The organism is Actinomadura sp. NPDC048955, assembly GCF_040649435.1.
GTDB lineage: Bacteria > Actinomycetota > Actinomycetes > Streptosporangiales > Streptosporangiaceae > Spirillospora > Spirillospora luteofluorescens.
Genome location: NZ_JBEZJI010000031.1, coordinates 56,894 through 100,078, shown reverse-complemented (window position 1 = coordinate 100,078; position 43,185 = coordinate 56,894). Strand labels below are relative to the sequence as shown.

General features: G+C 70.2%; 48 protein-coding genes (1 of these 48 running past the window's edge). 18 read left to right on the top strand and 30 right to left on the bottom strand.

What is annotated here, in order from left to right; all coding sequences use genetic code 11:
- Positions 1-296 precede the first annotated feature (296 nt).
- The 3 genes from AB0C84_RS27030 to AB0C84_RS27020 all read right to left on the bottom strand — a co-directional run bounded on the left by AB0C84_RS27030 (position 297) and on the right by AB0C84_RS27020 (position 2,210).
- Positions 297-680 (bottom strand): hypothetical protein, encoded by a 384-nt coding sequence (locus AB0C84_RS27030; RefSeq protein WP_361071687.1) that lies wholly within the window; start codon positions 678-680, stop codon positions 297-299.
- Between the two features lie 218 nt (positions 681-898).
- Positions 899-1,321, bottom strand: a complete 423-nt coding sequence (locus tag AB0C84_RS27025; RefSeq protein ID WP_361071684.1) for a MarR family transcriptional regulator — start codon at positions 1,319-1,321, stop codon at positions 899-901.
- Positions 1,322-1,331: 10 nt separating this feature from the next.
- On the bottom strand, positions 1,332-2,210 hold the full coding sequence (locus AB0C84_RS27020) for an NmrA/HSCARG family protein (RefSeq protein WP_361071681.1): 879 nt from the start codon (positions 2,208-2,210) through the stop codon (positions 1,332-1,334).
- Positions 2,211-2,306: 96 nt separating this feature from the next.
- On the opposite strand from AB0C84_RS27020, the gene AB0C84_RS27015 reads away from it, so the two are divergent.
- Entirely contained in the window at positions 2,307-2,798 is a 492-nt protein-coding gene (locus AB0C84_RS27015; protein WP_361071678.1) for a MarR family transcriptional regulator, read from the top strand.
- 436 nt (positions 2,799-3,234) lie between these two features.
- Here the strand turns inward: AB0C84_RS27015 and AB0C84_RS27010 are convergent, their stop codons facing one another.
- From AB0C84_RS27010 to AB0C84_RS26970, 9 genes are read right to left on the bottom strand one after another with little or no spacing between them, the layout of a single operon-like run.
- Entirely contained in the window at positions 3,235-4,422 is a 1,188-nt protein-coding gene (locus AB0C84_RS27010) for an FAD-dependent oxidoreductase (protein ID WP_361071675.1), read from the bottom strand.
- Complete coding sequence (locus AB0C84_RS27005; protein ID WP_361071672.1) at positions 4,419-5,390, bottom strand: LLM class F420-dependent oxidoreductase; 972 nt, start codon at positions 5,388-5,390, stop codon at positions 4,419-4,421. The genes AB0C84_RS27010 and AB0C84_RS27005 overlap by 4 nt, the downstream gene beginning before the upstream one ends.
- Positions 5,387-6,205 (bottom strand): 3-(cis-5,6-dihydroxycyclohexa-1,3-dien-1-yl)propanoate dehydrogenase, encoded by an 819-nt coding sequence (gene hcaB, locus AB0C84_RS27000; RefSeq protein WP_361071669.1) that lies wholly within the window; start codon positions 6,203-6,205, stop codon positions 5,387-5,389. The genes AB0C84_RS27005 and hcaB overlap by 4 nt, the downstream gene beginning before the upstream one ends.
- A gap of 13 nt (positions 6,206-6,218) precedes the next feature.
- Positions 6,219-6,725 carry a 3-phenylpropionate/cinnamic acid dioxygenase subunit beta gene (locus AB0C84_RS26995; protein ID WP_361071666.1) on the bottom strand — a complete coding sequence of 169 codons (507 nt, stop codon included), beginning with the start codon at positions 6,723-6,725 and terminating at the stop codon, positions 6,219-6,221.
- Positions 6,722-8,020 (bottom strand): SRPBCC family protein, encoded by a 1,299-nt coding sequence (locus AB0C84_RS26990; protein WP_361071663.1) that lies wholly within the window; start codon positions 8,018-8,020, stop codon positions 6,722-6,724. The genes AB0C84_RS26995 and AB0C84_RS26990 overlap by 4 nt, the downstream gene beginning before the upstream one ends.
- Complete coding sequence (locus AB0C84_RS26985; protein WP_361071660.1) at positions 8,017-8,364, bottom strand: non-heme iron oxygenase ferredoxin subunit; 348 nt, start codon at positions 8,362-8,364, stop codon at positions 8,017-8,019. Before AB0C84_RS26985 ends, AB0C84_RS26990 begins: the two co-directional genes overlap by 4 nt.
- Entirely contained in the window at positions 8,354-9,196 is an 843-nt protein-coding gene (locus AB0C84_RS26980; protein ID WP_361071656.1) for a hypothetical protein, read from the bottom strand. Before AB0C84_RS26980 ends, AB0C84_RS26985 begins: the two co-directional genes overlap by 11 nt.
- Before the next feature lie 2 nt (positions 9,197-9,198).
- On the bottom strand, positions 9,199-9,510 hold the full coding sequence (locus AB0C84_RS26975) for a hypothetical protein (RefSeq protein WP_361071652.1): 312 nt from the start codon (positions 9,508-9,510) through the stop codon (positions 9,199-9,201).
- On the bottom strand, positions 9,507-10,346 hold the full coding sequence (locus tag AB0C84_RS26970; RefSeq protein WP_361071648.1) for an alpha/beta hydrolase: 840 nt from the start codon (positions 10,344-10,346) through the stop codon (positions 9,507-9,509). The genes AB0C84_RS26975 and AB0C84_RS26970 overlap by 4 nt, the downstream gene beginning before the upstream one ends.
- Positions 10,347-10,463: 117 nt before the next feature.
- On the opposite strand from AB0C84_RS26970, the gene AB0C84_RS26965 reads away from it, so the two are divergent.
- Together AB0C84_RS26965 and AB0C84_RS26960 are read left to right on the top strand one after the other, a co-directional pair.
- Entirely contained in the window at positions 10,464-11,114 is a 651-nt protein-coding gene (locus AB0C84_RS26965) for a TetR/AcrR family transcriptional regulator (protein WP_258943620.1), read from the top strand.
- A gap of 106 nt (positions 11,115-11,220) precedes the next feature.
- A complete protein-coding gene (locus AB0C84_RS26960; protein WP_361071644.1) occupies positions 11,221-12,822 on the top strand; it encodes an AMP-binding protein in 1,602 nt (533 codons plus the stop codon).
- Between the two features lie 172 nt (positions 12,823-12,994).
- Here AB0C84_RS26960 and AB0C84_RS26955 read toward each other — a convergent pair whose 3' ends face one another.
- The 4 genes from AB0C84_RS26955 to AB0C84_RS26940 are packed head-to-tail and all read right to left on the bottom strand — an operon-like array spanning position 12,995 to position 17,753.
- Complete coding sequence (locus tag AB0C84_RS26955) at positions 12,995-13,876, bottom strand: carbohydrate ABC transporter permease (RefSeq protein ID WP_361071642.1); 882 nt, start codon at positions 13,874-13,876, stop codon at positions 12,995-12,997.
- 2 nt (positions 13,877-13,878) lie between these two features.
- Positions 13,879-14,832 (bottom strand): sugar ABC transporter permease, encoded by a 954-nt coding sequence (locus tag AB0C84_RS26950; protein ID WP_361071639.1) that lies wholly within the window; start codon positions 14,830-14,832, stop codon positions 13,879-13,881.
- Positions 14,833-14,854: 22 nt separating this feature from the next.
- The gene (locus AB0C84_RS26945) at positions 14,855-16,135 is read right to left on the bottom strand and encodes an ABC transporter substrate-binding protein (protein WP_361071636.1); all 1,281 of its coding nucleotides are present in this window, start codon (positions 16,133-16,135) and stop codon (positions 14,855-14,857) included.
- Between the two features lie 31 nt (positions 16,136-16,166).
- The gene (locus tag AB0C84_RS26940) at positions 16,167-17,753 is read right to left on the bottom strand and encodes an alpha-amylase family glycosyl hydrolase (RefSeq protein WP_361071633.1); all 1,587 of its coding nucleotides are present in this window, start codon (positions 17,751-17,753) and stop codon (positions 16,167-16,169) included.
- 188 nt (positions 17,754-17,941) lie between these two features.
- Here AB0C84_RS26940 and AB0C84_RS26935 point away from each other — a divergent pair, with 188 nt between their 5' ends.
- The 3 genes from AB0C84_RS26935 to AB0C84_RS26925 all read left to right on the top strand — a co-directional run bounded on the left by AB0C84_RS26935 (position 17,942) and on the right by AB0C84_RS26925 (position 19,684).
- Positions 17,942-18,589 carry a TetR/AcrR family transcriptional regulator C-terminal domain-containing protein gene (locus tag AB0C84_RS26935; RefSeq protein WP_361071630.1) on the top strand — a complete coding sequence of 216 codons (648 nt, stop codon included), beginning with the start codon at positions 17,942-17,944 and terminating at the stop codon, positions 18,587-18,589.
- A gap of 117 nt (positions 18,590-18,706) precedes the next feature.
- The gene (locus tag AB0C84_RS26930; RefSeq protein ID WP_361071627.1) at positions 18,707-19,435 is read left to right on the top strand and encodes a serine hydrolase; all 729 of its coding nucleotides are present in this window, start codon (positions 18,707-18,709) and stop codon (positions 19,433-19,435) included.
- Between the two features lie 123 nt (positions 19,436-19,558).
- A complete protein-coding gene (locus AB0C84_RS26925; RefSeq protein ID WP_361071625.1) occupies positions 19,559-19,684 on the top strand; it encodes a zinc-ribbon domain-containing protein in 126 nt (41 codons plus the stop codon).
- Positions 19,685-20,424: 740 nt separating this feature from the next.
- Here the strand turns inward: AB0C84_RS26925 and AB0C84_RS26920 are convergent.
- Positions 20,425-20,910, bottom strand: coding sequence for a MarR family winged helix-turn-helix transcriptional regulator (locus tag AB0C84_RS26920; RefSeq protein ID WP_361071622.1), 486 nt, complete (start codon positions 20,908-20,910; stop codon positions 20,425-20,427).
- A 118-nt stretch (positions 20,911-21,028) separates the two neighbouring features.
- Between AB0C84_RS26920 and AB0C84_RS26915 the strand changes: the two genes are divergently transcribed.
- Positions 21,029-21,478 (top strand): DUF6069 family protein, encoded by a 450-nt coding sequence (locus AB0C84_RS26915; protein ID WP_361071619.1) that lies wholly within the window; start codon positions 21,029-21,031, stop codon positions 21,476-21,478.
- Complete coding sequence (locus AB0C84_RS26910) at positions 21,475-21,924, top strand: nitroreductase family deazaflavin-dependent oxidoreductase (RefSeq protein WP_361071616.1); 450 nt, start codon at positions 21,475-21,477, stop codon at positions 21,922-21,924. Before AB0C84_RS26915 ends, AB0C84_RS26910 begins: the two co-directional genes overlap by 4 nt.
- Positions 21,925-22,162: 238 nt before the next feature.
- On the opposite strand, the gene AB0C84_RS26905 is transcribed toward AB0C84_RS26910, so the two are convergent.
- Positions 22,163-23,092, bottom strand: a complete 930-nt coding sequence (locus AB0C84_RS26905; RefSeq protein WP_361071613.1) for an NAD(P)-binding domain-containing protein — start codon at positions 23,090-23,092, stop codon at positions 22,163-22,165.
- 70 nt (positions 23,093-23,162) lie between these two features.
- Here AB0C84_RS26905 and AB0C84_RS26900 point away from each other — a divergent pair, with 70 nt between their 5' ends.
- Positions 23,163-23,558 carry a MerR family transcriptional regulator gene (locus AB0C84_RS26900; RefSeq protein WP_361071610.1) on the top strand — a complete coding sequence of 132 codons (396 nt, stop codon included), beginning with the start codon at positions 23,163-23,165 and terminating at the stop codon, positions 23,556-23,558.
- Positions 23,559-23,724: 166 nt separating this feature from the next.
- Here AB0C84_RS26900 and AB0C84_RS26895 read toward each other — a convergent pair whose 3' ends face one another.
- Positions 23,725-23,913 (bottom strand): hypothetical protein, encoded by a 189-nt coding sequence (locus tag AB0C84_RS26895; RefSeq protein WP_361071607.1) that lies wholly within the window; start codon positions 23,911-23,913, stop codon positions 23,725-23,727.
- 181 nt (positions 23,914-24,094) lie between these two features.
- Here AB0C84_RS26895 and AB0C84_RS26890 point away from each other — a divergent pair, with 181 nt between their 5' ends.
- Positions 24,095-24,673, top strand: coding sequence for a hypothetical protein (locus AB0C84_RS26890; protein ID WP_361071605.1), 579 nt, complete (start codon positions 24,095-24,097; stop codon positions 24,671-24,673).
- Between the two features lie 88 nt (positions 24,674-24,761).
- Here the strand turns inward: AB0C84_RS26890 and AB0C84_RS26885 are convergent, their stop codons facing one another.
- Both AB0C84_RS26885 and AB0C84_RS26880 read right to left on the bottom strand, forming a co-directional pair.
- Complete coding sequence (locus AB0C84_RS26885) at positions 24,762-25,301, bottom strand: hypothetical protein (RefSeq protein ID WP_361071602.1); 540 nt, start codon at positions 25,299-25,301, stop codon at positions 24,762-24,764.
- A gap of 394 nt (positions 25,302-25,695) precedes the next feature.
- Entirely contained in the window at positions 25,696-26,943 is a 1,248-nt protein-coding gene (locus tag AB0C84_RS26880; RefSeq protein ID WP_361071599.1) for an MFS transporter, read from the bottom strand.
- Between the two features lie 22 nt (positions 26,944-26,965).
- On the opposite strand from AB0C84_RS26880, the gene AB0C84_RS26875 reads away from it, so the two are divergent.
- The gene (locus AB0C84_RS26875; protein WP_361071596.1) at positions 26,966-27,661 is read left to right on the top strand and encodes a FadR/GntR family transcriptional regulator; all 696 of its coding nucleotides are present in this window, start codon (positions 26,966-26,968) and stop codon (positions 27,659-27,661) included.
- Positions 27,662-27,739: 78 nt separating this feature from the next.
- Here AB0C84_RS26875 and AB0C84_RS26870 read toward each other — a convergent pair whose 3' ends face one another.
- Both AB0C84_RS26870 and AB0C84_RS26865 read right to left on the bottom strand, forming a co-directional pair.
- Positions 27,740-28,582: a VOC family protein gene (locus AB0C84_RS26870; protein ID WP_361071593.1), complete on the bottom strand. Its 843-nt coding sequence runs from the start codon at positions 28,580-28,582 to the stop codon at positions 27,740-27,742.
- Positions 28,583-29,005: 423 nt separating this feature from the next.
- Positions 29,006-29,464 (bottom strand): Lrp/AsnC family transcriptional regulator, encoded by a 459-nt coding sequence (locus AB0C84_RS26865; RefSeq protein WP_361071589.1) that lies wholly within the window; start codon positions 29,462-29,464, stop codon positions 29,006-29,008.
- A gap of 93 nt (positions 29,465-29,557) precedes the next feature.
- Here AB0C84_RS26865 and AB0C84_RS26860 point away from each other — a divergent pair, with 93 nt between their 5' ends.
- Both AB0C84_RS26860 and AB0C84_RS26855 read left to right on the top strand, forming a co-directional pair.
- Complete coding sequence (locus AB0C84_RS26860; RefSeq protein ID WP_361071586.1) at positions 29,558-30,427, top strand: LLM class flavin-dependent oxidoreductase; 870 nt, start codon at positions 29,558-29,560, stop codon at positions 30,425-30,427.
- Positions 30,424-30,849: a nucleoside deaminase gene (locus AB0C84_RS26855; protein WP_361071583.1), complete on the top strand. Its 426-nt coding sequence runs from the start codon at positions 30,424-30,426 to the stop codon at positions 30,847-30,849. The genes AB0C84_RS26860 and AB0C84_RS26855 overlap by 4 nt, the downstream gene beginning before the upstream one ends.
- Before the next feature lie 55 nt (positions 30,850-30,904).
- Here AB0C84_RS26855 and AB0C84_RS26850 read toward each other — a convergent pair whose 3' ends face one another.
- Genes AB0C84_RS26850 through AB0C84_RS26835 form a run of 4 tightly spaced genes read right to left on the bottom strand, consistent with a single transcriptional unit; the run spans position 30,905 to position 34,810 of the window.
- Positions 30,905-32,176: an FAD-dependent monooxygenase gene (locus AB0C84_RS26850; protein ID WP_361071580.1), complete on the bottom strand. Its 1,272-nt coding sequence runs from the start codon at positions 32,174-32,176 to the stop codon at positions 30,905-30,907.
- Positions 32,177-32,196: 20 nt separating this feature from the next.
- Positions 32,197-32,826: a maleylpyruvate isomerase family mycothiol-dependent enzyme gene (locus tag AB0C84_RS26845; RefSeq protein ID WP_361071577.1), complete on the bottom strand. Its 630-nt coding sequence runs from the start codon at positions 32,824-32,826 to the stop codon at positions 32,197-32,199.
- Positions 32,826-33,656 carry a fumarylacetoacetate hydrolase family protein gene (locus tag AB0C84_RS26840; RefSeq protein WP_361071574.1) on the bottom strand — a complete coding sequence of 277 codons (831 nt, stop codon included), beginning with the start codon at positions 33,654-33,656 and terminating at the stop codon, positions 32,826-32,828. Before AB0C84_RS26840 ends, AB0C84_RS26845 begins: the two co-directional genes overlap by 1 nt.
- Positions 33,656-34,810 carry a cupin domain-containing protein gene (locus AB0C84_RS26835; RefSeq protein ID WP_361071571.1) on the bottom strand — a complete coding sequence of 385 codons (1,155 nt, stop codon included), beginning with the start codon at positions 34,808-34,810 and terminating at the stop codon, positions 33,656-33,658. Before AB0C84_RS26835 ends, AB0C84_RS26840 begins: the two co-directional genes overlap by 1 nt.
- Positions 34,811-34,877: 67 nt before the next feature.
- On the opposite strand from AB0C84_RS26835, the gene AB0C84_RS26830 reads away from it, so the two are divergent.
- Complete coding sequence (locus AB0C84_RS26830; RefSeq protein WP_361071568.1) at positions 34,878-35,648, top strand: IclR family transcriptional regulator; 771 nt, start codon at positions 34,878-34,880, stop codon at positions 35,646-35,648.
- 57 nt (positions 35,649-35,705) lie between these two features.
- Here the strand turns inward: AB0C84_RS26830 and AB0C84_RS26825 are convergent, their stop codons facing one another.
- From AB0C84_RS26825 to AB0C84_RS26815, 3 genes are all read right to left on the bottom strand, one after another.
- Entirely contained in the window at positions 35,706-36,821 is a 1,116-nt protein-coding gene (locus AB0C84_RS26825; protein ID WP_361071565.1) for an FAD-dependent oxidoreductase, read from the bottom strand.
- An 84-nt stretch (positions 36,822-36,905) separates the two neighbouring features.
- Positions 36,906-38,390 (bottom strand): long-chain fatty acid--CoA ligase, encoded by a 1,485-nt coding sequence (locus tag AB0C84_RS26820; RefSeq protein WP_361071562.1) that lies wholly within the window; start codon positions 38,388-38,390, stop codon positions 36,906-36,908.
- On the bottom strand, positions 38,390-38,860 hold the full coding sequence (locus tag AB0C84_RS26815) for a MarR family transcriptional regulator (protein WP_361071559.1): 471 nt from the start codon (positions 38,858-38,860) through the stop codon (positions 38,390-38,392). The genes AB0C84_RS26820 and AB0C84_RS26815 overlap by 1 nt, the downstream gene beginning before the upstream one ends.
- A 117-nt stretch (positions 38,861-38,977) precedes the next feature.
- On the opposite strand from AB0C84_RS26815, the gene AB0C84_RS26810 reads away from it, so the two are divergent.
- The 4 genes from AB0C84_RS26810 to AB0C84_RS26795 all read left to right on the top strand — a co-directional run.
- Entirely contained in the window at positions 38,978-39,883 is a 906-nt protein-coding gene (locus AB0C84_RS26810) for an SDR family NAD(P)-dependent oxidoreductase (RefSeq protein ID WP_361071556.1), read from the top strand.
- A 5-nt stretch (positions 39,884-39,888) separates the two neighbouring features.
- On the top strand, positions 39,889-40,767 hold the full coding sequence (locus AB0C84_RS26805) for an amidohydrolase family protein (protein ID WP_179842399.1): 879 nt from the start codon (positions 39,889-39,891) through the stop codon (positions 40,765-40,767).
- Between the two features lie 14 nt (positions 40,768-40,781).
- Positions 40,782-41,234, top strand: a complete 453-nt coding sequence (locus AB0C84_RS26800; protein ID WP_361071553.1) for a MaoC family dehydratase — start codon at positions 40,782-40,784, stop codon at positions 41,232-41,234.
- A 123-nt stretch (positions 41,235-41,357) separates the two neighbouring features.
- Positions 41,358-43,185: the 5' portion of an acyl-CoA dehydrogenase gene (locus AB0C84_RS26795; RefSeq protein ID WP_361071550.1), read on the top strand. It continues 8 nt past the right edge of the window; the window shows 1,828 of its 1,836 coding nt (coding positions 1-1,828); it begins with the start codon at positions 41,358-41,360; its stop codon lies off the right edge, out of view.

The following is a 43,185-nucleotide window of genomic DNA, read 5'->3' as shown; positions in this document are numbered from 1 at the left end:
GGTCGGCGTCGGTCTCGCGCTGTTCGGCGTGCTGATGGTCACGGCCGTGGTGCCCAACGCGCGGGTATCGGACGAGCGGTGGCGATAGCCCCACTGGCAGCACCGCCGCGAAGGCGGTTCCCAGACTCGCGCCGACGAGCGTGCCGACACCCGATGCTCTCTATACATCTCGATGACCCTGCCGAGCTCGGGGCCGCCGAACATACGTCGCATGCAGGCCGGCGACCCACGAAGCTAGCCCGAACGATCGACTCTGATCGACTGATCTTCTGCATCCGGGGTCAGGGGTCTTGGGTTCAAATACCGCCGGCCCGACCGAGTTTATGCAGTTCAGCGGGCCGACCGGGTCGCCTTGCGGCTCTCCCGGCTTCCAGCCGACGAAAGGGACGACTCGGCGAAAACGTTCGCGACGTCGTCGTGGGAAGTGGTCGGTCTTCCAGCGCGGCCCCTCCAGTCCGAGCCCGTGGAGAACCCCGGCGCCTCTCGGCATGGGGCAGGGCGATCTGCGACTTGTCGCCGCAGTGCGGCACATCGAAGCGGATATAGGAGACGGGGTTGGACTGGGCCAAGGCCTGGATGCGGTGTGGTCGACGAAGGTGCATGCGTGGGCCGAGCGCCTTGAACGACCTCCTGCCGTCCGGTCCGAACGCCACGATCTCCCCGTCCAGCACCACCGGCACCTCGACCGCGGCGGCGAACGGGGCGAGCCCGCGCCAGGCGACGGTGATGTCCTTGTCGTGCCGTAGAGCTTCTGCCGTTCGGGGCTGCCAGAGCTCAGCGCCGTGTTCGGGAGCCACAGTGACGCTGGTCCGGACGTTGTGGGTGACCCGAAGGAGCCGCGGCCGAGCCGATCAGCGGGATGCTTTATGTGCCGAATCGGTCGCCCGGCTCGCGCTTGTTAGGCGGGCCGGGGCGCCGTGGTGGTTTCGAGGTTGCGGGTCATGCGTTCGAGAACGCTGACGGCCGTGCGGTACTCGTCGAGAGAGATGCCGGTCATGGAGAGTGCGCGGAACACCTCGACGCGCTCGGCGACCCTGGCCAGGCGGCGAGTTCCCTGAGGGGTGAGGGCGAGCCGGCCCGGCGCGGGCCGGGATGCCCAGCCGCCGGTGAGCGTGGTGTCGATCGCGGCGGTCAGCATGGGAACCTCGGCATTGGCGGCCAGGATCTGCAGGACTTCGTCGTCGGTGGTCTCCGTGGCGTCCTGGACGGCGTTGAGGACCTGCCAGGCGAGCCGGGTGAGACCGAACTCTGCGAGCATGCGGTCCATGTGGTCGGTGAGGGCCTGGTCGGTGCGGTTGAGCCAGTAGCCGATCGGCTTCATGGCCGTCCTTTCAGTGGTGCGCGGGGGGGGACAGCAGTGCGGGCCAGTCCTGGGCGGCGGACCAGTCGGCGAAGGTGTGCCAGCCGACCTCGGGGTGGTCGCGGCGCAGCGCGGTGAGGTCGACGTCGAGGCCCACGGTGGTGAAGTAGTCGAACATGGCCGCCAGGTCCTTGGATCGGGTCCGGACGTACTCCAGGGGCATCTGCTGGTGGGTGATCGGGCGGCCGGTGGCGGTGGTGAGGATCTGGGCCATCTGGTCGGGGGTGCGTTCGTCGGAGGCGATGTCGATGCGCTGGCCGGTGAACTCGTCGCGGCGCTGCAGGACCAGCGCGGCGAACGCGCCGATGTCGGCGGCGGGGATGAGGGTGAGCGGCCGGTCTGCGGGCATGGGCCAGGCGAACACGCCGTCCCGCAGGCCGTCGAGTGTCCAGCCGCTGGCGTAGTTCTCCATGAACGCCGCCGGCGCGATGACCGTCCACGGCACGCCGGAGCCGCGCAGGCGCCGTTCGATCAGGCGCTTGCTCTCGTAGTGGGGGACGCCGGTGTCGCGGTCGGCGTGGGCGGCGGAGGTGAACACCACGTGCCCGAGGCGGGCGGCCGCCGCGGCGTCGACGAGGGCCGCGCCCTGGCGGGTCTCGGTGGCGGTGTTGGTGCCGAAGGGTGTGGTGACGGCGAACAGGCAGTCGGCTCCGATGAGCGCGGCGTCCAGGGAGGCGCGGTCGTCGAAGTGGGCATGGCGCACCTCGGCGCCGAGGGCGCGCAGGGCTGCGGCTGCGGGCGAGTCGGAGCGGCGAGTGAGCGCGCGCACCCGGTGGCCGGCCTTCAGCAGGGCGCGTGCGGTGGCGCCGCCCTGGGCTCCGGTGGCTCCGGTGACAGCGACGGTGAGCATGGTCGTACTCCAGACGGGTAAGGTTGCTGCATGGCGCATTAAGTGCGTCACGCAGCAGAGTAGCAGGAGATCGCTGCGTCGCGCAGCAATCGAAGGGTGGGCAAGGTGACGGATACATCCCGCGAGCAGCTGTACGAGGACCTGTCGATGGCCTCCCGCCGCTACCTGGCGGCGTATGTGCTGTTCAACCAGGCCCTGGCCGATCACCTCGACCTGCACCCGACCGACGTGCAGGCATTGAGTCTGCTGACGGCCGCCCCCCGGCCTGTGACGGTCAAGCAGATCGCCGATATGACGGGTCTGACGACCGGCTCGGCCACCCGCCTGGTGGACCGGCTCGAACGCGCGGGCTATGTGGCCCGCACACCCGACCGGCAGGACCGCCGCCGGGTCCTGGTCACCGCGGTGCCCGATCGCGTCGCCCGCGTCACCGCGGTTTGGGACGACCTCGGCAAGGCATGGCAGGAGATCCTCGACGACCAGTCTGAAGAGGAGTTGGAGACCATCACCCGCCATATGCGCCGGGCACACGACCTCAGCCACGCCCAGATGCGCCGCCTGCGGTCCCGACCGAAGCCCGAGGTGTGATCGTCTTTCGGGTAAGGGGCCGGCTCGACGCCCCGGATGCGTCTGAAGCTGACGGCCGTCGTTGACGCCATGGTCGGCGAGATGCTGGAGTCAGGACCGTATGACCTGGACGCTCATGCCTGTCGCCCGCAGGCGGCCCAGCGCCTCGATTGAGCCTGGAGACCTCCTGGATCGTCAGCGGAACGGCGTCCTCGCCGTCGTGTGTCGCTGCCATGCGTCCACTCTCGGATACTTCAAGCGTTCGAAGTCGAAGCGGGCCCGGCGCCGTGGTCATCGCTCGATGAGGTAGAACCGCATGGCGGGCCGGTCGCCGTTGAGGGCACAGGCGCCGGGCGACCATGAGCTCAGCTGAACCATCGGAGCCCTCTCGCCCTTGCGGACCAGGCCGCTGGACTCCCTCCGTCCCAGTTGAGACCAGTGCGGAAAGAATTGGTGATTACAAGGCGGTTTCGTTCAGCCGGACGTCCGGGTCGGCGGCCCGGTCGGCGAACAGTGGAACTCGGCCGGCGATAAGGCGCCGCGCTTCCCTCGCGGTGCGCGGGTCGTCGATGGAGAGCGCGGCACGCAGCCGCGGCCCCTGGAACCACAGGGCCGCCCAAGGGCCCCGACCGGCGGGGTTTCCACGCAGGACGAACGTGTCCGCCGGACGGTGATGGCCCACATACTGGATCCGGTGCCCAAGCTGCTCCGACCAGAAGTAGGGCACCGGGTCGTAGGGCTCGCCGAGACCGAGGAGATTGCGGGCGGCGGTCCGGCCGGATGCTGCGGCGTGGTCCCAGTGCTCGACGCGGAGCCGGTCACCGAACAAGGTGGAGGGCCAGCGGACGGCGTCCCCCGCGGCGAAGACGGAGCCCGGGCCGGCGCGCAGTGTCGCGTCGGCCTCGACGGCGCCGTCAGGAGCCACCGGAACGCCGCTGCCATGCAGCCAGCCGGTGGCCGGGCGTGCGCCGATGCCCACGACGACGAGATCGGCGTCGACGCGCCCCCCGTCCGCCAGACGCACGCCGCGCTCGTCCACCCCGTCGACCGGGGTGTCCAGGCGCAGGTCGATCCCCCGGTCGGCGTACCAGGGCACGAAGTGTTCCGCGAGCGGGGCGGGCATCGCCCGCGCGAGCGGGACGGACGCGGCGTCGATCACGGTGACCTTGAGGTTCAGCGCGGCGGCGCGGGTGGCGACCTCGTTGCCGATCCAGCCCGCGCCGACGACCGCCACCGAGGAGGCGGTGCGCAGAGCTTCGCGAAGACGCAGCGCGTCGAAGCCGGTGCGCAGTTCGTGAACGCGGGGTGACGGATCGGCGAGCCTGATGGGGGAACTGCCCGTCGCGATGACGAGCCCGTCGAAGGGGTAGGTGCCGGTCGTGCTTTCAACGGCATCAGGGAAGAGCCGAAGGGCACGGGAACCGGTGCGCACCTCAATGTCGTGAGGTGTGGGCAGCGTGGTGTCGTCGACCGTCCCAGCGAGCAGTTCCTTCGACAGCGGTGGCCGGTCGTAGGGCGGGCACGGCTCGTCGGAGAGCAGGATCAGCTCACCGTCGTAGCCCTCGGCTCGAAGAGTGGTCGCGGCGGTGTGCCCGGCGAGGCCGCCGCCCACGATGACGATCCGGCGGGGGACGTGCCGGTTCACTGTCCGGTCCGGGCGGCCAGAGTGCGCAGGGTGTGCTCGCCTGCCGGGTCCTCATCAGTGCAGCACGGAAGGACGGCGATCTCGTCGACGGCGTAGGACGCGAGCCGTGCCGCGACCTCCTCCGGCCCGCCGAGCGCCGCCACCGCGTGGACCAGTTCGTCCGGGACGGCGGCGAGCAACGCGGACGGATGGGGGCGGCTGCGCGCCAGGGCGACCACGTCGCCGAAGCCGGCCTCCTCGAACATCTGCGCGTATCCGGGCGCGGCGAGGTAGCCGACGACGGCCCGGCGGACCTGCTCACGTGCCTGCGCGCCACCGTCCACGGCCACCGGCACCCACGCCGCCACCGGTGGTGCGCTGGCGCCGGCCGCATCGGACTCGGATCGGAGCCGTGCCGCGAGCCGTCCCGCCGAGTCCGCCGTGACCAGGCTGACCACCATGCGGTCGGCGTGCCGGGCGGCCGCGCGGACCGCCGCCGCCCCGAACGCCGCGATCGTGATGGGAGTGCGGGGTGCCGGCAGCCGCAGCCGGTAGTCCTGGACGCGAACGGTCCTGCCTTCGAAGCCGGCCCGCTCTCCGGCGAGCAGGTGCCGCAGGGCCTCGGCGGACTCGGCGAGCGCGGTGGGAGGATCCCGCCGTTCGCGGCCGTGCCAGCGCTCCACGACGTGCGGGCTGGAGGTGCCGATCGCGACGCCGGCGACGCGACCGGTCAGATCGGCGAGTGACGCCACCGCCATCGCGATCATCATCGGGTCGCGGACGGCGACCGGCAGCGGCCCGGGCGTCAGCATGATCGAGGACGTCCGGGCGGCCACCGCGACCGCGAGGGCGAACGCGTCGTACGTGGCCATCTCGCCGATCCACAGTTCAGGAAAGCGGAGCTCGTCGGCGAGGGCGGCCGTTTCCAGGGCTTCGCGTGCGGGCCTGTCCTGCCACAGCCCGAGCGATACCGTCAGCTTCGCGTTCATCGGGCGCCTTTCGGTCGACGTGCCGCGCCGCGGACTTCGAGCCCGCCGTCGCTCGGCAGGACGGCTCCCGTCATGAAGCGGGAGTCACGTGGGTCGGCGAGCAGGACGTACAGGCCGGCGTGGTCGGCGGGGTCGCTGACGAAGCCGAGCGGGATGTGCCGGTCGATCCCGTTCAGTTCCGCGTCCAGGCGCCGGTCGGCGCTGCCGAGGGCGGCCAGCCCGCCGAGTGCCGTCAGCGTCGCGCCTGGGGCGACACCGTTCACCCGGACGTCCGGGGCCAGTTCGTGGGCGAGCTGCCGGACCAGCCCGACCACCGCGTGCTTGGACGCGACGTACAGTGCCCCACCGCCGCCCGCGTACAAGCCGCTGGAGGAGACAGTGAAGATGAGGCATCCGCCGCTGTCGCGCAATGCCGGAAGTGCCGCACTTGCGCCGAGCATGTAGCCGAGAACGTTCGTCTCGAACAGCTCGGCGAAACCCTCCGCGACGCGGTTCTCGCCGAGGTCTTCGAAGCGGGTCGAGTAGTCGTACACGCCCGCGTTGGCGACGTAGGCGTCCAAGCGTCCGTGGACGTCGAGTGTGCGGGTCACCGACGCGGCGTGGGCTTCGGGCGCCCTGACGTCCCCGATCTCGACCGTGACCCGGTCACCGTGATCGCGGGCGAGCGCCGCGGCCCGGCCGGAGTCGCGCTCGAGGACGCCCACACGCGCCCCCTCGGCGACGTAGCGGTCGACGATGGCCCGGCCGATGCCGCTTCCGCCGCCGGTGACCAGCGCGACCAGGCCGTCGAGCCGTCCTGTACCTGTTGCCGTCATGTCGTGCCGGTTCCTAGAAGAAGGTGTTGATGTTCTTGGCAGGGAGAACCGCGTGCCGCAGGAGGACGAGCCGGCGGGCGATCCGCAGCTCGCCCGAGACCCGGCGCAGGATGTCCTCACGCCGCCCGTACAGGGTCGCGGCGTCGATGTCGCCCTGGCCCCGGTAGTTGACGATCACCGAGCGGACGAGCAGCTCGCCGGGCGCCTCCGCCTGCTCCACCTCGATGTTGGACACGACGTGCAGGTGCCGGGTCGCCGGGTCCTCCGCCCACGCGGTGGGCGCGGTGAAGCGGACGACACGACGGCCCAGGTCCTCGAGGGTGTCGTCGAAGTAGGCCATACGGGACGGCGCGTAGGTGCCGTCCGGATCGGACCGGCCGCGGTTCTCCACGCCGGGGACCCAGTAGTGCGCGTCCTCGGTGAAGAGCCCGAGCCATGCGGTGTACCGCTCCTCGTCGAGCAACCGCGCCTCGTAGGCGAGGAAGGTCTGGACCTCCCAGTACGTCTCCATCGTGGTCATGACGCCGCCTCGTCCCATGCGCGGGCGCGAAGGAGTTGCGACCAGCGCCGGTAGAACGCCCGCTGGTTGGCGTCGTTGATCTGTCCGCGGTGCACGTTGCCGGGCAGTTCGGGATGCTCGATCGCCGTACCGGACCCGAGGCCGTAGTAGAGCCGCTGCTTCCGCGTCACCACGCCCGCGTTGGACCGGGTGGCCAGCTCCCAGTTCTCGCCGTCGTCCATCTCGAAGACGCCGGAGGGAGAGAAGGTCATCATCGCTCCCTTGCGCCAGGCGTCCTTCACCTCCTGGGGGGCGTTCCGGTTCACCAGGACCCAGGTGTGCAGCTCGGTGCGATGCGGCCCCTTCGGCTGCCAAGTCCGGAAGGTGTTCTGGCCGGGCAGGAACGAGAAGTTCGGGAAGACGTTCACCGAGCTGATCGAGCCGACCATCCGCGCCCGCAGGTCGCCGAGTCGCTCGGCGAAGCGCCTCTCGTGGTCGCGCAGGTAGGCCACGACCCGTGGGTCGCCGAGGGTGGCGGCGTTCCCGACGCCGTCCAGGTTGAACTCCCAGCAGTGGCCGTTCGCGTTGACGTGGTAGCTCTCGGCATCCTCCGCGCCCAGGTCGGGGACGCCGCGGCCGAGCATGGCCTGCGCGCCGGAGGCGTGCGTCCAGCCGGCGTGCAGCGCGTCACCGGCGAAATTCTCCGCCGCGATCTTCCAGTTGCAGCCGAGGACGGACTTGATCGAGCCGCCCGCGAACTCCGTGCCGCCCTCGTCGTTGTCAAGGATCACATCGAGATAGAAGGCGAAGTCGCCGAGGTAGTCCGACAGGGGCGGCGCGCCGGGGTCGAACGTGGCGAACACCAATCCCTTGTAGGTGTCGAGCTGGGCCACGGGGGTGAGCCCGAGCCGGGAGCGGTCGAAGCCCGGTTCCCGGCCGAAGGCCGCGGACTCGTGCACGCCGGTGAGCCCTCCGTCGAGGCCGAACGACCAGCCGTGGTAGTTGCACACGAACCCGCGGGCCGTCCCCACTTCGGCGGTGCACACGCGATTGCCCCTGTGGGGACAGCTGTTGAGGTAGGCGCCGATGGAGCCGTCCCGCCGCCGGACGACGAGCACGTTGTCCTCGCCCATCCAGGTGGTGATGAACGCCCCGGGCTTCGGCAGCTGGGACTCGTGGGCGACGAACAGCCAGCACCGGGCGAAGATCCGCTCCAGCTCCAGTTCGTAGACGTCCCGGTCCCAGAAGACGCGGCGATCGAGCCAGCCGTCGTCCAGCCCGGACAGTGCGAGCAGTTCGTCGTTCATGCCGCTCATGCCGACCTCCGCGCGAGGAACGCGACGACCATGCCGTCCTCGACGACCGCCCTGTACACGCCGAGGGGTCTGGACGCGGGGAAGCACAGGGCCTCGCCCGTCGCCAGGTCGAACTCCGCCCAGTGCACCGGGCAGACGACCCTGCCTCCCTCCAGATCGCCTTCGCTCAGCGACGCCTCGGCATGGGTGCAGGTGTCGTCGGTGACATGGATGGTCCCGTTCACATTCGAGACCAGCAGCGGCCCCGCGTCGCCGGTGACGACGCGCAGCATCCGCCCGGGAGGCACGTCATCTGCCGCGCACAGGACCGTACGGCCTCCGGTGCTCTTGAGGTCAGCGGACATCGGCGGCCTCCATCGGGACCAGCTCGGCGAAGCCGAGGCCGGTGATCCACTCCGGGACGGCCTCGTAGGCGATGACGTCCCCCCGGCAGGGCCCCACGGCCGACATCGCCGCGACGAACGTGCGCACTTCGAGTGCGCCGTTGCCGGCTTCCGCGAGCATCTCGGCGTCATCCAGGCCGGCCAGTGCGGCGGTGTCGCCGGCGGCGACGCGGTCGAGCACCATCCGGTCGAAACCGGAGTCGATCCGGCCCATCTCGGCGGTTCCGACCCAGTGGCTGATACCGCCGCTGCCGATGACGGCGACGCGCTCGTCGTCTCCGGCGGCCTCGACCGCCTCCCGGATCGCCTCTCCGGCGCGGACGGCGCGGGCGAGCGGCAGCAGTGGCTCGACGCCGCAGGCGAGGTAGACGGGGATCACCGGCAGCCCGAGTGGCTCGGCGACCAGATGGTAGGGGATGACCACGGAGTGGTCCGCGGTGAACGTCGGTGCGACCGCCCAGTCGACGCCGTGCCGGTGCCCGTGTCCGGCGATGTGCCGGGCCAGCGGCGCGTTGTCCGGCAGCGGGCCGCGCGCCAGGCCGGGCAGCCGCTCGACCGGACCGTCCAGGTCCCCGGTCGCGATGAGCAACTGGGGCAGACAGCCGGGGCCGAACAGGATGTAGTGGTCGGTGCCGATGATCACTACTGTGGTCGGGTCCAGCGCGGCGAGACGCCGGGAGATCTCCCGGTACGCCTCGTGCACACGGTCGCGCACCGGCACGTCCGGTGCGTCCGGATGCGTGAACATCATCGGGTCGTGGGGCAGCAGGAAGCCGCCGACGATGCCGCCCATGGTCAGTCTCCCTCTGAATCGCCGGACGCGGGGACGGGTCGCCGAGCGGGTGTTTCGCCGCGCAGCCTGGCCAGGTAGCCAGGCGCACCGCGCTCCCCGTCGGGCGCGAGCATCAGCCAGAACCCCCACACGAGCATCGGGTTGGCGGCCAGCGAGGCGAGGCCGCGAACGTCCCGGCCGGTCAGCATCGCCGCCTCCTCCCCGGTCAGCCGGTAACGATCGGCGAAACGGGCGGGAGATTCCTTGAAGGTCTCCCGGGCGCGCCGGTCGACGTTGAGGTCGTAGAGCGCCTTCTCGACGCCGTGCAGGCTCATGCCTGCCTCCCGGCGAAGTCGCGGACGAGGGCGGTGAACGCGGCGGGCCGTTCGAGTTGCACCCAGTGGCCGCATTGCCCGAACACGTGAAGCTCGGAGTCCGGGATCGAGCGGGCCAGGCGCCAGCCGAGCTCCACGGGGATGACCTCGTCCTCGCGCCCGTGGACGATGAGCGAGGGCTTGCCGATCGTGCGGAGCCTGTCCTCGGGGACGCCTCTGACCGGCGTGTCCCCGGGGCCGGGTTCCGGGATCAGCTTCCGGAAGGCCGCCTGGGCGCCCGGGGCGGCGCTGGCCTCGTACCTCGCCCGCACCATCTCCTCGGTGACGAGGCCCTTGTCATACGGGAAGAGCCGCAGGATGCGCCGCATCTCGTCCGGATCGGGTTCGTAGTGCCAGCCCGCCCGGAGCCCCTCGGTCATCGTGAACGTCCCGGCGGGCGTGCCGAGCAGTACGAGGCCGTCCACGCGGGACGGGTCCCGCAGCGTGGCGGCCAGCGCCAGGCCGCCGCCGAAGCTGTTCCCCACCAGCAGGGCGGACGGGATGTCCAGGGCGTCGAGGAACTCGAAGAGCTGCCGCGTCCAGAGCTTGATCCCGTACTCGGTCCCCTCCTGGAAAGAGGTCCTGCCGAATCCGGCGATGTCGGGCGCGAGCACCCGGTGCTCGGCAGCGAGCGCGGGCAGCACACCGGACCAGTTCGACCAGGCCGAAACGCCCGGGCCGGATCCGTGCAGCAGCACGATGGGCCGCCCGTTCCCGGCCTCGTGGTACGCGGTCTCGTGGCCGGCCGCGAGGACCCGGCGCACCTGGGCGCCCTGGTCGAAGAGTCGGTCTCCCACCACGACACCTCCCATTCATTCGATCGGTCAATCGATTCATTGGGGACCGTAGCAGCCGGCCCACCAGAACGCAAAGGCGATCGATCGGCCGATCGATCATTCGGATAGCATCGGAGCGTGATTCCAGAGGACACCGCACGACGAGACGAGACCCCGACGCGCAGGCGTCCGGGGCGCAAGCCCGGCAGCCGGAACGACGACTGGGAGGACAAGCGGCGCCGGATCCTGGACGTCGCCGCCGACGTCTTCTTCGTCCGCGGCTACGACCGGGGCACCACGAAGGAGATCGCCGAACGCGCGGGGATGAGCCAGCCGACGATCTACCACTACGTCGGCTCCAAGGAAGTCCTCATGTCGGAGATCGCCCGCCAGGTCGACCGCGACTTCACGAGAGCGCTGGACGAGGCCCTCGCCGCCCCCGCCGACCCGGCGACGCAACTGCGTCGCGTCATCGACGCCTTCGTCCGCTCCCTCGCCCTCAACCAGCGAACGTTCGCCGTGTACTGGAAGGAGTTCCGCTCGCTGCCGGCGGACGTCGGCCGCGAGGTCAGCGGACACGAGCGGGACTTCGTCGTCCGGGTCGAGGAGGTCGTCTCCCGCGCACAGGAGCAGGGCGTCCTGCCGGCCGAGCACCCGACCCGCGTCGTCAGCGAGGGGATCCTCGGAATGATGAGCTGGATGCACTGGTGGTACAAGCCGGACGAGTTCGACGCCGAACAGGTCTCCGCCGCGTTCTGCGACCTGATCGGCCTGCCGGCCGAGGGCTGAGCGGCGACTCCTCCTCTCCCCCGCGCCCGGCCGGTCCGAGCTGCACTATTGACGTTCTATCGATAGACCGATAGAAAAAACGCACTCTGGTGAGAGGAGTGCAGCCATGCCTGCCCTGGATGGAACCGTCCCCTCGAGCACGCGCGGGCGCCGGCCGGCCACGATGGTCGCGGCGCTGCGCGAAGCGGTCGCCCTGGCCCCCGCCCGCGTGGCCGTGATGTGCGGTGCCGAGACGCTGACCTACGCCGAGTACGGCAGGGCGGTCGATGGTCTGGCCGCGCGTCTCGCCGAGGCGGGTGCGCGGGGTGCGACGATCGCGATCGCCATGCCCAACAGCCCCCGGATGGCGGTGGCGATCTTCGCGGTGTGGACGGCGGGCGGGAGCATCGCCTGCCTCAACCCCGGCTACACCCCGGGGGAACTGGTCCCGCTGCTGAAGGGGGCCTCACCCGTGTTCGTCCTCACCGACGCGGACACGGCCGCGGCCGGTCCGCTCGCGGCCGCCGCCGAACTGGGCCTGGACGTCCTCCCGGTCGCCGACGCCGATCTCCGGCCGACCGGACCCGCGGACGCGGCGGCCCCCGCGGAGGACCCGGCCCCCGACGACATGGCCGCTCTTCTGTTCACCGGCGGCACCACCGGTCTGCCGAAGGGCGTTGAGTACACCCACGAAACGCTGCTGACGACGGTCGAGGGCGCCGAACTGTGCTGGCCGACCCGTCCGGACGAGGAGATCTGGCTCAACGTGGCGCCGATGTTCCACATCTGGGGCCTGGCGATCGGCTTCCTGCACGCCGTCTACCGCCGCGGCGGGCTCGTGATGGTGCCGCGCTTCGTCCCCGCGACGGTCGCCGCGGAACTGGAGCGGCATCGCGTGACGGTCTTCAGCGGCGGACCGGCGGCCATCTACGGCGGCGTCCTCGCGGCCCCCGAACTCGCCGGCGCCGATCTGGCGGAGCTGCGCCTCTGCCAGGGCGGCGGCTCGGCCATCCCCGCCGACCTGCAGGAACGCTGGCAGGCGGTCACCGGGCTACCGATCTACGAGGCGTACGGGATGACGGAACTGGCACCGATCACCTACAACCCGGTCGGGCGACCACCGCGCCCGGGCTCGGTCGGGATCCCCTCCCCCCTCGTCGGGGTGGAGGTCGCCGACCTCCGAACCGGCTCGCCCGTCGCCCCCGGGGAGGTGGGCGAGATCAGGGTCAAGGCGGCTCACATGCTGCGCCACTACCGCGGCCTGGACGGAGGGATCATCCCCGCGCACCGGGACGGCTGGTTCCACACCGGTGACGTCGGACGCTTCGACGATGACGGCTACCTGCGCATCGTCGACCGCGCGAAAGACATGATCATTGTGGGCGGCTTCAACGTCTACCCCCGCGAGATCGACGACACGCTGCTCGCGCATCCCGCGGTGGTCGAGTCCGCGACCATCGGCGTACCGGACGAGCGCAAGGGCGAGCGGCCCGTCACGTTCGTGTCCGCCGCACCGGACACGCCGCCCGACCTCCAGGAACTCGAACGCCACTGCGCCGAGCGTCTCACCGCGTACAAGCGGCCGTCCCGGATCCTCATCCTTCCCGAACTGCCGCGGACGCCCGCCAACAAGATCGACCGGATCGCCCTGCGCAAACACCCCGTGCTGGCGTCCTCCGATCCGGAGAACGCACCGGAAGCCGCCGGCAAGGTCACCGAAACCGGTTGAGAGAAGATTCCTTCCTCTCGCCGGCCACCGCCGCGCAGGACACTGCCCGGGGCCATCGCCGCGTCCGGTTCCCACGACCTGTTCGGCGCCCGATCCGGGAGTGGCTCGCCGAGCGGTACGTCCGGTGGCGTACCAGTCGGCGGGGTTGTCGCGGCCTTTGCGGCCGTCGCGGTCACTTGAAGGCGCCCGCGGTGAGCCCGGCGACGATGCGCCGCTGGAACACCAGCACGGTGAGCATCAGGGGAACGGTCACGATCGCCCCGGCCGCCATGATCGCCGTGTAGGGGACCTGGTGCGGCTGGGAGCCGGCGAAGTTGGCGATCGCCACCGTGACCGGGGCGACCTCCGGGTTCCCGTTGGAGAGCAGGCTGGCCAGCAGGTACTCGTCCCACGCGGACAGGAAGACCATGATCGCGGTGGTGAACAGGCCCGGCGCCGCCAGCGGGACCAGGACGAGCCGGAACGCCTGCCCCGGGGACGCACCGTCCGCCTGCGCCGCCTTCTCCAGATCCCAGGGCATCGCGGCGAAGAAGCCGGTGAGGATCCAGATCGTCAGCGGCAGGGCGAAGGACAGGTCGGGAAGGATCAGCGCGGGGAAGGTCCCCAGCCAATGGATCTCGGTGAACAGCTGGAACATCGGGGTCACGATGGCGACGCCGGGGAACATCGAGGCGCACAGGACGACCGCCAGCACCTTGGTCTTGCCCCCCATCGGCAGCCGCACCAGCGCGTACGCCGCGGGCCCTCCGATGAGCAGCGCGAGCGCGGTGGTGGCGCTCGCGATGATCGCGCTGTTGAGCAGCGCCCGCCCGAAATGGTCGCCGCCGCTCGTGTCGAACGCCGCGCGGAAGTTGTCCAGGGTCACGTGCGTCGGCCACGGGGCGGGGTCGAAGGTGTGGCCCGCGTCGCGGAACGCGGTGACGATCATCCAGTAGAACGGGCCCAGGCACCACACCACGATGACGGCCGCGCCCGCGTACAGCCACAGGCGTCGCCGCGGCCCCCGGCGCGGCGTCCGGCGTGCGGAGGGATCCTTCGTGTGAACGGCCGGCATCACTACGACACTCCATGCTGTTCGGACTGGACGAGGTTCACCCGGAAGACCCGGACGAGCGCCATGGCGACGCCGAAGATGAGCAGGAACGTCAGCGTGGAGAGCGCGGAGGCTCCGCCATAGCCCTGCCGGAGCTGCTGGACGGTCAGAATCGACAGCGTCGTCGTCGCGTGCCCGTCGCCTCCGCCACCGTGGGTGAGGATGGCCGGGAGATCGTAGATCCGCAGGACGTCCAGGACGCGGAACACGACGGCGACCAGCAGCGCCGGCCGGACGAGCGGCAGCGTGATCCGGGAGAAGGCGCGCAGGGCGCCGGCGCCGTCGATCCGGGCCGCTTCGTACAGGTCACCCGGTATGCCGGCCATTCCCGCGAGGATCAGCAGCGCGACGAACGGCGTGGTCTTCCACACGTCGCTGATGATCACGGCGAAGCGCGCGGCCCACGCGTCGTCCGTCCACAGGACGTGGAGGCCGAGGGCGCGGTTGATGACGCCGTCGTAGGAGAACATGAAGAACCAGAGCTTCGCGGTGACGGCCGTCGGGATCGCCCACGGCACCAGCACGACGGCGCGCAGGAACCCGCGGCCGAGGAACGACTGGTTCATGACGATCGCCATCAGGAGGCCGAGGACGACCTCCAACGACACGCTGACCACGGTGAGGAACAGCGTGACGAGCACCGACGTCCAGAACTGCCCGCCGAGCGTGCCGGGCGGGCAGGCGGTGTCCCCGCAGCGCTGCGCCACCCAGTGCAGGTAGTTCGAGAACCCCGCGAACCCGCCGCCCCCGGTGAAGAACCCGTCCCGCAGGGCCGGATCGCCGCGGAAGGACGTCACCAGCGCGGCGACGATCGGGAAGCCGATGACGGCGGCGAGCAGGACGAGTGTCGGGGAGACCAGCACGATGCCGAGCCGGCCGCGGCGCGGCCCGGCCGATCCGGATGCCTCTGAGGTCATGCGTCGTTCCCTCTCCCGTGCGTCACTGCTCGCTCGTCGCGGCGAGGATCGCCGTCTGGATGTCGCTCAGGGCCGTGTCGACCGGCTTCTCGCCCTTGATCGCCGCGTAGGCGTTCTCGCTGATGGCCTTGGTGACCGCCGTGTAGAAGGGCGTCACCGGCCGTTCGGTCGCGGTGGCGATGCTCTGGGCGAGCGTGCCGAGGTAGCCGAGTTCCGGATGGCCGAGCAGCGATTCGTCGTGGTACAGGCTCTCGACCACGGGCGACTGGCCCTGCTCGATCAGCAGCTTTCGCTGCACCGCGGGGCTCTGTAGATAGATCAGGAAGTCCCGCGCGGTCGCCTTGTGCCTGGAGTAGACGTTCACCGCGTTGTCCTGGCCGCCGAGCGCCGTCCGTCCGGGCCCGTCGACCCCGGGAAGCGGAGCGACCCCGAACTTGCCCTTGACGGCGGAGCCGCCGTCGCTGTTGGCGAGCGGGTACACGTACGACCAGTTGCGGTGGAACAGCAGCTTCCCGTCCTCGAACGCCTGCCGGCCCTCCTCCTCCTGGTAGGTGATCCCTTCCTTCGGGATGGCGCCCGCGCGGTAGGCGTCGACGAGGAGGGACAGTCCCTCCCGCGCGGCCGACGTGCGGGCGGAGGGCGTGGTGCCGTCCGGCTCGACGAGCCGGCCGCCTGCCGCGGCGACGGCCTCCGTCACGTTGACCGTGAGGCCCTCGTACTTGGCGAACTGGCCCGCATAGCAGCCGATGCGCCGCTTCCGGGCGATCTCGCAGGCCGCCAGCAGTTCCCGCCAGGTGCGCGGCGGCTCGGGGACCAGGTCCTTGCGGTAGTAGAGCAGGCCCGCGTCCGTCATGAACGGCGCGGCGTAGAGCGTGCCGCGGTACGTCGCGGTCGCCACGGTCTGCTTCAGCAGCGGGGACGTGTCGAGCGAGTAGGCGCCCTCGAACGGCTGGAGCCACCGGTGCGCCGCGTACTCGGCGATCGTGACGACGTCCGCGCCGAGCACGTCGTACCCCGGGTCCTGCGCCTTGAAGTGCTGGACCAGGTTGTCGTGCAGGTCGTCGACGTCGCCGAACTGCTTCAGCGTCACCGCCTCGTCCGGATGGCGCCGGTTCCACTCCTCGACGACCTGCTTGTTCGCCGTTCCGGCCTCGTCGGACGCCTGGACGAAGGTGATCGGCCCCCGGTCGGACAGGTGCCGCCGGGCCGCCTCGAGACCGCTGTCCGGCGTCGCGCAGCCCGCGGCCGCCAGCGCCACCGCGGCTACGGTGGCGCACGCCGCGCGCCGCGCCCGCGTGCTCACCGGATCCCCCTCGCCGGGGCCGTCGGTGCGGTCACTCCGAACACAGGACCAGCGCCTCCCAGGGGCGAAGCAGCGGCCGGGAGCCGGCCGCGGGCAGGTCCTCGCGGACCGTGGCGCTCGACAGCACCGGCACCCCGGCGACGTCCAACCGCTGCGGTTCGGCGGAGAAGCCGGCGACCACCGTCAGCGGCCCGCTGGTGAAGACCCATCGCGTCTCGGACACCTCCACCTCGCGGTACCGCGCGACCTCGCCCGCGAAGTTCTCGTCGCGCAGGCCTATCAGCGCGCGGACCAGCGCGAGCGTGGACGTGGCGGAGGCCCGCTGGTCGGCCACGTTGACGCTCTCGTCGTCCGGCAGCGGCAACCAGGGCTCCCCGGTGGTGAAGCCCGCCCCGGGCGTACGGTCCCAGCGCATGGGGGCGCGCGCGTTGTCCCGCGGCCACTGCCCGTTCCTCTCCCCGGCGGTGAGGGGATCGCGATGCAGATGGGGCGGGATGTCGCTGTCGGTCATCCCGAGCTCGTCGCCGTAGTACAGCGCGTAGGTGCCGGGGAGCATCGCCAGGACGGTGTGCGCCAACCGGGTCCTGCGCTCGTCGCCCTGCGCCCAGCGCGTCGCCATGCGCGGCAGGTCGTGGTTGGAGCCGGCCCAGATCGGGCACGCGCCCGTCGGGAAGGCGGCCAGCGACTCGGCCGTCATCCGGGCCAGAGCGGGCGCCTCGAACGGGGCGAAGATGAACGGGAAGTTGAACCCGAGCTGCAACTGGTCGCCGTCGCCGTAGTAGGGGGCGAGTTCGTCGACGCGCGCCACCCATGTCTCGCCGAGGAGCAGCGGCGCCTCCGGCCGGCTCTCGGCACGGCGGCGCCAGTGCCGGTACACCTCGTGCACCTCGGGCTGGTTGAAGTTGTAGAGGTGCTGGAGCCCGTACCGCCCCTGGACCTCGCGGCCGTAGATGTAGGCCCCGTCGTGCTTCGGATTGTCGCGGAGCCGCGCGTCCTTGTAGAGCCCGTTCGCCACGTCGATCCGGAATCCGGCGATTCCGCGGTCGAACCAGAAATCCATGACGGCGTCGAACTCCGCGTGCACGGCCGGATTCCACCAGTTCAGGTCCGGCTGCTCCGGCAGGAAATTGTGGAGGTAGTATTCGCCGCTTTTCTCGTCCCATGTCCACGCCGGTTCGCCGGTGTCGTCGAGCCAGTTGTTCGGCGCGGATCCGTCGCTCTTGGGCGGCGCCCAGACGTAGTAGTCGCGGTAGGGCGAGTCCGTCCCGGAGCGCGCCTCCACGAACCAGCGGTGCTCGCTGCTGGTGTGGTTCGGCACCAGGTCGAGCAGGACGCGGATGCCGCGCTCGCGCGCCTGGGAGACGAGATCGTCCAGGTCGTCCAGGTTGCCGAGGTCCGGATGGACCCCGCGGTAGTCGGAGACGTCGTAGCCCCAGTCGTGATTGGGCGACGGCATCGTCGGGGAAAGCCAGAGGCCGTCGATTCCGAGCCACCGCAGATAATCGAGCCGACTGATCAACCCCCGCAGATCGCCGTGGCCGTCCCCGTCGGCGTCCTGAAAGGAACGCACATAGACGTGGTAGAGCGTGGCGCCGTGCCACCAAGGGGAATGATTCACCGATTGTCCTCTCCGAAGCGGATGCGTCAGCGGCCCGCGATGGACTCGACCACCTCGAGCGAGCGATTCGTATTTCGTTTCGCCGGTATGGTGACCAGCGGGGACGTAAGGTGTCAACGTGCTAAACGAACGGCGTTCGTTTAGCACGCGTGCAGCCACTGGGACGACGAATCCGGAGAGGGGTGCGGATGGCCCGCCCACGCAAGCCCCTGCTCTCGCGGGACGGCATCGTCGACGCGGCACTGGCACTCGCGAGCGAGACCGGCGGGTTCACCGTCCCGGAGCTGGCGAGGCGGCTCGGCGTCCGCCCGTCCTCGCTCTACAACCACGTCCGCGGGCGCGCCGAGATCATCGAGCTGATCCGTCGCCGGCTGCACGAGGAGATGGCGGTCCGGGTGGACGTGTCCGGCGACTGGGCGGACGTCGTCCGCAACGTCGCCGCCGCCCAGCGCGCGGTGCTGGCCAGGCATCCGTGGGTCATCATGCTGCTGGCGACGTCCCCCGCGGGCCTGGACTCGGCGATCACCACGGTCGAGAACCTCGCCACCATTCTGTCCCGCGCCGGATTCGCCGACCGGGACGTCGCGCACGTGATCGCGATGATCGACATCGTCACGATCGGCGCGGGCCTGGACCTCGTCTCGCCCGAGGTGATCTACCCGCCCGAGGTCCTCGCCCAGTCGACGACGCTGGCGCGCGTCATGAGCAGCCTCCCCGCGGGGGCGTCCCGCGCCGACGACGCCTTCGACTTCACCATCGAACTCGTCATCGAGGCGATGCGCGCCCGGCTGCGCCGGACCCTGGAGGGCGGCGCGGAGCAAGAGGCCCGCCCCTAGCCGCCCTCGTCTGACACACCACGAACTTCTTGCCGGCGAAGGCGAGCGCGAGAACCAGAACAGCGGACCGAGGACCCCGCCGATCGGCGGGATCGAGCCCGGGCGCGAAACGACACAGTGCGGATACGAGGGCCCTGCCCCGGGCGCTGGCAGCGCGATGTTCAAAGGCGAGACGCCTGCGCGGCCGGAGTGGTCGGCCGATCGCGATCACAAGCTGCCGAGGGAAAGGACGGGAGGACACCCGCGAACGCCCGCTTCCGTATCGCGTCCCAGACCAAGCAGATGGTGGCCACCGTCGTGCTGCAACTGGTCGAAGAGGGCCGCTTGGGCGTGGACGACAAGCTCGGCGACCTGCTGCCGGTGGTGGAGAAGGACCTGGTGGAACGGGGCCGACGAGGTCACGGTACGGCAGATGCTCCGGTACACCTCCGGCATTCCCGACTGATACTCCAAGCCGAATCCGGGCGGGAACAAGGGGGAAACCTCGCGGAGCTGGCGACGGCCCCCCACGCGGCTCCAGCGGATGCCCTCGCCGTCGCTTTGCGCAAGAACGCCGCGATCAGCGGCGACACCGAACACCCCTATGCCCTGCCAGATGACCACCGGCGTGGGCCGGGGCGAGGTCCCCTGACACGTCCGGGACCGCCTCCTCCACGTCGCTCGCCAGAAGCTCTGATCGCTGCGCATCGAGGCGCCGCCCTGGCACACCGGCCCGGCGGTGAACTGGTTCCAGCCCCTCGCCCCGCTCATCGCCATCTCGGCCATCAACGAGCCAGGCTTGCACCCCCCGCCGCAGAGCGATTCCATTGCCACTCTTATGTATGCGTGCACGACTCTTTCAGATGAGTGCACATTCTGCACTGAAATGGACCGTGGAAGCGCTTTCTCGTCACTGGTGCAGTCGCAGATGCGTACAGTTCAGATTGCTGGCGGCAAGAGCCGTCTGCGAATCAACAAAGGAGAGAAGCGATGCACAAGATCGCGATGATCGTCCGCCGGGCGATGAGCGCCGACCAGTACCCGTGCCCCTCCTGCGGCACGTACAACAGCGAGAACGCCAAGGTCTGCCAAACCTGCGGCACCCGAATCGGCTGACGTAGCGGCACACCTGGGCATCCCGTATTACTATTACCTTTAAGTCGGCTCCGGCGTTCGTTGCTTGCAACGAGCGTCGGAGCTCATTTCTCGATGTGCGGCTCAGTCAGGGACAGGCATCTGCACCCCGAGATCTGCCGGGAGTTCTGACCAGCGGAACCTGGCACCCTTTCGCGACGAGGGCTCCTCCGCAGGGGCAAGTCGCGAGTCCGTACGCAAAGGACCGCTCCTGGACTCGAATCGTCCAAGATTCAAGTCCCGCGCACGGCGGGCGGCTCGTCGAGGAGGTCCACGGGCTCGCCGCGGCCGGACTGATCTCGGCAGCGGCGACCGCGCGATCAATCCAGGCAACCCCCGTCCGGCGACTCGTTGGCTGTTCGCTAGCGCCCGGTGCGCTCATCGCCGCGCTCAGGTCCTCGCCTGCCGACGCCGCGACACCGATGGCTGCCGGCGGACGGCCCGGTGCCCGACGACGACCTGTCCGCCGACGCGGCCGCCGAGCGCCGCCCCTGCAAGCACTGCGGCCGACCGATCCCCCGCGGCGTACGCCGCGACGCCGAGTACTGCAGCCCCGCGCACCGCCACTCCCCCGCCATCAGCGGGGGGATCCGTCCTCACCGAGTCCGTGGCGTGTGCCGACGTGCCCTGTCCCGATTGGGACCGGCCGCGCCATCTGTTCCCCTGCAGAGAGCATTCCGGGACCAGCGACGGCGACCGGCAGGGAGCGGCGCTTCGGCGTCTCAGCTGGATTCGGCATCTGTGCTTGCCGATGGGCCGGCCAGGACGCGTGCCAGCAGGTCACGAAGGTGCTGCTGGTCGGGGCCTGGGAGTTCGAAGAAGGTCCGAGCCAACGCGTGGGCGCTGGAGCGCAACTGGCGGCGTTTGCGCTCGCCGGCTTCGGTGAGCACCACGTGCTTGACGCGGCGGTCGCCCGGAGCGGGACGGCGGGTCACCATGCCGCGGCGTTCCAGGCCGTCGACGATGCCGGTGACGTTCGACGGCTCGCATGACAGCCAGTCGGCCAACTCACGCATCGGGGCGGGGCCGGACAGGTTGGTCAGGACGAGCGCTTGGGCCGGGGGCAGGCCGAGCTCCGCTGCGGTGGCGTTGAACTGCGCGCGCAGCCGCCCGGTGACCTCGAAGACCAGGCCGCTCAGCTCGGCTACGACCGCATCCGTTTCGGTACCGGCATCGATGTCGGCGGCGGGGACGGGGTCGGTGTCCATGCGACCAGCATAGCCGCCGCTTAAGTAGGTGGACTGTTTAGCTCATGAAGTAAGTGCTACACTCCGGGCCCAGAAACTTAAGAAGCTGAACTATAAAGCAGCTAAAGGAGATGTCGCGATGACACGAGCGAGCACGGGCCGGCGCCCCGGCCCCAGGAGTCCAGGACGTGCACGGGCACTCGGCGTGGCGGGTGCGGTCGCGGCCGCGCTGGCGATCTGGGCGGTCGGGGAACCGCTGCTGGGCCATGACCTGGTCGTCCAGCAGAAAGGACAACAGCCGCAGGACCTGGGGGCGGCCGCGATCGGCGTGTTCGCGCTGGTCCCCTCGCTGCTCGGCTGGGCACTGCTGGCCGGGCTGGAGCGGGTGACGCGACTGGCGGCCCGGATCTGGACGGCCGCCGCCCTGACCCTGCTCGCGGTGTCGTTCCTGCCCATCATCGGCGTGCAAGCCTCCGGCGCGAGCAAAGCGGTGCTCTCCCTCACCCATCTCGCCGTCGCAGCCGTCCTCATCCCCGTCTTCTGGCGGACGGCCACGCCCCGGGCCGCTGACAGCGGGAGCGGAAGATGACAGCGCCCGAGAACGAGATTTTCGACAACCCCACCCCCTGGGTCGCCGATCACATTCGCGCCTACCTGGACACCGACGGCGTCCAGGGCCACCTCTACCAGGGCTGGCCAACGCTGCTGCTCACCACCCGCGGCCGCAGGACCGGCAAACTCCGCCGCACCGCGCTGATCTACGGCCGCGACCAGGATCGTTACTTGCTGGTCGCCTCCAACGGCGGCGCGGACCGCCACCCGGCCTGGTACCTCAACCTCACCGACACTCCGACGGCGTCGCTGCAGGTCGGATCGGACCACTTCACCGCGACCGCCCGCACTGCCACCGCTGAGGAGAAGCCCCGGCTGTGGCAGATCGTGACCGAGCTGTTCTCTCAATACGCCAGGTACCAAGAGGAATCAGCACGCGAACTGCCCCTGGTGATCCTCACCCCACATGTCCCGTCTGGGTAACCCGACCGGGCCGAGCCGCCCGCAGCATCCCAGAGAAACCTCGATACGGCTGCCGCCGCACCGGTGAGCGCGCGCCGTCCCCACCGACGGCGCCCTCCCGCAGCGAACGCCGCACCAGCGTCACGGTTCGAGGTAATCAACGCGATCACCCCCGCACCCGGCGTGGTGATGACGTGAGCCCGAGGGTTCGGCCGTCGACCCGCTTCTCGCCACCGGGCTGTGCCGCAGCGCCGGGCGGTCAGCCCGCCGCTTGCGGATCTCTGTCCGTGTGGCCGCGGCCGAGGAACTCGGCGAGGCGGGCGGCGGAGTCTCCTTCGTGGCCTGCCGACACCGCGGCGTCGACGGCGTTCTTGGCCTCCTGGGTAACGGCCGGGGAGACACCGGCCTCCTCCAGCGCGTGAACGATGTGGCCGAGGCTTGCGGTGACCGATGTCAGCGAGGCCGATTCGGTCCCTGAGAAACGCCCGGCGTCGATATCGGCCGCGAGTCCGGGCAGCAGGTCGGCGACCAGTCCCGCCATCTGCTGGGCGTGCGGTGCCAGTGCGGTGGCCGGCACGTTCTGTCGCGCCGCAAGCGCGAAGGAGTGCATCAGGCCGGTGATCGAGGTCCAGAACAAGTTCAGCAAGGCGATGTCGAAGCTCGCTGCCCGGCCGGGGTCGTCCCCGAGATGGACCGCCGCGCCGCCCAGCGCCGCCAGCGTGTGGCGGTGGCGGTCGAAGAGGACGACGGGTCCGCTGTAGAGAATGCGGGTCGCCTCGGTACCGATGGCCGCCGCCGGAGTCATGATCGAGCCATCGAGGTAGAGCACGCCCAACTCGTCCGCCCTGGCGGCCAGCTCGCGCGTGCGCCCCGGCCCATCGGAGGTGAGGTTTACCAGCGTGGTAACGGGCAGCCGTGACCGACCCGGCTCCGCCAGCGCCCGGTCGAAGATGGCATCTACCGCATTGGCGTCGATGACGCATACGATGACCAGCTCGCCGGCGTCGAGCGCTGCCAGTGGGCTGCCGGCCCAGACGGCGCCGCGGGCGAGAAGCTCGTTGGTTTTGTCGGCGGTCCGGTTCCACACCGTGGTCGGGTGACCGGCAGCGAGGAACGCCGAGGCGATGGCGCGTCCCATAGGCCCCATTCCCAGCACGGTCACCGGCGCAGGCGAGAGCTGCTGAATCACTGTCGTGCTCTCCCTTCGTTCGAGAACGCCGGGGTTCGGCGTGGCCGTTACGCTAAAGGTTCACGTTGACGTGAAGGTCAAGCTGAGAGGCAGCGACGGAGTGCAGATCGGTGCTCTGGCACGGCATGCAGGGGTGAGCCCTCGCGCGTTGCGCTACTACGAGGAGAAGGGGCTACTGGTTCCCAAGCGGACGGCTGGCGGATACCGCGTCTACACCGATGAGCACGCCGAAACGGTGCGCCGCATCCGGATCCTGCTCGCGGCGGGCCTCAACAGCGACATGGTCAGAGAGATCCTGCCCTGCATGGTTGACGACGGAGAATTCCTCGCGCCGGGATGCGAGGACCTCATCGCCGAGTTCGAGCGGGAACGGCGGCGCATCGACACTCAAATCACCGAACTGAACGATGTGCGCTCGGCGCTGACGGGAATCATCAGCGCAGGCAAGGCCTTCGCGGGCAGATAGCCGGACCCGGCTTCGAACCATCACCTGGCTCGACGGCAGCGGCGACACCGGCACAGTCCTGTGGTCCAACTCCGCCGCAGCCGGGGTAGATGGTCGCGTTCACCTGCGTGGTCATCACCCCCTGCTACCTGGGCGACGGTGCTACTAAAGCAACCTCCGGCATCAGTTACGTCGCCAGCAGCAGCGGCCTCGTCGACAGCATCCTGCTGACAAGGTGAACCACCCGGCCCTTCGGCCCGCACAGCAGGGCCTGCAGGCGGCGAGAATCGCAGCGCACCCCGGCAATGCCACCACCCGATTCCAGACCAGGCGATGCGTTCGCCGCCTTCATGTTCAACACGACGTAGCGCGTCATTGATCTTCAACGTCGGCGGGACAACGGCCGGGCAGGACGCCGGCCGGGCGCGAGTGCTGCCCACCAACATGGATGCCCGGGTCTCCGGTGGCTGCTTCGGCCTGTTCGCGGGAGGAGGCCGGCTCCCGAAATGTCAGAGCCTTCATCGATGCTGGGAAGGCCGTCAATGAGGGGATCTTCCGTGCCCATCCATCTCGCGAGCCGCCGTCGTACCGTGGCGTCGCTGACCGCCGAGTTCCCCGGCGCGCAGATCATCGACGCGACGTCCAAGGCGATGGAGCCGTGGGTACGGCTCAGCCCGTTCTACCCCCACGGCGGTATCCCGGTTCCCTTCTGCGATGGCGTGACCGCCCAGTCGGTCGAAGGGATCTGGCAAGCGCTGAAGGTCTTCGAACACGCCGACATCGACCCCGCCAAACTCCAGGTCACCACCATGCGGGGCTTGAAGCGCACCGTGCGCCGGTATGGCCCGGTAAGGGGCCATCGGGCTGGACTCGACAGTGATCGCCTGCTCGACTACGTGACGGCCCGCCGCCTGATCTATCTGCCGTCCTACCGATGGGTCTTGGACCACCGCGTCACGGACCTGCACGAGCGGCTTCGGCAACTCAGCGAACGGGCAGAGGTCGTGCTGCTCGACTACACCACCAACGGTGACCTCACCGACGTCACCAAACCGTTGTCCCACGCCGCTCTCATCCGGCAATACATCGAAGGGCCCGCCGAGCGACCGGCGCAGCGAGAGTTCACGGCCGGGTGAATGGTCCAGGTCCTGGAGAGCGGTCATCATCCCTATTGCGGGTACACCACCCTTATCGGCTGGGTTGCCGACCAGGAGTAGCCATTGGTCAGCCCGCAAGGAGTTCGAGTAGTTCGGCTTGCTGAGGGCTGACCCGGAGCAGAGGGTTGCGGCCCTGGGGGTAGATCTCGGCTTCGTCCCATTGCCGCCGGATCAGGCTAGAGGCGACACCTGTCTTGACTCCGCGGGAGTCCTGCTCGTCGCGAAGGCGCTTGGCGCCGAACAGGTACACCGCCCGGACGCACCAGGGTCGGGTGCCGGCTCGTGAGGAGCCTGCCGCTGATCGGGGACCGGTGAGCACCAGGTAGTAGTCAAGCGTTGCGGACGAGCTGGTGTCCAGCACGCCTTCCTCTTTGAGGTACCACTTGACGTTGACCGTCCGGCCCTGAAGCGGGCCGACGCGAAAGCGGCCATCGAAGGCGGTGTTGGTGGCCGATCCCTCCAGCTCGATGTCGAAAATTCGCGACGCGATCCACTCACCGAGATGCCCGGCCGTCATCGGCCGCTGGATGATCGCGGCGATCTCCCGATCAATGGCATTGCGGTCGACCATAAGCTCCGCAATCCGTTCGAACTCATCATCTCCCATAACGCTACCTTTTCATTGCTACACCAAGATTGGCGACCGAGGGCGAACACACTCTTCTGCGGCGTGTGGTCGGTCTGGTCTTGCGCCTGATGCGGGCGCAGCGTCGCAGGAAGACTTCATTTACCCCGGTAGGGACGTCCTGCGGCTCGCGACGCTCGCCTACCTGGGCCACAAGGGCGACTCACGCAGGCTCCCCGATCGACTTCCATCGACCTCGATCGACTGGTCTTCTGTGCCCGAGGGCAGGCGACGGCTTTGCCATCGCTGGATCAAGTTCAGAGCTGGCCGGGCGTGCTCTGCACGGCCATGGCCAGGCGAGCGATCAGGCTCGCGCCCTCGCACGAGCGCTTCGGTGCACGCAGGTGATTTGGCGGTGAGGAGGCTGTCGTTCGAGTCAGCCGACTTGCCGGTCGCGGCCGGCGAAGAGGCCGGCGGCCAGTTGCGGGAGCATCAGCAGCGCCATGAAGACCAGCGGCGCCCGCCAGTTGCCGCTGTGCTCGTACAGAGCGCCCACCAAGATGGGGCCGGGGATGGACAGGAGGTGGCCGGTGCTCTGGGCGAAGGCGGACAGCCGGATCACGGTCTCACTGTCGCGGCCGCGCAAGCCGATCATCGTGAGGACGAGGGGGAACGAGCAGTTGGCGACACCCAGCAGGCCGGCCCACACCCACGGTGCCGCGGCTGGGGCGGCCCACAGCCCGCCATATCCCGTGAGGCCGAACAGACCGATCGCGATGGCCACCCCGCTCTGGTTGCGCAGACGGCCGGCGACGGCGGCCAGCACGAACGACAGCGGGATGCCGAGCACCGAGGTGACGGCGAAGAGCAGGCCGGCGGTCTCGGGGGGAAGTCCGGCGTCGCGGTAGATCTGCGGTAGCCAGCCGATGATGATGTAGGCGGCGGTCGCCTGCAGGCCGAAGTAGAGGGCGAGAGCCCAGGCCGTCGGACTCCGAGTGAGACGGGTGCGGGGCACAGAGCCTCCGACGGTGGGGCCCGTGTCTGGGGAACCGAGGGTGGAACTGGCACGCCCGCGGGCCAGGACGAGCCACGGCGGCACGGCGATGGCGGCGAGCAGGGCCCAGGCGCCCAGGCCGATCCGCCAGTCGCCACCGAACCGCCCGGCCAGGGGGACGGTGGTGGCGGCGGCGGTCGAAGCGCCGACGTTGAGGGCCATCGAGTACAGGCCTGTCATCGCGCCGACGCGTTCGGGGAAGCGCTGCTTGACGACGACCGGGAGCAGCACGTTGGCCACAGCGATGCCGGCGAGCGGCAGGGCGCTGAGCACGGCGAACAGGGCGCCACCGGCCGCGAGCGGGCGGATCATCAGCCCGACTGCGACCGCCGCCATGCTGGCCGCGATGACGATGTCGCGCCCACGGCCGGCCAGCCAGGGGGCGGCGAAGCCGATCAGGGCGAAGCACACCGCCGGCATGGAGGTGAGCAGCCCCGCGTAGCTCGCACTCATCCCCAAGCCGGCCTGCGCCTCTTCGAGTACCGGCCCAACGCTGGTGACCGCCGGCCGGAGGTTGACCGCGGCCAGGACCAGCCCGATCGCCGCGAGACGGTGCCCCCAGACGGCGGCGCGGTGCGTGTCGTGCAGTGGGGCTGCACATGGGCGTGTTCCTGCATCCTCCTGAGTCACGCAAGGATCGTATAATCATGGGATGAATATGCCACCGGTTCCCCGCCCGGCAGGGCTGTTCGACCACGTGGTCGCCCGGCTGCGCCAGCAGATCACCTCGGGCGCCTGGCCAGTGGGCTCCCGGATCCCGACCGAGCCTGAGCTGGTTCAGCAACTCGGCGTGGCCCGGAACACGATCCGGGAGGCCGTGCGGGCGCTCGCCCACAACGGCTTGCTGGACGTACGCCACGGTTCGGGCACCTACGTCATCGCCACCAGCGAGCTGGCCGGCGTCATGCAGCGCCGCTTCGCCGCCGCCGACCAGGGTGACGTGATCGCGGTACGGGCCGCCCTGGAAGTGACTGCGGCAAGGATGGCCGCACAGCGCCGTACTGAGGAAGATCTGCTGCGGTTGGACGAAATGCTTGACCGCCGGGAGCGCGCCTGGGCGTCCGGGAATCGGGATGCTTTCGTGGACGCAGACGCGGCTTTTCACCGCGCGGTGGTGTCCGCGTCCCACAACGAGGTGCTCGTCGAGCTGTACGCGGACCTCGGACAGGTGATCCGTCAGTCGCTGCACGAGCATTTCAGCGCCGGGCTGCAGCCTGACGGCTATATGGACCACGCTCGCCTGCTCGAGGCGATCCGCAGCTCGGCAGCGGATACGGCGGCCGCCGAGGCGGCTTCCCACACTTCCAGTTGCCGCCCGTACGTTGAACGGCCCTCGAAGAACGGCTGACCGGTCTGATACGAGCGCTTCTGACTTTTACACGCGGTGGGGAACGTTGCGTGCGAGGAGGCGGAAGGGTTTCTGAGGCTAACGCCGCAGGCGGGAGCGGAGGCTCGGCGGCTTCTGCCACCACTTCCGATTATTCTCAGGAGGCGGGTGGTGCGGCCTGGAATTCAGCCTGTTGCCCATCCAGTCGCCGTGCGGGGTGATGACGGCGAAGCGGGCGCCCGCAGGATCGGTCATGAACGCCATGCGCCCCATCGCCACTTGCTCCTCGTCGGTCGGGCCAAAACGGATGCCGGCGCCCAACTCCGCGGCCCGGCTGACCGTGGCGTCGCAGTCCTCGACCCAGATCCAGGGAAACCAGTGGGGCGGGTAACCCGTCGGGAACGAGTCATCCATCTCGATCATGCTTGCGACCACGTGCCCGCCGGCCTTCCAGGCGGTGACGGGGCGGTCGCGGAAACGGCGCTCCACGGCCTGCCAACCGAACACCTGCTCATAGAACGTGCGCGCCTGCCCGGGCCGACGACAGGCGAGCTCCACCCAGCAAACGGCGGAGGGCTCATCGATGACTGCGGCACCGTGTAGCCGCCGGGGCTGCACGACGGCGAAATCGGCCCCCTCGCGGTCGCCGAACATCGCGAGCTGCTCAAGGTCCGCGACATCGATGAGGTCGGACAGCACTTGACCGCCCGCGTCCGCCACCGCCTGCCCGGTGGTCTGCAGATCGCCGGCACGGAAGTAGCAGAGCCAGGACGGGTACTGCGCACTGTCGGCGAGCGGCTGCATCCCGAGGACCTCTGGGCCCAGGTCACCAAGAGTGAACATGGACAGGTCGGTCAGGCCCGGGATCGTCACGTCATAGACGCCCCACCCGAACAGCTCACAGTAGAATTTTTTGGACCCCTCCACGTCGGGGCTGGCCAACTCAATCCATGCCGGCCACCCAGGCGGGTACTCCGTAATATCCGGCATATCAGCATCACCTTTCCAGCCTAACTTTACGCCAATGACCGGCAGATGATTAAACAAAGCCGTGGTATGAATAGGCTAAATTTAGCGCAAATGTGTCGCCAAATAGCCTTGTAGGCCTTTGCGTACCAGGACGGTAGACGTTCCGCACTGAATCGATGGGACTCCCGCGAGGCCGCCGCTGGCTCGGCCCTGTCGGGCGCACGGACGGCCTCTGCGCGTTCGGAGGCTTGGTAGCAGGCGCCCAGCGTCAGGCTGGTCTCGCCGCCGATCGCGGGACATGCACGATCACGCCGTAGCACCGACCAGGGCGCGCGACCGCCAGACGGACGAACTGCGCCCTGTCGGCAATCTGGGTACCTGGCCGATGATGCTCGCTCACGGATGACCGGGGGCGGTACGCGGGCCTCGGTAGGGCAGGGTCTGGCTGTAGACGACGTTGGTCGTGGTGCTGCCGAACTGGGCGAGTTCGTCGACGATCCGTTCGAGGTGGGCCATGGAGCCCGCCGCCACCTTCAGGGTGTAGCAGTCCTCGCCGGTGGTGCGCAGGCATTCGAGGATCTCCAGGCGCTCGCCGAGCAGGCGGCGCAGCGGCTCGTGCCGGCTGCCGGGGTACTTCAGGCGGACGACGGCCAGCACGGCGAATCCGACCTTCGCCAGATCGATGTCGGCTCGGTATCCGGTGATGACCCCCAGCGCCTCCAACCGCCTGACCCGTTCGGTGGTCGCCGAGGCGCTGAGATTCACCCGGCGGCCCAGCTCGGTGAGGGGAACGCGGCCGTCCTGCTGGATCTCCGCCAGGATCGACCAGTCGGTCACGTCCAGATCCTCGGTCATTCACCGAATGTACCGGTAGGTTCGCGGCGATGGCGGTCGAGCACCGTGAGCACCGCCTTCAGAAACAAGTGATCAACTGGATAGCGTCGTCCTGTGCACATTGGGGTGAATGTTCCGAACTTCGGGCCGGGGACGGCTCCGGCCGTGTTGCGGCGCTGGGCGCAGACCGTGGAAGCGCTCGGTTACGACCTGTTGATGATCTCCGACCACGTGGTGGTGACGCCGGACGTGGCCGAGCAGTATCCGGCTCCGTTCTACGAGCCGTTCACCACCCTCGCGTGGCTGGCCGGTGTCACCGAACGGGTCGCGCTCGGCACCTCGGTGCTCATCGTGCCGTACCGGCATCCCCTCCTCATGGCCCGGATGGCGGCGAACCTCAATCGGTTCAGCGACGGCCGGCTGGTGCTCGGCGTGGGCGTCGGCTGGGCCCGCCAGGAGTTCGACGCGCTCGGGGTGCCGTTCGAACAGCGCGGGCGGCTCACCGACGACCACCTCCGGGCGATGCGCACCGCATGGGCGGACGAGGCCGACTACCAGAGCGGGCCGATACCGATCTGGGTCGGCGGGAACACCGACGTGGGCCTACGCCGGGCGGTACGCCTCGGTGACGCCTGGCATCCCCTGCGCATGACCATGCCGTGGCTGCGCAGCGCGGTGGACCGGATGAAGACCGTCGCGCAGGCATTGGAACGGCCGGTACCCGCCCTGGTCCCCCGCATCGTTCTGCGGCTGACCGACCTACCGGTCACGGGCCCCGAACGCCGCGTCGGCGAGGGCACCATCGACCAGGTCCTCCAGGACTTGGAAGAGCTGCGGCTCCTCGGCTCCGAGACCGTTGTGCTCGACCCGTTCGACAAGGACCCGGCGGAGACGCTGGCCCCAGGCAAAGCCTGGCAGGCGCTGGCGACCGTGGCCGACCGCTGGACCTGGACACACTCGACTCAACAAGGGGAACCACAGTGACACCTCAGGACGAGAACTTCCTGCGCAGGGCCATCGAGCTGGCCTCCAAGGCGCGCGAGAGCGGGGACGCCCCGTTCGGATCGCTGCTGGTGGGGCCGGGCGGCGAGGTGCTGGCCGAGGAGCACAACACGGTCACCAGCGACGGCGACATCTCCGCCCATCCGGAGCTGAAGCTGGCCCGGTGGGCGGCCCGCGAGCTGGACCCGCCCACGGCGGCGGCCACCACCATGTACACCAGCTGCCAGCCCTGCGACATGTGCAGGGGCGGCATCGAACGGTCCGGGCTCGGACGCGTGGTCTACGCGCTGTCCAATGAGCAGCTCGGGACGCTCAAGCCGGGCGGCGGCTGGCCGCAGGTGCCCCAGGAGGGGCCGGCCCTGTTCGAGGAGGCCCGCATCCCGATCGAGGGCTTCTACCACTGACGATCGACCGAGCCGTGCCACGGCCGGCAAGCCGGCGACCGGTCCCCGGGTTCTCTCACGACCGCCGGACGCCACAGGTCGCCGTGAGAGGGTCCGCCTTCGACGCCAGGGGCACCGGTGTGAACATTGGCGGCTCTTCGGAGGGCTCCAAGGCGGTCGGCCCGTAGAGCCAGTCCACGAACGAGTAGTCGTCGACGGCACGTTCCCGCAGCAGGGCGTTGCGGTTTCGGCGGGACGTCCCGTCGAGGTGCCACAGGTCGCCCCAGGCGCGCGAAGCGGTGAGCACGCGGCGGCAGTGCTCGGGCCGGACGGCCTGGTAGGCCGCGAGGACGGCCGGCCAGTCCACCGTCCCGTCGCGGGCGAGACGCCGGGCGAGGTGTTCGCCGAGAACCCAGCCGTCCTCGATCGCCATGATCGCGCCCTGGGCGATGTACTGCAGCGGGGGGTGGGCGGCGTCGCCGAGGAGGGCGATGTTGCCGTCCACCCAGGTCATGAGCGGCTCGCGGTCGTACATGCGCCACCAGCGGTCGCGCCACATGTGGGGCAGCCCTTCGCGGACGAAGTCACAGGTCCGCTCGAAGGCCGTGTCCAACTCGTCCGGCGTGCCCCAGTCCTCCTCGCCGGCACGTGCCTTGGGCGACTCGAAGACGGCGACCTGGTTGAGCAGTCCGCCGCCGCGCAGCCCGTAGTGGACGAAGTGGCAGCGCGGGCCGACGTACACGACGACCTCGGACAGATCGACCTCCGCCCCCCGGCCGCTCGCGGTCGGTGTGGTGCCGCGGTAGGCGACGTAGGCCGACGAGACCGGCCGGTCGTCCGAGAGGAGCCCGCGCGCCACCGAATGCAGCCCGTCGGCCGCGATGACCACCCGCGCTTCCTCTCTGCGGCCGTCGGCAAGCGTCACGCATGCGCCCTCGGCGGTGTTGGCGTAGGCGACCACCGACTGCGAGGTCCGCAGATGGACGCCGGCGCGCTCGCAGGCGCGCAGCAGCATGGTGTGCAGGTCGCTGCGGTGGATGACCAGGTAGGGGTGGCCGTAGCGCCGCTCGAGGTCGCGCAGGTCGAGCCGGGTCAGCTCCGAGCCGTCGACGGCGTCGCGCATGATCATCGCGTGCGGCAGGACGCCGAGGGACGCCGCCTCGTCCAGCAGGCCGTAGTCGTCGAGGATGCGCGTGCAGTTGGGGGCGAGCTGGATTCCCGCGCCGACCTCGCCGAAGGCGGCGGCCTGTTCGAGCACGCGGACCGCGAGGCCGCGGCGGGCCAGCGCGTAGGCGGCCCCCAGTCCGCCGATCCCGCCGCCGACGACGAGCACATCAGGGTTGGTCATGGTCTCTTCCTTGTCGGGCGTCAGAGCCAGGGGTCGAGCCGCGGGGGGCCGGTGAGGGAGTGGGGCCGCCCGGCCAGCCAGGCGGCCACCTCGGGCAGCGGTCCGGCCGGCAGGCTCGACGTACCGAGTCCCCGCTTGGCGGCGATGTCGCGGACGAGGGCCCGCAGGAAGTCGCCCGGCAGGTCGGCGAAGGAGACGCCGCGGTCCATGTCGACGGCATGGACGAAGACTTCGCGCGACCGCAGCCAGGGCACCTCGGTGGCGGGGACGGTGCGGCCCTGCGCCGTCACCACCTCGTTCCGCCACTGCCGCTCGGTCAGCGCCTCCATCGCGGTCCGCAGCGCCGCGCACGAACGGGTCAGCCAGCCGGTCAGCTCCGGACCGCTCATCCGGGGGCCGCGCTCGATCCCGGCCGCGCGATCTTCGGGCGAGGCGTACATCGGGGTCGCCTCCCCGGTGGCCGCCCAGTGCACCAGGTTGCCGAGCGCGTCGGCGTTCGATGCGACGTGGGCGACGAGATGCCTGCGGGTCCAGCCGGGCAGCGGGCTCGCCGTGTCGAAGGCGGGCTCGGTCAGACCGTCGGCGGCGGCCAGGAACAACTCGGTGCCCTCCCGCATCCAGTGGTGGGCGTCGGCGATGGAACGGGCCATCAGACGTCCTCGACGATGCGGTTGACGCAGGCGCCGAGGCCGTCGATCTCGGTCACGACCGTCTCGCCGCCGGTCAGGTAGACCTTCGGGTCGCGGGCGTGGCCGACGCCGGCGGGGGTGCCGGTGGCGATCAGGTCGCCGGGCCGCAGCCGGACGATCGTGGAGATGTACGCGATCAGGGAGACGGGGTCGAACAGCAGCGTGCCGGTGTCGTCGGACTGCATGACCGTTCCGTCCACGACGGTCCTCACCCCGAGGGCGGGACGGACGCCGCCGACCTCGTCGGGGGTGGCCAGATAGGGGCCGACAGGGGTCGAGGAGTCCCAGATCTTGCCCTGGGTCCACTCGATCGTGCGGAACTGCCAGTCGCGCGCGGAGATGTCGTTCATGACGGTGAACCCGGCGATCGCCGCCTCGGCCTGGGCTTCGCCGGCGCGGCGGACCTCCTCGCCGATGACGACGGCCAGTTCGACCTCCCAGTCCAGGGCGTCGGTCTCGGCCGGTTTGACGATGTCGTCATGGGCGCCGATCAGGGAGTCGGCGAACTTGGGGAACAGTGTCGGGTACGCCGGAAGTTCGCGGCCCATCTCCTCGATGTGGCGGGTGTAGTTGTGGCCGACGCAGATCACCTTCGACGGGCGCGGCACGAGGGGCGCGAAGTCGGCGTCCCGCACGTCGTAGGTCGTCCCCGTGCCTGACGCCGCTCTGGCCCGCCAGTCCGGCTCGGCGAGCAGGGCGCCCAGGTCGCTGAACCCGAGGTCGATGAGCTCACCGCCGTCGAGCCGGGCGGCGCGGGTGCCCTCGAGGGTGCGGATGGTGCAGAGCTTCATCAGGCGTCCTTGGCGGATCGGTTGAGCTTGAGTGCCTCGAAGACGGGCGCGTCACTGAAGCGGAACAGGTCCAGGGCCCCGGAGTCGGAGTCGGACGGCCCGGCCTCGGACCGCATCGAGAACGGCTCCCACGAGGGGACGACGAACAGGTCTCCGCGGGTCACCGACCAGGTCCGGTCTCCGACCGTCACCGTGCCGGAACCGTCGAAGACCTGGTAGACGCTGGAGCCGGTCTCACGGACGGGAGCCGTCGCAGCGCCCCGCGCCACGCGGTGGAACTCGGCGCGCACGGTGGGCAGCACGTCCGCGCCGTCGATGGGGTTGCTGTACCGGACGGCAGCGTGGCCCGGCTCCACCGTGGCCGCGAACCCTTGCTCTTCCAGCGCGAGCTGGTCGGCCAGCGCGCGGTCGGTGTACTCCCACTTGTAGGAGAGCAGCGGCGAGCCCGGGGTGGTGTGAGCGACGGCGACCGGACGCAGTCCGGGGTGGCCCCACAGCCGCTCCGAGCGGGACCGCTCGGGCGTGCTGCGCTCGTCCTGGGAGAGCTCCTCGCGTCCGAACTCGAAGAACTGCGCCTCGGTCAGGTACTGGAACGGGATGTCTAGGCCGTCGATCCAGGCCATCGGACGATCGGTGGCGTTGTGGTGGGCGTGCCAGTTCCAGCCGGCCTGCGGCAGGAAGTCGCCCCGGTTCATCGGCACCGGGTCGCCGCCGACGACCGTCCAGACTCCGGAGCCCTCGACGACGAAGCGGAAGGCGTGCTGGGTGTGGCGGTGCTCGGGTGCGTCCTCGCCGGGCATCAGGTACTGGATCGCCGCCCACAGCGTCGGCGTGGCGAACGGGCGGCCGCCCAGCCCGGGGTTCGCCAGCGCGATCGCCCGGCGCTCGCCCCCGCGCCCGACCGGGACGATCCGGCCGGCCAGCTCGGCCAGCCGGACGAGCCGGTCCCATTTCCACACATGCGCGACGGCGCTGGACCGCGGCTGGGGCGGCATCAGTCCGCCGATCTCGGTCCACAGCGGGACGAGGAGTTCGGTCTCGAAACCGCGGTAGAGGTCTTCGAGCTCGGGGGTGGCGTCCGGCTGGCCCGGCGCGTCGACCGCTCGCAGGTTCACGGGAGAGTCCGCGAGAGCGTCGGCAGAGGTGCTGGTCATGGCGGTCATCGTGCTGCCTGTACTCTCTGAGGAAAAGAAAATTCTGTGTTACAGAATCGAGGACGGAGTGGACAAGCCGCTCAAGGAACCGCCTCCCTACGCCATCGCGAGCGTCGACAACGCCCTGCGCATCGCGACGATGCTGCAGCTCGAAGGCCCTCTGACCGTCTCCGAGGTCGCGCGGCGGCTCGGCGTCGCGAACTCGACGGCGCACCGGCTGCTCGCCATGCTCGTCTACCGGGACTTCGCGGTCCGCCGGCCCGACCGCGCCTACCGCGTCGGCCCCGTCCTGGAACTCGCCGCCCATTCGCAGTCGACGGCCGCCAGACTGCGCGCCGCCGCGCTGCCGCATCTGCACGCGCTGGCCGAACTCCTCGAGGAGTCCGCCAACCTCACCATCCGCACCGGCGACACGGCGCGCTTCATCGCCAGCGTCGAGTCACAGCAGGTCCTGCGGGTCGGTTCGCGCGAGGGCATGGTCTTCCCCGCGCACCGCACGACCGGCGGGCTGCTGCTCCTGGCCGAACTGCCGCCGGACGAGCTGGCGGCCCTGTACTCCCCCGACCGCCACGATCAGCGACCGGACGTCGCTCCAGACCTCGACGCCCTGCGAGCCGACCTGGCACGGGTACGCCGCAACGGATTCGCCCTCAACGAGGGCCGCTCCGAGCGCGGCGTCGTCGCGGTCGGCGTCCCCGTGCGCGCACCGGACGGCGCCGCCGTGGCCGGCCTCTCCCTGTCGATGCCGAGCGCACGCTACGAGAAGGAACGGCTCCCCCATCTGGTCGGCACGCTGCGCAAAGCGGCCAACGCACTGGAGCGTGACCTGGCCCGATGAAACCGCCCCGGCCCGATGAAACCGCCCCGCAGGGCCGAGGCGGGCTACCTCCTCAGTTCAGCCGCTGACACCGTTGCTCTGCTGCCCCGCCTGCCGGAGGATCTCCTCCGCGTCGTCGAGGGGAGGGTGAATGACGTCCAGGATGGTGTCCTTCAGTTGCTTGGCCTGCGCTCCGTCGAGTTGCACCTGGCGTTCCCAGCCGGTGGTGTAGAGAGCGCCGGCGGAGCCGAGGTCCAAGCACGTCACGTAGGGGTCCGGGTCGAAGTCCACGAGTGGAACATCGAGCAGGTCGGCTGCGGCGTTGTGCCCGGCGGCCTTGCCCATGGGAGTGGCGAACTGGCAGCTCTGAATCACGTGATGGCCGGCGTCCGCGTGGGCGGCGGCGACGTCGCCGGCGGCGAAGATCTCGCCGTCGACGCGCAGCCGGCGGTCGACCAGGAGGCGGCCCAGCCGGTCCCGCTCGCCGGGGAACTGCGCCGTCAGCAGGCTTGCGCGCATGCCGCCCGTCCAGACGACGACGTCCGCTTCCAGGCGGGTGCCGTCGACGAGGTGCGCGCCGGTTTCGTCCACGGCCGTGAGGGTGGTGCCGAGCCGGACCTCGACGCCCAGTGCGGCGAGGGCCGCCTCGATCTGGGGACGGGGTCCCGGCCCGAGGTCCGGGGCGACCGTGTCAGCGCGCTCGATCATCACCACGGTGCCCCGTTCGGCGAGTTCGGTGGCGATCTCAAGGCCGGTGAACCCTGAGCCGACGACGACGGCCCGGGCCTCGTCCATGCCGTTCAACCGGCCGGCCAGCCTGGCCGCCCCCTCAGCGGTGTCGATGTCGTAGAGGAGGTCGGAGCCGGGGATCGCCGGGCGGGCGAGGCGGCTGCCCGCCGCGAGCACGAGCCGGTCGTAGGAGAGCAGCTGGTCGTTCGCGGTGATGTTGCGGGCCTCGGTGTCGACATCGCTCACCTCGGCTCGCAGATGCGCAACGCCGATGGGCTCCAGGAAACGCTTCAGCGGAACGCGGGACCATTCGGGGACGAGTCTGTGCAGGCGGGGACGCAGCACCATGTCCTCGTTAGGGGCCACCAGTGTGATGTCCAGGTCGGACTCACCGCGGACCAGGGCGGCCGCGGCGGCGCTCCACACACCCGCGAAACCGCCGCCGATGATGACGATGCCGGACATGACTCTCCTTCTAACCGTGACAGGGGTTTGTGTGATCAGGGCGGCGGCCGGCGAGCGGGGCCGGCCGCGCATCGTGCGGTGGCGTTACCGCAGTGCCTGCTTGTGGATCTTCCCCGACGCGGTGCGCGGCAGGTCCTCGACGAACTGGACGGTCTTAGGGATCTTGTAGCGCGCCAGCCGGCCGGCCAGGAAGCCGATCAGACCGTCCCGGTCAGGGACGGCGCCGGGTCGTGTCCGGACGAAGGCGCGGCCGACCTCGCCCCAGCGACCGTCGGGCACCCCGATGACGGCGCATTCCGCGACGTCCGGGTGTTCGAGGAGCTGCGCCTCCACCTCGGCCGGGTAGACGTTCTCCCCGCCGGAGATGTACATGTCCTTGATGCGGTCGACGATGGAGAAGTACCCGTCTTCGTCCACCCGCCCGACATCGCCGGTCCGCAGCCAACCGTCCTCGGACAGCACCGCGGCGGTGGCCTCGGGGCGTTCCCAGTACCCCGGCATCACGGTCGGTCCCTCGATGAGGATCTCGCCCACCGCGTCGCCCGTGGCGGAGTGCTCCAGACGCACGTCGCTGAAGAAGTGCGGGACACCGGCGGACCCGGCCTTGGCCGTGCTCATCTCGGCGCTGAGGATGAGGGCGCCCGGCGCGGCCTCGGTCAGTCCGAACCCTTGCAGGAACTCCAGTCCGCGTTCCTGGTACGTGCGGATCAGCGGCAGCGGCACGGGCGCTCCGCCGGCCAGAAGGGAGCGCACGGACGACAGATCCGCCGCCGCCCAGCGGGACGACCGCGCCAGGTCGGCGAACATCGTCGGCACGCCGAACATCCAGGTCACCCGGTGCCGTTCGATGAGGTCGAAGCAGGCGTCGACGTCCCATCCGGGCATGAGCACGGCGGCGCCGCCCTTGAGCAGGGTCGGCAGCAGCGTCATGTTGAGCGCCGCGACGTGGAACAGCGGCGCGCTGACCAGGGTCACCTCGTCGCGGGTCAGGTCCAGTTCCACCAGGGTGTTGAGACAGTTCCAGATGACGTTGCCATGGGTCAGCGTCACCCCTTTGGCGCTGCCCGTGGTGCCCGAGGTGTAAAGGATGAGCGCGGCATCATCGTGGCCCACGGGCTCGTCGATGGGATCGTCGGGAGCGGCCCGAACGACCGACTCGTAGTCGTGCGCGCCGTCCACGCCGCCGTCCACGGCCACCAGGAGCGGCGGCGCCGTCAGGTTCGCCACCACACCGGCGCTTTCGGCGCTGTAGATCAGCACCGACGCCCCGCAGTCACGGAGCTGGTGATCCACCTCCGCGACCGCCAGCCGGGTGTTGAGCGGGACGAAGACGGCGCCGAGCGTGTGAGCGGCGAACAGGCTCTCCACGAAGGAAGGGCGGTTGGGGCCGAGGTAGGCGATGCGGTCGCCGCGGCCTAGCCCGAGCCCTCGCAGTGCGTGGGCGAGCCTCGTCACCCGCAGGTAGAGGTCGGCGTAGCTGACGGCGCCGTGTTCACCGAGAAGGGCGGCCCGGTGAGGGCCGCTGCGCACCCGGCGGGCCGGCCATGATCCGAGGCCTTGGTTCCGCATCAGGATTCCTTTCCGGGTGCCGGAGTGCCGTCCCCGTCACCGGTGAAGGCCAGCCGCTGGAGCAGGCCCAGCAGCAGATCGCGTTCCTCGGGGGCCAGACGCTCCAGGAATCGTTCCCTGGCCGCCTCGACATCCTTCTTCGCCTGCTCGCGCAGCTCCCGGCCCCGCGGAGTGGGTGCGACCAGCCGCGCGCGCCGGTCGCCGGGATGGGGCAGGCGCTCGACCAGCCCCTCGGTTTCCAGGGCGTCGACCAGGGCGACCACCGGGCTCGGGTCGAGCCCCAGGTAGGCCGCGATCTCGCGCTGCGAGGCCCCGTCGCGGTCGCACACGTACGACAGGACGGAGAAGTGCCGGACCCGCAGGCCTCGGCCGGCCAGATGGCCGTTGGTGATCCGCACCATGAGCCCGCTGGTGCGGGCCATCAGGAAGCCGACGTCGCCGGCCAGCTGCACCTCTTCACGTCCCGTCACCGCGGCATCCACTCCCTAAACGATGGCGACATCAATAATTGAAGTTATCATCTATATTGCCGTAGTGTCCAGGCTGCGACCCGCATGGAGCGGACGCCCGAACGCGAAGGAGAACTCATGGATCTTGCTGGGAGGGTGGCCGTCGTCACCGGCGCCGGCGCCGGGCTCGGCCTGGCGTATGCCCGGGACCTGGCCGCGGCCGGCGCCCGGGTGGTGGTCAACGACGTGGATGACGCCGCGGCCGAAGCGGCGGCGTCATCGATCCGTGCGGCCGGCGGCGCCGCGGTGGCCGAGGCCGGCGCCGTCGGCGACTCGGCGGTCGCGCAGGCGCTGGTCGACCGCGCCGTCGGCGAGTATGGCCGGCTCGACGTGATGGTCACCAATGCCGGAGTGCTGCGGGACACGGTGCTGTGGAAGATGACCGACGAGGACTTCGACGCGGTCGTCGACGTCCACCTGCGGGGCACCTTCACCTGCGTGCGGGCGGCCGCCGTCACCATGCGGGCGCAGGGCGAGGGCGGCCGGATCATCTGCGTCGGCTCTCCCACCGGCCAGCGCGGCAACTTCGGCCAGACCAACTACGCCGCCGCCAAGGCCGGGATCGTGGGCATGGTGCGCACCTGGGCGATGGAACTCGCCAGGTCGCGGATCACGGTGAACGCCGTCGTCCCCGTCGCCGGTACGGCGATGACCCGGACGGTGCCCTTCCTCAAGTCCCATGTCGAGGCGCTGGAACGCGGAGCGGCACTGCCGCCCTTCGTGCGCCGCACGCTGGGGTTCGGCACTCCGCAGGACGCCGCCGGGCTGGTGACGTTCCTCGCGTCGGACGCGGCCGCGGACGTCACCGGGCAGGCGATCGGCATCGGCGGCGACCGGGTGAGCGTCTGGACGCACCCCGAGCAGGCCGCCGCCGCCTACTCCACCGGCGGCTGGAGCGCCGACGACCTGGCCGGCGTCTGGGCCACCGCGCTCCGGCCCCACCTGCAGACCTTCGGCGAGCAGCTTCCCCAGCCCCAGGAGTGATCCCCATGCCCGCACAGATCCGCACCGACGACCTCACCGCCCTCGACGTCCACGTCCACATCGAGGTGGACGACGACGGCCACACCTCGATGGGCGGCGAACTGCTCGAAGCCTCGGCCGCGTACTTCAAGTCGCACCACCGCACCCCGACCGCGGACGAGATCGCCAGAACCTACCGGGACCGAGGGATGGCGGCGGTCGTCTTCACCGTGGACCACCAGGCGGCGACCGGCCACCCGCCGATCGCGAACGAGTTCGTCGCCGAGGCCGCCGCGCGGCATCCCGACGTCCTGATCCCCTTCGCCAGCCTCGACCCCGCGCGGGGCCGCGCCGCCGTCGCCGAGGTGTCCCGGCTCGTCGGCGAGTACGGTGTCCGCGGTTTCAAGTTCCACCCCAGCCTGCAGCACTTCGACCCGACCGACCGGGCCGTCTTCCCCCTGTACGAGGCCATCGCCGCGCAGGGCGTCCCGGCCGTCTTCCACACCGGCCAGACCGGGATCGGCGCGGGGCTGCGCGGCGGCGGGGGGATACGGCTCGGCCTGTCGAACCCGATGCTCCTCGACGAGGTCGCGGCGACCTTCCCCGATCTCACGATCGTCATGGCCCACCCCTCCTTCCCCTGGCAGGACGAGGCGCTGGCGGTCGCCACCCACAAGGAGAACGTCTGGATCGACCTTTCCGGCTGGTCGCCGAAGTACTTCCCTCCCAACCTGGTGCGCTACGCCAACTCGCTCCTGCAGGACAAGGTCCTGTTCGGATCGGACTTCCCGGTGATCACACCCGACCGCTGGCTCGCCGACTTCGAGCGCCTCGACATCAAGCCGGAGGTCCAGCCCAAGATCCTCAAGCGGAACGCGTGCCGGCTGCTCGGCCTGGCCGGATGAGCGGGGAGACCACCATGCCCAGGACCGTCACCATCGCCGGGCTCGCCGAACTGGTCGGCGAGGACCTCGGCCACAGCCGGTGGCTCACCGTCGACCAGCCGCGGATCGACATGTTCGCCGACGCGACGGACGACCACCAGTGGATCCACATCGACACCGCCGCCGCGGAGCACGGCCCGTTCGGCGGCACCATCGCGCACGGCTACCTCACGCTCTCGCTGCTCATCCCGCTGTGGAGCGAGCTGCTGGAGATCGAGGACGCCACCACGAAGATCAACTACGGCCTGGACCGGGTGCGCTTCCCGGCCCCGGTGCCGAGCGGCACCCGGATCCGCGTCCAGGCGACCGTTGCCGAGGTCACCGAGGTCGCCGGTGGCGTCCAGGTGATCGTCGACGCGACCGTCCACGCCGAGGGCGGGAGCAGGCCGGTCTGCGTCGCCCGCCCCGTCCTCCGGTACCTGGCCTGATCCGCGAGCCGCCACGGCCCGTCCCGTCCCTGGCGGCAAACCGCCTCGTCCGCGGCACCGCGCCGCCCAGGGCCGGCGGGCCGTGCCCGTCGCTCACCAGTGAGATCCAAGGAGCTCCGCACGATGGGGCATTTCAGAAGCAACGTCCGTGACATCGAGTTCAACCTGTTCGAGGTGCTGGGCGCCGACGAGGCCACCGGCCCGGACGGTCCCTTCGCGGACATGGACCGCGACACCGTCCGCGAGGTGCTGCACGAGGTCGGCAAGCTCGCCGTGGGTCCGATCGCGGACTCGTTCGGCGACGCGGACCGCCATCCCCCGGTCTTCGACCCGGCGACCGGCTCGGTGACGCTGCCGGCCTCCTTCAAGAAGAGCTACGCCGCGCTCCGGGACGCCGAGTGGTGGCGGCTGGAGGCGCCGGTGGAGCTCGGCGGCACCGCGGCACCGCGAACGCTGGTGTGGGCGGTCGCCGAGCTGGTCCTCGGCGCCAACCCGGCCGTGCACCTGTACGGCACCGGCGTACCGTTCGCCGGCGTCGTGCACCGGCTCGGCACCGAATCCCAGCGCGCGATCGCCCGACACATCATCGACCGGGGCTGGGGAGCCACCATGGTGCTCACCGAGCCGGAGGCGGGCTCGGACGTCGGCGCCGGCCGTGCGAGGGCGCTGCGGCAGCCGGACGGCACCTGGCACATCGAGGGCGTCAAGCGGTTCATCACCTCCGCCGAACACGACCTGAGCGAGAACATCGTCCATCTCGTGCTCGCGCGGCCGGAGGGGGCGGCGCCCGGCACCAAGGGCCTGTCGCTGTTCATCGTGCCGAAGTTCCTGTTCGATCTGGAGACCGGCGAGCTCGGCCGCCGCAACGGCGTGCGCGCCGCCAACCTCGAACGCAAGATGGGACTCAAGGCCTCCACCACCTGCGAACTGAGCTTCGGCGCGGGCGAGCCCGCGATCGGCTACCTCCTCGGCGACGTCCACGACGGCATCGCCCAGATGTTCGACGTCATCGAGCACACCAGGATGCTGGTCGGCGTCAAGGCCATGGCGACGCTGTCGACGGCGCATCTGAACGCCGTGGACTTCGCCAGGACGAGGATCCAGTCGCCCGATCTCGCGCGCAGGGGCGACAGAACCGCCCCGCCCGTCACGATCATCCACCACCCCGACCTGCGCGCCGGCCTGATGCTCACCAAGGCGTACGCGGAAGGGCTTCGCGCCCTGGTCCTCTACACCGCCAGGTGGCAGGACGAGATCATCGTCGGCGGGCACCGGGGCGTCGACACCGCACCGGCCCGGGCGGTCAACGACCTGCTGCTGCCCGTCGTCAAGGGCGTGGCCTCCGAGCGCGCCTGCGAACGGCTCGCGCACGCCCTGCAGACCTTCGGCGGCTCCGGCTACCTGCAGGACTATCCCCTGGAGCAGTACCTGCGGGACGCCAAGATCGACACCCTGTACGAGGGGACCACCGCGATCCAGGGGCAGGACCTGTTCTTCCGGAAGATCGTCCGGAACGACCGTGCCGCCCTCGCCGCGCTGACGGCGGAGATCACCGGGTTCCTGGACTCCCTCGCCGCCGACGGCAGGCTGGAAGGCGAGTGCGCCGCCGTGCGCGGCGCCCTGGCCGACGTCAACGGCATGGTGGACGCGATGCTCGAACAGCAACGGGCCGCTCGGCGCGACCCGCGCGAGATCTACAAGGTCGGCCAGAACACGACCCGCCTGCTGATGTCCGCCGGGGACCTCCTGGTCGGGTACCTGCTCCTGCGGCAGGCCTCGTCCGCCCTGGCCAGGCTGGACGGAGGGGGGCTCTCCGACACCGACCGGTCGTTCTACGCGGGCAAGCCGGCCGTCGCCCGGTTCTTCGCCAGGACCGTGCTGCCCGAGCTCGCCACCCGCCGCTCGATCGTCGAATCCACCGACAACTCCCTGATGGACGTCCCCGAGACGT

Coding starts and splice junctions, on each gene's coding strand:
- AB0C84_RS27025 (WP_361071684.1), bottom strand. CDS start 1,321: ATGAAGCCGATCGGCTACTGGCTCAACCGCACCGACCAGGCCCTCACC.
- AB0C84_RS26995 (WP_361071666.1), bottom strand. CDS start 6,725: ATGACCACGATGGAGACGTACTGGGAGGTCCAGACCTTCCTCGCCTAC.
- AB0C84_RS26885 (WP_361071602.1), bottom strand. CDS start 25,301: ATGGGAGATGATGAGTTCGAACGGATTGCGGAGCTTATGGTCGACCGC.
- AB0C84_RS26935 (WP_361071630.1), top strand. CDS start 17,942: ATGGCCCGCCCACGCAAGCCCCTGCTCTCGCGGGACGGCATCGTCGAC.
- AB0C84_RS26920 (WP_361071622.1), bottom strand. CDS start 20,910: ATGGACACCGACCCCGTCCCCGCCGCCGACATCGATGCCGGTACCGAA.
- AB0C84_RS26850 (WP_361071580.1), bottom strand. CDS start 32,176: ATGACCAACCCTGATGTGCTCGTCGTCGGCGGCGGGATCGGCGGACTG.
- AB0C84_RS26845 (WP_361071577.1), bottom strand. CDS start 32,826: ATGGCCCGTTCCATCGCCGACGCCCACCACTGGATGCGGGAGGGCACC.
- AB0C84_RS26820 (WP_361071562.1), bottom strand. CDS start 38,390: ATGCGGAACCAAGGCCTCGGATCATGGCCGGCCCGCCGGGTGCGCAGC.
- AB0C84_RS27020 (WP_361071681.1), bottom strand. CDS start 2,210: ATGCTCACCGTCGCTGTCACCGGAGCCACCGGAGCCCAGGGCGGCGCC.
- AB0C84_RS26925 (WP_361071625.1), top strand. CDS start 19,559: ATGCACAAGATCGCGATGATCGTCCGCCGGGCGATGAGCGCCGACCAG.
- AB0C84_RS26875 (WP_361071596.1), top strand. CDS start 26,966: ATGAATATGCCACCGGTTCCCCGCCCGGCAGGGCTGTTCGACCACGTG.
- AB0C84_RS26980 (WP_361071656.1), bottom strand. CDS start 9,196: ATGGGCGGCATCGTCGGCGGCTTCCTGCTGCCCCACGACCCGATGATG.
- AB0C84_RS26865 (WP_361071589.1), bottom strand. CDS start 29,464: ATGACCGAGGATCTGGACGTGACCGACTGGTCGATCCTGGCGGAGATC.
- AB0C84_RS26895 (WP_361071607.1), bottom strand. CDS start 23,913: ATGACGCGCTACGTCGTGTTGAACATGAAGGCGGCGAACGCATCGCCT.
- AB0C84_RS26990 (WP_361071663.1), bottom strand. CDS start 8,020: ATGAGCGGCATGAACGACGAACTGCTCGCACTGTCCGGGCTGGACGAC.
- AB0C84_RS26835 (WP_361071571.1), bottom strand. CDS start 34,810: ATGACCAGCACCTCTGCCGACGCTCTCGCGGACTCTCCCGTGAACCTG.
- AB0C84_RS26805 (WP_179842399.1), top strand. CDS start 39,889: ATGCCCGCACAGATCCGCACCGACGACCTCACCGCCCTCGACGTCCAC.
- AB0C84_RS26955 (WP_361071642.1), bottom strand. CDS start 13,876: ATGCCGGCCGTTCACACGAAGGATCCCTCCGCACGCCGGACGCCGCGC.
- AB0C84_RS26950 (WP_361071639.1), bottom strand. CDS start 14,832: ATGACCTCAGAGGCATCCGGATCGGCCGGGCCGCGCCGCGGCCGGCTC.
- AB0C84_RS26985 (WP_361071660.1), bottom strand. CDS start 8,364: ATGTCCGCTGACCTCAAGAGCACCGGAGGCCGTACGGTCCTGTGCGCG.
- AB0C84_RS26825 (WP_361071565.1), bottom strand. CDS start 36,821: ATGTCCGGCATCGTCATCATCGGCGGCGGTTTCGCGGGTGTGTGGAGC.
- AB0C84_RS26910 (WP_361071616.1), top strand. CDS start 21,475: ATGACAGCGCCCGAGAACGAGATTTTCGACAACCCCACCCCCTGGGTC.
- AB0C84_RS27005 (WP_361071672.1), bottom strand. CDS start 5,390: ATGAACGCGAAGCTGACGGTATCGCTCGGGCTGTGGCAGGACAGGCCC.
- AB0C84_RS26800 (WP_361071553.1), top strand. CDS start 40,782: ATGCCCAGGACCGTCACCATCGCCGGGCTCGCCGAACTGGTCGGCGAG.
- hcaB (WP_361071669.1), bottom strand. CDS start 6,205: ATGACGGCAACAGGTACAGGACGGCTCGACGGCCTGGTCGCGCTGGTC.
- AB0C84_RS26840 (WP_361071574.1), bottom strand. CDS start 33,656: ATGAAGCTCTGCACCATCCGCACCCTCGAGGGCACCCGCGCCGCCCGG.
- AB0C84_RS26915 (WP_361071619.1), top strand. CDS start 21,029: ATGACACGAGCGAGCACGGGCCGGCGCCCCGGCCCCAGGAGTCCAGGA.
- AB0C84_RS26975 (WP_361071652.1), bottom strand. CDS start 9,510: ATGAGCCTGCACGGCGTCGAGAAGGCGCTCTACGACCTCAACGTCGAC.
- AB0C84_RS26810 (WP_361071556.1), top strand. CDS start 38,978: ATGGATCTTGCTGGGAGGGTGGCCGTCGTCACCGGCGCCGGCGCCGGG.
- AB0C84_RS26960 (WP_361071644.1), top strand. CDS start 11,221: ATGCCTGCCCTGGATGGAACCGTCCCCTCGAGCACGCGCGGGCGCCGG.